Source organism: Pseudomonas mangrovi, assembly GCF_003052585.1.
Taxonomy (GTDB): domain Bacteria; phylum Pseudomonadota; class Gammaproteobacteria; order Pseudomonadales; family Pseudomonadaceae; genus Aquipseudomonas; species Aquipseudomonas mangrovi.
In genome coordinates, this window is sequence record NZ_QASN01000022.1 from 57672 (window position 1) to 111338 (window position 53667).

General features: G+C 62.5%; 62 protein-coding genes, 1 tRNA gene and 1 pseudogene (2 of these 64 running past the window's edge). 37 read left to right on the forward strand and 27 right to left on the reverse strand.

Going from position 1 to position 53667, the window contains the following annotated elements; all coding sequences use genetic code 11:
* Positions 1-524, forward strand: partial view of a GlxA family transcriptional regulator gene (locus tag DBO85_RS18390; RefSeq protein WP_233356646.1) — the 3' end only. The gene continues 535 nt to the left of window position 1, outside the view; the window shows 524 of its 1059 coding nt (coding positions 536-1059); its start codon lies beyond the left edge, outside the window; it ends in the stop codon at positions 522-524.
* A gap of 221 nt (positions 525-745) precedes the next feature.
* Here DBO85_RS18390 and DBO85_RS18395 read toward each other — a convergent pair whose 3' ends face one another.
* From DBO85_RS18395 to DBO85_RS18425, 9 genes are all read right to left on the reverse strand, one after another.
* Positions 746-1462: a tetratricopeptide repeat protein gene (locus DBO85_RS18395; protein ID WP_108109195.1), complete on the reverse strand. Its 717-nt coding sequence runs from the start codon at positions 1460-1462 to the stop codon at positions 746-748.
* Between the two features lie 122 nt (positions 1463-1584).
* Positions 1585-2241, reverse strand: coding sequence for a tetratricopeptide repeat protein (locus tag DBO85_RS18400; RefSeq protein WP_108109197.1), 657 nt, complete (start codon positions 2239-2241; stop codon positions 1585-1587).
* A gap of 390 nt (positions 2242-2631) precedes the next feature.
* Complete coding sequence (locus DBO85_RS18405) at positions 2632-3171, reverse strand: AAA family ATPase (protein ID WP_108109199.1); 540 nt, start codon at positions 3169-3171, stop codon at positions 2632-2634.
* 150 nt (positions 3172-3321) lie between these two features.
* Positions 3322-3702 (reverse strand): hypothetical protein, encoded by a 381-nt coding sequence (locus DBO85_RS19160; protein WP_146168222.1) that lies wholly within the window; start codon positions 3700-3702, stop codon positions 3322-3324.
* Positions 3703-3798: 96 nt separating this feature from the next.
* Entirely contained in the window at positions 3799-4107 is a 309-nt protein-coding gene (locus DBO85_RS18410; RefSeq protein ID WP_108109201.1) for a hypothetical protein, read from the reverse strand.
* 82 nt (positions 4108-4189) lie between these two features.
* Positions 4190-4612: a tetratricopeptide repeat protein gene (locus tag DBO85_RS19165; protein ID WP_146168223.1), complete on the reverse strand. Its 423-nt coding sequence runs from the start codon at positions 4610-4612 to the stop codon at positions 4190-4192.
* A gap of 586 nt (positions 4613-5198) precedes the next feature.
* Positions 5199-5489: a toxin-antitoxin system YwqK family antitoxin gene (locus DBO85_RS18415; RefSeq protein ID WP_108109203.1), complete on the reverse strand. Its 291-nt coding sequence runs from the start codon at positions 5487-5489 to the stop codon at positions 5199-5201.
* A gap of 94 nt (positions 5490-5583) precedes the next feature.
* Complete coding sequence (locus DBO85_RS18420; protein ID WP_233356647.1) at positions 5584-5886, reverse strand: hypothetical protein; 303 nt, start codon at positions 5884-5886, stop codon at positions 5584-5586.
* A gap of 129 nt (positions 5887-6015) precedes the next feature.
* On the reverse strand, positions 6016-6291 hold the full coding sequence (locus DBO85_RS18425) for a hypothetical protein (RefSeq protein ID WP_108109205.1): 276 nt from the start codon (positions 6289-6291) through the stop codon (positions 6016-6018).
* Positions 6292-6985: 694 nt separating this feature from the next.
* Between DBO85_RS18425 and DBO85_RS18430 the strand changes: the two genes are divergently transcribed.
* The 4 genes from DBO85_RS18430 to DBO85_RS18445 are packed head-to-tail and all read left to right on the forward strand — an operon-like array spanning position 6986 to position 9911.
* Positions 6986-7651, forward strand: a complete 666-nt coding sequence (locus DBO85_RS18430) for an amino acid ABC transporter permease (RefSeq protein WP_108109206.1) — start codon at positions 6986-6988, stop codon at positions 7649-7651.
* A complete protein-coding gene (locus DBO85_RS18435; protein ID WP_108109208.1) occupies positions 7632-8291 on the forward strand; it encodes an amino acid ABC transporter permease in 660 nt (219 codons plus the stop codon). Before DBO85_RS18430 ends, DBO85_RS18435 begins: the two co-directional genes overlap by 20 nt.
* A complete protein-coding gene (locus tag DBO85_RS18440; protein WP_108109210.1) occupies positions 8288-9040 on the forward strand; it encodes an amino acid ABC transporter ATP-binding protein in 753 nt (250 codons plus the stop codon). The genes DBO85_RS18435 and DBO85_RS18440 overlap by 4 nt, the downstream gene beginning before the upstream one ends.
* A gap of 37 nt (positions 9041-9077) precedes the next feature.
* Positions 9078-9911: a transporter substrate-binding domain-containing protein gene (locus DBO85_RS18445; RefSeq protein ID WP_108109212.1), complete on the forward strand. Its 834-nt coding sequence runs from the start codon at positions 9078-9080 to the stop codon at positions 9909-9911.
* A gap of 377 nt (positions 9912-10288) precedes the next feature.
* Here the strand turns inward: DBO85_RS18445 and DBO85_RS18450 are convergent, their stop codons facing one another.
* Complete coding sequence (locus tag DBO85_RS18450) at positions 10289-11326, reverse strand: AraC family transcriptional regulator (RefSeq protein ID WP_108109214.1); 1038 nt, start codon at positions 11324-11326, stop codon at positions 10289-10291.
* Positions 11323-12258: a carbon-nitrogen hydrolase family protein gene (locus tag DBO85_RS18455; protein ID WP_108109216.1), complete on the reverse strand. Its 936-nt coding sequence runs from the start codon at positions 12256-12258 to the stop codon at positions 11323-11325. The genes DBO85_RS18450 and DBO85_RS18455 overlap by 4 nt, the downstream gene beginning before the upstream one ends.
* 254 nt (positions 12259-12512) lie before the next feature.
* Between DBO85_RS18455 and DBO85_RS18460 the strand changes: the two genes are divergently transcribed.
* The 6 genes from DBO85_RS18460 to DBO85_RS18485 all read left to right on the forward strand — a co-directional run bounded on the left by DBO85_RS18460 (position 12513) and on the right by DBO85_RS18485 (position 19425).
* On the forward strand, positions 12513-14549 hold the full coding sequence (locus DBO85_RS18460) for an NADPH-dependent 2,4-dienoyl-CoA reductase (RefSeq protein ID WP_108109218.1): 2037 nt from the start codon (positions 12513-12515) through the stop codon (positions 14547-14549).
* Positions 14550-14648: 99 nt separating this feature from the next.
* Positions 14649-15077, forward strand: coding sequence for a nuclear transport factor 2 family protein (locus tag DBO85_RS18465; protein ID WP_108109220.1), 429 nt, complete (start codon positions 14649-14651; stop codon positions 15075-15077).
* A gap of 310 nt (positions 15078-15387) precedes the next feature.
* Positions 15388-16755, forward strand: a complete 1368-nt coding sequence (locus tag DBO85_RS18470) for a chromosome partitioning protein ParA (protein WP_108109222.1) — start codon at positions 15388-15390, stop codon at positions 16753-16755.
* 2 nt (positions 16756-16757) lie between these two features.
* Positions 16758-17744: a 1-aminocyclopropane-1-carboxylate deaminase/D-cysteine desulfhydrase gene (locus DBO85_RS18475; RefSeq protein WP_108109224.1), complete on the forward strand. Its 987-nt coding sequence runs from the start codon at positions 16758-16760 to the stop codon at positions 17742-17744.
* Positions 17737-18846 (forward strand): cyclic nucleotide-binding domain-containing protein, encoded by a 1110-nt coding sequence (locus tag DBO85_RS18480; protein ID WP_108109226.1) that lies wholly within the window; start codon positions 17737-17739, stop codon positions 18844-18846. Before DBO85_RS18475 ends, DBO85_RS18480 begins: the two co-directional genes overlap by 8 nt.
* A gap of 81 nt (positions 18847-18927) precedes the next feature.
* On the forward strand, positions 18928-19425 hold the full coding sequence (locus tag DBO85_RS18485; protein WP_108109227.1) for a hypothetical protein: 498 nt from the start codon (positions 18928-18930) through the stop codon (positions 19423-19425).
* A gap of 302 nt (positions 19426-19727) precedes the next feature.
* Here DBO85_RS18485 and DBO85_RS18490 read toward each other — a convergent pair whose 3' ends face one another.
* The 4 genes from DBO85_RS18490 to purM are packed head-to-tail and all read right to left on the reverse strand — an operon-like array spanning position 19728 to position 23174.
* Positions 19728-20636 (reverse strand): DUF1853 family protein, encoded by a 909-nt coding sequence (locus tag DBO85_RS18490; RefSeq protein ID WP_233356648.1) that lies wholly within the window; start codon positions 20634-20636, stop codon positions 19728-19730.
* A gap of 58 nt (positions 20637-20694) precedes the next feature.
* Positions 20695-21414, reverse strand: coding sequence for a DUF3108 domain-containing protein (locus tag DBO85_RS18495; RefSeq protein ID WP_108109229.1), 720 nt, complete (start codon positions 21412-21414; stop codon positions 20695-20697).
* Positions 21415-21468: 54 nt separating this feature from the next.
* A complete protein-coding gene (purN, locus tag DBO85_RS18500) occupies positions 21469-22116 on the reverse strand; it encodes a phosphoribosylglycinamide formyltransferase (protein WP_108109231.1) in 648 nt (215 codons plus the stop codon).
* Entirely contained in the window at positions 22116-23174 is a 1059-nt protein-coding gene (purM, locus tag DBO85_RS18505) for a phosphoribosylformylglycinamidine cyclo-ligase (protein ID WP_108109233.1), read from the reverse strand. Before purM ends, purN begins: the two co-directional genes overlap by 1 nt.
* Positions 23175-23396: 222 nt before the next feature.
* Between purM and DBO85_RS18510 the strand changes: the two genes are divergently transcribed.
* The 4 genes and pseudogenes from DBO85_RS18510 (at position 23397) to hda (ending at position 26797) form a co-directional block, all read left to right on the forward strand.
* Entirely contained in the window at positions 23397-24425 is a 1029-nt protein-coding gene (locus DBO85_RS18510) for a DUF2066 domain-containing protein (RefSeq protein ID WP_108109235.1), read from the forward strand.
* 2 nt (positions 24426-24427) lie between these two features.
* Positions 24428-25000 carry a CDP-alcohol phosphatidyltransferase family protein gene (locus DBO85_RS18515; RefSeq protein WP_108109237.1) on the forward strand — a complete coding sequence of 191 codons (573 nt, stop codon included), beginning with the start codon at positions 24428-24430 and terminating at the stop codon, positions 24998-25000.
* Between the two features lie 9 nt (positions 25001-25009).
* Positions 25010-26096: pseudogene (locus DBO85_RS18520) on the forward strand (AI-2E family transporter); the annotation flags it as partial.
* On the forward strand, positions 26093-26797 hold the full coding sequence (gene hda, locus DBO85_RS18525; RefSeq protein ID WP_108109241.1) for a DnaA regulatory inactivator Hda: 705 nt from the start codon (positions 26093-26095) through the stop codon (positions 26795-26797). The pseudogene DBO85_RS18520 and the gene hda, both read left to right, overlap by 4 nt.
* Here hda and DBO85_RS18530 read toward each other — a convergent pair.
* The 4 genes from DBO85_RS18530 to arsC are packed head-to-tail and all read right to left on the reverse strand — an operon-like array spanning position 26775 to position 28837.
* The gene (locus tag DBO85_RS18530; RefSeq protein WP_108109243.1) at positions 26775-27485 is read right to left on the reverse strand and encodes an alpha/beta fold hydrolase; all 711 of its coding nucleotides are present in this window, start codon (positions 27483-27485) and stop codon (positions 26775-26777) included. The two genes, hda and DBO85_RS18530, sit on opposite strands and share 23 nt — an antisense overlap.
* Positions 27485-27889: a DUF2069 domain-containing protein gene (locus DBO85_RS18535; RefSeq protein ID WP_108109245.1), complete on the reverse strand. Its 405-nt coding sequence runs from the start codon at positions 27887-27889 to the stop codon at positions 27485-27487. The genes DBO85_RS18530 and DBO85_RS18535 overlap by 1 nt, the downstream gene beginning before the upstream one ends.
* Entirely contained in the window at positions 27882-28487 is a 606-nt protein-coding gene (wrbA, locus tag DBO85_RS18540) for an NAD(P)H:quinone oxidoreductase (protein WP_108109247.1), read from the reverse strand. Before wrbA ends, DBO85_RS18535 begins: the two co-directional genes overlap by 8 nt.
* On the reverse strand, positions 28484-28837 hold the full coding sequence (gene arsC, locus DBO85_RS18545) for an arsenate reductase (glutaredoxin) (protein ID WP_108109249.1): 354 nt from the start codon (positions 28835-28837) through the stop codon (positions 28484-28486). Before arsC ends, wrbA begins: the two co-directional genes overlap by 4 nt.
* Positions 28838-28942: 105 nt before the next feature.
* Here arsC and DBO85_RS18550 point away from each other — a divergent pair, with 105 nt between their 5' ends.
* Positions 28943-30169 (forward strand): YihY family inner membrane protein, encoded by a 1227-nt coding sequence (locus tag DBO85_RS18550; protein ID WP_108109251.1) that lies wholly within the window; start codon positions 28943-28945, stop codon positions 30167-30169.
* A gap of 386 nt (positions 30170-30555) precedes the next feature.
* On the opposite strand, the gene DBO85_RS18560 is transcribed toward DBO85_RS18550, so the two are convergent.
* Positions 30556-30951 (reverse strand): hypothetical protein, encoded by a 396-nt coding sequence (locus tag DBO85_RS18560; RefSeq protein WP_108109253.1) that lies wholly within the window; start codon positions 30949-30951, stop codon positions 30556-30558.
* A gap of 106 nt (positions 30952-31057) precedes the next feature.
* Positions 31058-32467: a PilZ domain-containing protein gene (locus DBO85_RS18565; protein ID WP_108109255.1), complete on the reverse strand. Its 1410-nt coding sequence runs from the start codon at positions 32465-32467 to the stop codon at positions 31058-31060.
* Positions 32468-32497: 30 nt separating this feature from the next.
* Here DBO85_RS18565 and DBO85_RS18570 point away from each other — a divergent pair, with 30 nt between their 5' ends.
* Entirely contained in the window at positions 32498-32965 is a 468-nt protein-coding gene (locus DBO85_RS18570; RefSeq protein WP_108109257.1) for a TlpA family protein disulfide reductase, read from the forward strand.
* Between the two features lie 5 nt (positions 32966-32970).
* Positions 32971-33255: an acylphosphatase gene (locus DBO85_RS18575; RefSeq protein ID WP_267895622.1), complete on the forward strand. Its 285-nt coding sequence runs from the start codon at positions 32971-32973 to the stop codon at positions 33253-33255.
* A 133-nt stretch (positions 33256-33388) separates the two neighbouring features.
* On the opposite strand, the gene DBO85_RS18580 is transcribed toward DBO85_RS18575, so the two are convergent.
* The 3 genes from DBO85_RS18580 to DBO85_RS18590 all read right to left on the reverse strand — a co-directional run bounded on the left by DBO85_RS18580 (position 33389) and on the right by DBO85_RS18590 (position 37523).
* A complete protein-coding gene (locus DBO85_RS18580; RefSeq protein ID WP_233356650.1) occupies positions 33389-34291 on the reverse strand; it encodes a hypothetical protein in 903 nt (300 codons plus the stop codon).
* 52 nt (positions 34292-34343) lie between these two features.
* Positions 34344-36059 (reverse strand): proline--tRNA ligase, encoded by a 1716-nt coding sequence (locus DBO85_RS18585; protein ID WP_108109263.1) that lies wholly within the window; start codon positions 36057-36059, stop codon positions 34344-34346.
* A gap of 168 nt (positions 36060-36227) precedes the next feature.
* On the reverse strand, positions 36228-37523 hold the full coding sequence (locus DBO85_RS18590) for an OprD family porin (RefSeq protein WP_108109265.1): 1296 nt from the start codon (positions 37521-37523) through the stop codon (positions 36228-36230).
* A 293-nt stretch (positions 37524-37816) separates the two neighbouring features.
* Here DBO85_RS18590 and DBO85_RS18595 point away from each other — a divergent pair, with 293 nt between their 5' ends.
* Entirely contained in the window at positions 37817-38248 is a 432-nt protein-coding gene (locus DBO85_RS18595) for an HIT domain-containing protein (protein ID WP_108109267.1), read from the forward strand.
* The gene (locus tag DBO85_RS18600; protein WP_108109269.1) at positions 38245-38454 is read left to right on the forward strand and encodes a SlyX family protein; all 210 of its coding nucleotides are present in this window, start codon (positions 38245-38247) and stop codon (positions 38452-38454) included. Before DBO85_RS18595 ends, DBO85_RS18600 begins: the two co-directional genes overlap by 4 nt.
* 14 nt (positions 38455-38468) lie before the next feature.
* On the opposite strand, the gene DBO85_RS19605 is transcribed toward DBO85_RS18600, so the two are convergent.
* The 3 genes from DBO85_RS19605 to DBO85_RS18615 all read right to left on the reverse strand — a co-directional run bounded on the left by DBO85_RS19605 (position 38469) and on the right by DBO85_RS18615 (position 40946).
* A complete protein-coding gene (locus tag DBO85_RS19605; RefSeq protein WP_108109271.1) occupies positions 38469-39083 on the reverse strand; it encodes a cold-shock protein in 615 nt (204 codons plus the stop codon).
* A 182-nt stretch (positions 39084-39265) separates the two neighbouring features.
* Complete coding sequence (locus tag DBO85_RS18610; RefSeq protein ID WP_108109273.1) at positions 39266-40330, reverse strand: GGDEF domain-containing protein; 1065 nt, start codon at positions 40328-40330, stop codon at positions 39266-39268.
* 145 nt (positions 40331-40475) lie between these two features.
* Positions 40476-40946, reverse strand: coding sequence for a Dps family protein (locus tag DBO85_RS18615; RefSeq protein WP_108109276.1), 471 nt, complete (start codon positions 40944-40946; stop codon positions 40476-40478).
* A gap of 332 nt (positions 40947-41278) precedes the next feature.
* On the opposite strand from DBO85_RS18615, the gene aspS reads away from it, so the two are divergent.
* From aspS to nadA, 17 genes are all read left to right on the forward strand, one after another.
* Positions 41279-43054 (forward strand): aspartate--tRNA ligase, encoded by a 1776-nt coding sequence (gene aspS / locus DBO85_RS18620; RefSeq protein ID WP_108109278.1) that lies wholly within the window; start codon positions 41279-41281, stop codon positions 43052-43054.
* Positions 43055-43098: 44 nt separating this feature from the next.
* A complete protein-coding gene (locus DBO85_RS19275) occupies positions 43099-43272 on the forward strand; it encodes a hypothetical protein (protein WP_158268911.1) in 174 nt (57 codons plus the stop codon).
* A 3-nt stretch (positions 43273-43275) separates the two neighbouring features.
* Positions 43276-44025, forward strand: coding sequence for a YebC/PmpR family DNA-binding transcriptional regulator (locus DBO85_RS18625; RefSeq protein WP_108109280.1), 750 nt, complete (start codon positions 43276-43278; stop codon positions 44023-44025).
* Positions 44026-44177: 152 nt separating this feature from the next.
* Positions 44178-44702 (forward strand): crossover junction endodeoxyribonuclease RuvC, encoded by a 525-nt coding sequence (gene ruvC / locus DBO85_RS18630; RefSeq protein WP_108109282.1) that lies wholly within the window; start codon positions 44178-44180, stop codon positions 44700-44702.
* Between the two features lie 55 nt (positions 44703-44757).
* Entirely contained in the window at positions 44758-45363 is a 606-nt protein-coding gene (ruvA, locus tag DBO85_RS18635; RefSeq protein ID WP_108109284.1) for a Holliday junction branch migration protein RuvA, read from the forward strand.
* 17 nt (positions 45364-45380) lie between these two features.
* Positions 45381-46436 (forward strand): Holliday junction branch migration DNA helicase RuvB, encoded by a 1056-nt coding sequence (gene ruvB / locus DBO85_RS18640; protein ID WP_108109286.1) that lies wholly within the window; start codon positions 45381-45383, stop codon positions 46434-46436.
* 49 nt (positions 46437-46485) lie between these two features.
* Entirely contained in the window at positions 46486-46914 is a 429-nt protein-coding gene (gene ybgC / locus DBO85_RS18645; protein WP_108109288.1) for a tol-pal system-associated acyl-CoA thioesterase, read from the forward strand.
* 2 nt (positions 46915-46916) lie between these two features.
* A complete protein-coding gene (gene tolQ, locus DBO85_RS18650) occupies positions 46917-47612 on the forward strand; it encodes a protein TolQ (RefSeq protein WP_108109290.1) in 696 nt (231 codons plus the stop codon).
* A 10-nt stretch (positions 47613-47622) separates the two neighbouring features.
* Positions 47623-48081, forward strand: a complete 459-nt coding sequence (gene tolR, locus DBO85_RS18655) for a protein TolR (RefSeq protein WP_108109292.1) — start codon at positions 47623-47625, stop codon at positions 48079-48081.
* Complete coding sequence (gene tolA, locus DBO85_RS18660; RefSeq protein ID WP_108109294.1) at positions 48081-49007, forward strand: cell envelope integrity protein TolA; 927 nt, start codon at positions 48081-48083, stop codon at positions 49005-49007. Before tolR ends, tolA begins: the two co-directional genes overlap by 1 nt.
* 38 nt (positions 49008-49045) lie before the next feature.
* Positions 49046-50305, forward strand: coding sequence for a Tol-Pal system beta propeller repeat protein TolB (tolB, locus tag DBO85_RS18665; RefSeq protein WP_407681492.1), 1260 nt, complete (start codon positions 49046-49048; stop codon positions 50303-50305).
* 55 nt (positions 50306-50360) lie between these two features.
* Positions 50361-50861, forward strand: a complete 501-nt coding sequence (gene pal, locus DBO85_RS18670; RefSeq protein ID WP_108109298.1) for a peptidoglycan-associated lipoprotein Pal — start codon at positions 50361-50363, stop codon at positions 50859-50861.
* Between the two features lie 6 nt (positions 50862-50867).
* Entirely contained in the window at positions 50868-51650 is a 783-nt protein-coding gene (gene ybgF / locus DBO85_RS18675) for a tol-pal system protein YbgF (protein ID WP_108109300.1), read from the forward strand.
* 204 nt (positions 51651-51854) lie between these two features.
* A complete protein-coding gene (gene queE / locus DBO85_RS18680; protein WP_177429805.1) occupies positions 51855-52517 on the forward strand; it encodes a 7-carboxy-7-deazaguanine synthase QueE in 663 nt (220 codons plus the stop codon).
* A 14-nt stretch (positions 52518-52531) separates the two neighbouring features.
* Positions 52532-53206 (forward strand): 7-cyano-7-deazaguanine synthase QueC, encoded by a 675-nt coding sequence (queC, locus tag DBO85_RS18685; RefSeq protein WP_108109304.1) that lies wholly within the window; start codon positions 52532-52534, stop codon positions 53204-53206.
* Positions 53207-53266: 60 nt separating this feature from the next.
* Positions 53267-53342, forward strand: a tRNA-Lys gene (locus tag DBO85_RS18690).
* Positions 53343-53511: 169 nt separating this feature from the next.
* Positions 53512-53667, forward strand: partial view of a quinolinate synthase NadA gene (nadA, locus tag DBO85_RS18695; protein WP_108109306.1) — the beginning only. Its footprint extends 903 nt past the window's final position; 156 of the gene's 1059 nt are visible here — the first part of the coding sequence; its start codon is at positions 53512-53514; the stop codon falls past the right edge of the window.

Below are 53667 nucleotides of genomic sequence, written 5' to 3' on the forward strand. Positions count from 1 at the left end.
GGCAGTACGAGCGGAACTGCGTCTTCACCGAGCGCACGGGCACCGCCAGTGGCGTCAACGGCTACCTGCCGCTTGCGCAGGCGCTGATCGAGCGGCAGGTCAGTGCAACGGTATTTCACGACCTCAACCGACTGATGGTGCTTCCGCGCCCAACCCAGGCGCACGGAGCCTTCCAGGCCCTCAGCCTCATCGAGCAGGCCAGCCCACTGCTGCGCAGGCTGCACACCCTGGTGCAAGGCTTGCCAGCCGAGCGGATCACCGTCCGCGCACTGGCGGAGGCGCTGGGGATGACCGAGCGAACACTGGCGCGCAAGGTCAGAGCGGAAACGGGCAGCGCAGTGGCGAGCTATGCACGCCGCATCAAGTTGAATCAGGTCAGCGAGCGCCTGATCCTGACCTCTGTCCCTCTCAAGACCATCAGCAGCGAGCTGGGCTTCAGCAGCGATTCCAATCTTCGGCGGATGTTCAAGGAGCTGACCGAGTTGACGCCGGCTCAGTACCGGCAACGATTTGCCCGGTTCTGAAGCCGTCGCAATCGAGGCAGAGGGCGTGCTGTTGAGTGGGTAGCCTGGCCGAGAGCAGCCGGCGTGTGGGAAAAGGGGGCAGCTCAATCCGTCCCCTTTTTCTTTTCTGTGTCAGCCGTCATCAGTCTGGGCCACATCCTTGGCCCCCAGCATCCTCGACAGAAGGAGGAATGCTTTGCTTATTGGCCTTCAGCGATCGGCTGTCAGCGGGACGTCAGTTATCAATGCGCTGGGCGGCCAAATTGCTCCCTGGCTTCTTCGGCGTCCTTTGTAAGAGATTTGAGCGAGGCATCAAATGATTTTTCATCCAGGTAGGTTGCGAACGCTATTGTCGCGCTCCCCAACTCATCCTGAGACATCCTTTTTTCAAGACTGGCTATATTGTCCGCGGCGGGCTTGTAACCGTTGTGATAGACAATTTTGTACCAAAAATAAGCCTTGACGTTGCTTTGCGCCACGCCGTCGCCTTTTTCGTACATGTCGGCAAGATTGAGTTGGCTGGTCATGGACCCTAGCTCTGCAGCCTGTTTGTACAGTTTGAATGCTTCACTTGGATCTTTGGGAACGCCTAAGCCTTGGTCGTAGAGTCGGCCCAGTCTCAGCATGGATCTTGTATCGTTGCTGGCGACGGATTTTCGATACCAATAGGCGGCCGACTTGAAGTCTTTTTGTATGCCTTGGCCATGTTCGAGCATGTAGGCGATTGAGTATTGGCTTTTGGGAAAGCCTTGCTCCGCTGATTTCATGTATAGCTGGGCGGCCTTTGCGTAATTCTTGGGCAGGGTGCTGCCTTTGTAGTAACGCTCGGCAATTTCGTATTGCGAGGGGGCGTGCCCAAGTCGGGACTTCATTTCAACTGTGTCCGGCTGGCTCCCGGCCAGCAGGCTATTGCTTGAAAGTAAGAGCAGTGCCGTAAGTGCGATGGTTTTCAGTTTCATGCGATTGAGTTCCTTGCCATATTCGCGGATTTTCGCAAGCCGAGAATGAGGTTCGTCTTTAACGCTGCGAGGCGGGATGGCCTGTTGGATAAGTAAGTCTGTTGCCGCAGTTGCGCAAGGCTCTACTTCAGGCGCACGTACCTTTCCGCGGTTTTGGTGGCCTCGTCATTTGCTGCCGCGATAATGTCTGGGTAGGGTATTGCAGACAGCAATCTATTCATGGGTTCCTCGGCTTCGGGAGCTCCCAGAAGGTAGGCCACCCGGTAGCACGTATAGGCGGCATATAGATCCTTGTAATACCCATGGCCCTCTTCCAGAAGTTTTCCGAGGTAGAGATATGCGATTGGAAGGCCTTTTTCTGCGGCAGTCGAATAGAACTTTGAGGCGAGAGAGTAGTCCTGGGGAACGCCTTGCCCATTTTCGTGAAGAATGCCGAGAGCTAGATAGCCCTTGTGATAGTCGTCGGCGGCCGCTTTCTCGTACCATTTTTTTGCAGAGACATAATCTACGGGCACGCCTTCGCCTTTGTGGTACATGCTTCCTACGAAGACCTGTGCGTCATGATGGCCGCTCTCTGCCAGCTTAAGGGCCCACTTCATTGCTTGTTGGTAGTCTTGTTCAACGCCGTTGCCGCGATAATATTTCATGGCTAATTCGCCTTGTGCCGACTCATCACCTTGCAGCGCCTTTTGCTGGACAAGAGAAAGATCATCAGAGGCGAAGGCCAGGCACGACGCGAGAGCCATTGTCATATTCAGGTAAATTAATAGAAACTTCATCTGACTTCCTTTTTTTAAAAAATGACCCTGGGTCGGTTGGCCCCGTGTGCCTCAATCTGCTCTTGGGGTGTCGTTGTGGCGGCTTTTCGCGCTGTCAGTGATACCTCGCATCGTCACCAAGCTGAAAAGCCTGTGAAGCCATGACGGAACCGGAACAGGCTCTTGCAATGTAGGGCGGCCTGCGAGAGCTGACAAACCGATATTTCCTGCATTGTGTCCGTCAACGCAATGCTCATCGACCACCGCGTGCTCATCTTGCCAGTACCACGCCGGCACGCCATTTGATCAGCGAATTCTCGGCGCTCCAAGCCTTGAGTGCCCTTCGTGCGTCGTTGCGGGGCATCAGTTCACACTAGGGGCTGCGGAAGAAAAGGGGAGAACGGGACAGGCTCACCTATCTGTCCAGCCCGCCTCTTTTCTGCTGAAAATAAATCTGTCCCCTTTAACCGTAATTACTGTTGTGTTGAACCCTTCATCAGGTGTGGGGGCAACAAAATACTTTGTAACTATCTTAAACATCTCTTCCGTATCAGTTGCCGCTCTCTGGGGCTGCTCTATCCGCCTTTTTGCAATTTGCTCCAAGCAAATGTCATCTGGCTGATCGATATAAATCAACTCATGAGGCGCCTGGATCTCAGAGAAAATGCTTTTAAACCACTCTCGTTGCGAAATTGTATTTGCAGGGAAGTCCATTACCACGTTGGTTCCTGCTGCCAAGATCGACTGAGTCAGCTTCTTCATTTGAGGCTTGAGTCGACCAGAATATTTTACGTAATCTTCCAATGTCTGGATGCTGTCCGGATAAATAGAGGCAAGCCACTCGTCTTCAGAAAGCAGTACGGCGTTTTGCTTATGAGAAACTTCAAGAGACTTTGTGGTTTTGCCTGCTCCCATTTTTCCACAGAAAAATGTCAATACTCCTTTGTTCATTTTTTTGCCTCATGGCGCATAACGATTGTGTTCAATCGCAGTTTGTAAGTAGCGCGTTGCGATAAGCTCTGTGCAGCAATTCGCCAAATGCGCTATTTACAAACTATCGAGTGGAAGCGCGAACCGCCGGAATGGTGTTGGAGTACCTTATTAGTCATTTGTAATTTCTTTGGCAATTACAAAGCCATAAAAGCCAATCGCTGATGTTATTTCCCAAGCCTTAAATTCGTTATTTTTTAGATGCGCTGCATAACTAGCCATGTCCGACTTCCAATGCTTAACCCCGTACATTTGGCTCCACTTTGTTATTCTGGTTGAGTGTTTGGATAAAAGTACCTCTATAGAAATTTCTTCTATGCCAGTGATTATGGGAACAGTTGTATTGATGATGTGATGAAGTGCTACACCTTTAAATTTTATAAGGCTTTTGTCTGCATCCTCGCCGGGACGCGCATAAACCAAATTGAAGGTAATGGATTCCCCAAGTTCGAACACTTCGTAGCTTTCAAGGTGATAGTCGTGATATTTCATATGTTCCTAACGCGAAGCTAAGCGGCGCCCTGAAAAGGGCGCCCAGTGGGGGCCTTAGGCCGTAGCGAACTTTAGCACCATGCTAGCGCTGACCCACTATCGGAGCCGGGTGCCGTCTGGATTAACAGCATCTTCGTCAAGTCTGTTTGGATAGTACGGTTTCTTTGCGTCGAGTTCATAAAACAGTATTCCGTGGATGCCCATTACTTCTGACTTGCGAACGGGGCGCGTCCATATATTTTTGAAGGCGTCATCCAGCGCTTGCTCCGCGTGACGCTCAAGAACTTCATCAATAAACGCTACGTTAGTCCCCTCCGGAAAGACAAGAGAAAACTCATCGTCAGTCGCGGCGAAGATGTCATATACGCAATTAACCGCTCCATCGATTACCTGAATATTCTTCATCGACATCCCTAGCCCTGACGTTTGGTTAAGGGGCGGAGTTTAGCCCGTCCCAGTGAGCGCAGCGAACAGTTTTAGCCACTAGTTAGGTACGGTTCGATAACTGCAGCAGGAGTTCACTTATATCTTTTTTAAGCTCTAAGTCATTTGTGGTGACGGCAGCTTCATTTGCCTGCGCTGCAAAATATTTGGCTTGATCCAAGCTGCCTAGTTCTAGATAAGCCTCGGCCATTGCTAGGCATATGGATGAAGTGTATTCATATAGTTCTGCTGAAACAGCGTAGCCTAGTGCTTTTCTGTAGAACTTGAGCGCTATAGATTTATCACTTGTAAAATCGCCAAGTGTCTCCCATTGGAACGGGTGGTTTATTTCAGCCTTTTCGCTGTCCTCGCATAATTCCACTAATTCTTGATAGGCCGACCATACAGTCCTCTGATCATCGACCTCAGAAGCACTAACTATTTTCAGAACTATTTCATGCACCTCGTTGTAGAGTTTTGGTTTCATGCTGAAAATCTAGCGTTTGGCTAAGGGAGCGGCTATGCCGGTCCCGAGTGAGCGGAGCGAACGACTTGAGCCAATTGTTAGGCTCAATACTGGGTTGAGTTCTGATGCCATGAACGACACTGTTTTCTACCCTAACAAGTTTTATCGGTGCCAGAGCGCCTGAGGGTTCTGGCGATGAAATGAACAATGCCGAAGTAGGTCGGCCACACTAGCCACCAATAGGTTTGATGGATTTGACTAAACATGTGGCTCCATTGTTTTGGGTTGGACCAGTCTTTATCGGCTGTGTCGTCGATGAATTTGTATGTCATAACGCCTCCGGCATCATTTATACGCCACTTGATGGCCTCTGCTATGCCATCAATATTTGGGAATACAAGGGCTCCGTAGGCAATGATTGTTATGAATAGAATGGATGTGGTTATAGCGCTCTGACGCTTGGTTAGTATTGCAGTGCAAATAGAAAGAAGTAGGAGTGTGACTAGATGGCTCATGTCTGCTTTTGTGCCTAACGTTTGGTTAAGGGGCCGGCTTTAGCTCGTCCCAGTGAGCGCAGCGAACGTTTTGAACCAATTGTTAGGGGCATTTAGCCTTCGCTGACACCTTCATTATTCCAATATTTCCAATTACCTATTTGTTCGCCTGCTTGGTATTCGCCTTCGGCAGCTAGTTTGCCATTTTCGTGAAAGTCACGCCAAAGCCCTTGCTCCGAACCATGCTCATAATTTCCTTCTGAAGCAATTTTTCCATTAGGATGGTACGCAACAAATAGGCCGTATCTTATCCATCGTGATTCATCCGAGGATAAGTAGCGAGAGTAACGGAATTTGATTTTTCCGTTCTCATATGGAATTTCTGCAATTTGCAGGTCAGCCATGTGGTGCCTCTAACGCCCGGCTTTGGGGCGGACTTGTAGCTGCATAGCAGCGGAAAGGCCGTCCCAGCCCCGAAGGGGCGACAACAGCCGTTTGTTATGTGCTTTCATCTTGCTTGCCTTTCCGTGTAGCAAATGAGATTCCCAGTGTTCCACTTGCTATTGCGCCTAGAAGGGCTGCAATTGCCGATTCAGATAATATCTTCGAGACCGCAAGAATGAAAACTACACAGGTAAGAAGGAATACAGCAAAGATTTTCAAAAGAATCTCTGGAGGCAGGATAAATTTTATTTCACCTGTTGTTTTGCTGTTCGTAATGACAAGCACAACGAACATCACGGTGAGACAAATAAATGGGATTGCCATAAAGCCAAGATAAAACCACATATCATTTTCCATACTTATTGCCCACTCCTTCAATATCTAAATAATTCACCAGTATCGGCGAGCACATAACGTTTGGTTAAGGGGCGGGCTTTAGCCCGTCCCAGTGAGCGTAGCGAACGGTTTGAACCAATTGTTATGCGTTTAACCGAACAGACCAGAGATTGCACTAGTTATGCCTTCGACTATCGCAAGGACGCCATCGACTATTGCTTCGAGAGTACCTAATAGTATTTCTAATGGGCCGTCATCGCTGAGAACAACAGGTGTTGCTACGCCTGCAATAGAAAATGCTACAGCAGCCATAGCAACAGAATGGAAGCCCGCTACTAGAATGTAAATCACGGATGACAGAAGTAGAGTTACGCCGAGTGCATTAAAGACTCTGAGGCCAAGTGGTCTTTTGGTTTTCTGCTTCATTTACTCTCCATGTATAACTGAATGCCAAATTGCCGTAGGCGCATAACAGTGATTAGATAGCGCGCTGCATTAATACATAACGCTAGCGTGCGGTATAACTCCGGATTTCCAGAGTTCCTTCTATTCAAAATACCCTTTGAAAACAGCGCCTTGGCCGACCTCTTCGGCGCGGTTCCGTATTCGCTTGACTGCTGTCTTTCGTGAATCCATTACACCAGGGCGATGAAGCGGGTTGCGCTCCTCAGTAGCGCCTGGCGGAAAGCTGTGTCTTGGGTGGTAGCGGGAAGATGACGGCGATCCTTTCCGGTAGGTGGGTGCTGCACTTCCTTGCTGATCGGAGGTTAGATCAGTGCGGTAACTACGCTCAAGCGTTTAGCCGTATTTGTATGGGGTTGTTGGCAGGGCAAGGGCGCGGGGGGAGGGCTGGCTGCTGTCGAGTCGGGCGGAAAGTGGACCGGAAAGGGATGGATTTAATTGGTCGTCCAGATCACCTGTTTTCGGCTCCAGCACCCTTGCATATCCCTGATCGCCTCGATCCTGCCGGCCACTCTGCCGCCCCGCGCTGGCCGCTCCGCCTCCCGCCCTTTATGCTGCGTGGCTTCGTGTTCGCTTAGCCTGGCAGCTGCATCGCTCCCGCCGGGTCGCAAGGATCATTGGATGCTGTTGATTCACCATCGCTCTCGCGGGGTTGCCCGTGACCTTTGACTGGGCCTTTCTGCTCGGCACTTTGCCGGCGTTCTTCCGCGCGCTGGGGTTGACCGTCGAGCTTGGGCTGATCGCCATCGCCACCTCCTCGCTGGTGGCGTTGCTCTGCAGCAGTGTGCTGTTGTTGCGGCTGCCGGTGCTGGGTGTGCTGGTACGTGCCTATGTGGAGCTGGCGCGCAATACGCCGCTGCTGATCCAGCTGTTCTTCATCTATTTCGCGTTGCCGAGCCTGGGGCTGAAGCTGTCCGGCTACAGCTCGGCGATTGTCGCGCTGACCTTCATGGGCGGCGCCTACCTGACCGAGGTGTTGCGCGCCGGCATCGAGGCGGTGCCGCGCACGCAGGTCGAGGCGGGGATGGCGATAGGTCTGTCGCGCTGGCAGCTGTTTCGCCATGTGATCCTGCCGCAGGCGGGCGTCTTCAGCCTGCCGGCGCTGTTCGCCAACTTCATCTTCCTGGTCAAGGAAACCACCGTGGTCTCGGCGGTGGCCGTGCCGGAGCTTTTGTACACCACCAAGAACTACATCGGGCTGTATTCGAAAACCTACGAGATGCTGGCGGTGATGACCGCGCTCTGCGTGCTGCTGTTCGTGCCGCTGTCGCTGCTGTTTCGCGCGCTGGAAAGGAGGTTGCGGCATGCCCAGTTCGGGTCTTGAACTGCTCTGGCAGGTGGCGCCGCAACTGGGTCGTGGCGCGATCCAGACGCTGGCGATCGCCCTGGCGGCGATCCTCTGCAGCACCCTGGGCGGGCTGCTCTATGGCGTGCTCGGCTCGCTCGGCCGGCGCGCACTGGACGCGCTGCTGCGCTTCTATCTGGAGCTGTTCCGGGCGATTCCGCTGCTGGTCTGGCTGTACCTGTTCTTCTTCGGCCTGCCGCTGCTGACCGGGGTGAGTCTGTCGAGCTTTGCCTGCGCGGTACTGGTGCTGTCTTTGTGGGGCGCCAGCGAGGTCGGCGAGGTGGTGCGCGGCGGGCTGCAATCGCTGCCGCGGGCGCAGCGGGAGGCCGGCCTGGCGCTGGGTCTGAGCACCTGGCAGCTGTATCGCCTGGTGCTGATACCGCAGGCGCTCAAGCGCATGACGCCGCCGACCATCAACGTCTATACGCGCCTTATCAAGGGCAGCTCGCTGGCGGTGCTGATCGGCGTGATCGAGGTGATCAAGGTCGGCCAGCAGATCATCGAGCGCACCCATGAACATGTGCTGATCTACGGCACGCTGTTCGTGTTCTTTTTCCTCATCTGTTACCCGCTGTCGCTCGCCTCGCGCGCGCTGGAGCGGCGCTGGAGTTACGCATGAGCGCGTTGATCGAACTGTCCGGCTTCAGCAAGCGCTTCGGCGATACCCAGGTGCTGCGCGAGATCGACCTGCGCGTCGAGCGCGGCGAAGTGGTGGTGATCATCGGTCCCAGCGGCTGCGGCAAGAGCACGCTGCTGCGTTGCCTGAACGGGCTGGAGATCGGCGAGGGCGGGCTGCAGTTTGCCGGCGAGGCGCTGGATGCCGGCAGCGACTGGAGCCGGGTGCGCCAGCGCATCGGCATGGTGTTCCAGAGCTACCAGCTGTTCCCGCACATGACGGTGCTGGAGAACATCCTGCTCGGGCCGCTGCAGGTGCAGAAGCGCGCGCGGGCCGAGGTGCAGGCGCAGGCCGAGGCGCTGCTGACGCGGGTCGGGCTGGGCGAGCGGGCCGGCGCCTATCCGCGCGAGCTGTCGGGCGGGCAGCAGCAGCGCATCGCCATCGTCCGCGCGCTGTGCATGAATCCCGAGGTGATGCTGTTCGACGAGGTGACCGCGGCGCTCGACCCGGAGATGGTCAAAGAGGTGCTGGATGTCATCCTCGACCTGGCCGACGGCGGCATGACCCTGCTGATCGTCACCCACGAGATGGCCTTCGCCCGCGCCGTGGCCGATCGAATCCTGTTCATGGATGAAGGTCGGATTGCCGAGGAGGGCGAGCCGCAGGCGTTCTTCAGCGCGCCGCGCACGGCCCGCGCACAACAGTTTCTCGAACGTTTTTCCTATCTGCAGAACGTGCCGCGGCGCAAGTGAGCGCCGGCCGATTGCTGCTTCACACAAGGAATCGACAATGATCGTCCGATTGAAAACCTGGGTAGCGGTTGCGCTATTGGCGCTGGCGGGCTGCGGCGCGGATGACGGCGAGCGCCAGGACAGCCTGCAGCTCATCCGCGAGCGCGGCCATCTGATCGCCGGCGTGTTCACCGACAAGCCGCCGTTCGGCTATGTCGACGAACAGGGCGACTACGTCGGCTACGACACCGATCTGGCCAGGCACCTGGCCAAACGCCTGCTCGGCGATGAGAGCAAGGTGGAGTTCGTGGCGGTCGATCCGGCCAGCCGGGTGCCGATGCTGCAGAGCGGCAAGGTCGACCTGATTCTCGCCAACATGACGGTCACGCCCGAGCGTGCGGGCGTGGTCGACTTCACCTACCCGAACCTGCAGGTGGCGGTGCAGGCGCTGGTGCGCGACGACAGCGGCATCCAGCGCTTCGCCGACCTGGCCGGGCGCACGGTGATCGTCACCAGCGGCACCACGGCCGATCTCTGGCTGACCCAGAACCATCCGCAAATGAACCTGCTCAAGTACGAGCGCACCTCGCTGTCGCTGCAGGCGCTGGCGGACGGGCGGGGCGATGCCTACGTGCAGGACAACATCGTCCTGTACGGCTGGACCAAGCAGCATCCCGGCTATCGCGTGCTGGACGATCAGCTGGGTGGCGTGGCGCCCGTTGCCCCGGCGGTGCGCAAGGGCAATCGGGTGCTGCGCGACTGGTTGAACGGCGAGTTGCAGGCGATGACCCGCGAGGGCGTGATGCTCACGCTCTACGATCGCTACCTGCGCAGCCAGTTGCCGGACGACATGGACCCGCAGCGGCTGCTGATGGATGCCGGCGCCGAGTAGGGCCGCAGCCGACGTCCATTCGCACTTGATCGCAGGCTGCGGTGACCCATTTTTGGGCGCTGCGCCTGGTGCAAGCACCAGCTCACACCTTGCAGGTGGCCGCCGGTCTTTTCCGCGCGCGGCCATCGGGCGCGGTCATCGTTTGTTCATCTCCCCTTGCCAGGCTGTCGGCAGCCGTGGTCATGCCGTGGGTCAGTCGCGACGAGGAACTTATTTTCGCCGAGACGACTCTTTTGGCACGGTCCTTGTTTTCAAGGCAGTCATAGGCCCTTTGTCTGGAGGAATACCGGATGGACGAATATCAGGAAGAAATACTCGAATACCGTGCCTGGGAGCAGGACGCCGGCGAGCCGGCGGAAGACGCCACCGAGCTGTGATCAGCCGGTGTGGCGCTGGCTGCGGCGGAACTCTCCCGGCGTTCGCCCGCTCCAGCGCTTGAAGGCACGCTGGAACGCCTCGGCCGAGGCGAAACCCAGCAGAAAGGCGATCTCGCCGAACGCAAGTTCAGTATCGCGAATGTAGGTCAGCGCCAGATCCCGGCGCGTGTCGTTGAGAATCTCGCGGTAACCGCTGCCTTCCTCGGCCAGCTTGCGGCGCAGTGTCCAGGCGGGCAGCTGCAGCTTGGCGGCGATCTCGGCAAGATCCGGCTCGCGACCCTTGAGCAGGGGGCCGAGCAGCCGGGTCACCCGCTCGCTCAGGCTGCGGGTGCGGGTCAGTTGCTCCAGTGCGTGCTCGGCCAACTCCAGCAACTGCCGCCAGGTACTCGGGCAGTGCAGCGGGTTGCGCAAAGCCAGGCTGTCGCGGTCCAGGCGCAGCTGATTGATGCCCTTGTCGAATTCCGCCGGGCAGCCGAAGAACTCGGCGTAGCGCGCGGCGTAGTCGGGTGCGGCAAATTCGATCTGGACCTTTTCCGCCTTCAGCTCGCAGCCGGCCAGTTGGCCCAGCTGACCCAGCCAGCTGGCCATCACCGAGTCGACCACGAAGCGGTTGTAGGCGTTGTACGGGCTGATCGAATAGAAGCGCAGCCAGGCGCCCTGGCTGTCTTCGGCGAAGCTCGACTGGCCACGGTAGTTCTGCGCGTAGAGCGGCTCGAAACGGATCAGCGCGCGGGCCGCCTCGCGCACCGTGGGTGCCTGCGCCGCAGTCACCCCGGCCAGACCCAGCTGGTTCATCCGGCTGACGCGGCTCATCAGCAGGCCGATGGCGGGTTCCTGGGCCAGCTGGATGGCGGCGTGGCCCAGGCGCATGTAGCGCGGAATCGACAGGCGCCCGTGCGCCTCGGCCAGGCGCGCGGCATCCAGGCCGTATTGTTCGAGCAGCGGTTCGGGAGGGATTGCCAGTGCGCGCAGGGTATCGGCAAGGCTCTGCACGAAGCCGACCGACAGATCACCCAGGCGCACCCGCGCGGCTTTCACCGTGGCGCGATCCAGATGTTGATCAGGTGGCTGCCGGGCTCGGCGCTGGCCTGTTCTGCCTGGGTCGGCGTCAGCTCGATATCGCGCGACGCGCCGCCAATCGGCCAGCTGAGCTTGCCGCGCAGGAACAGCGGCGGCGAGCTGCTTTCATCCGGTAGACGCACCTGGCTTTGCGGATAGCCTGGCTGCCAGCTGCGCTCGATGGCGATGATCCCGGCGGCATGCGGGATCTGCTGCCGGGCGTCGTGCGCCTGCCACGGCCAGTCTTCCTCATAGGGCTCGCCGAGCAGGCTACCGTCGGCGGCAAAGGCCAGGCTCAGGTTGCGCAGGGCGCCGTCGCCACTGTGCAGCTCGCCGTCACGCAGTTGCGGCTCGGGCAGCAGGATCGAGCCGGCCACCAGGGCGACCTCGTATTCGCGCGCCAGGCCGCTGAACAGCGTCTGGTAGTCCTGCGCCATGCCTTCGGCCTTCATCCGCAGCAGGGCTTCGTCGAGGCGGTCGGCATCCAGGTTCTCCAGCAGCACGCGCACGGCGAGCAACGGATTGCCCAGCAGCAGCCAGTCGCGCACCTCCTGCCGCGTGCGCGCGCGATAGAACTCCGGCTTCTCGTCGCGGGCCAGCAGCCAGGTGCCGATGTGCTCGGGGAATACCACCAGGGTGTCGCTGCCGAGCAGACCTTCATCACGGGCGCGATCTAGCGCAGCGGCCAGCTTCAGGCGCAGGTGGGCCGGGCTCTGGTAGTCGAGCGGGAACAGTTGCGGGCGGATCAGCAGCAGATTGCCGGCGCTCCGTTCGGGCTGCGGTTCGCCATGGGTATGGCTGCGCAGGTCGGACAGGTAGTGGGCGGAAGGGCGCAGGTCGGCCCAGTAGAGAAAGCCGCCGATGCCGGCAAGGACCAGCAGCAGGATCAGCAGCGAGGCGAGTTTGCGCATGCGGTGTGCGGGCTCCGGGCTGACGGTCGGGAAATGGAGGGGCCGTCAGGAGGGGCAAAGGGTAGGGCGCCTAAAGCAGCTTGCCAAGGGTGGCCTGTTCATTTTGATCAGCAAGTTGTCGTTTTGGATCATTGAGGGCGCCGCTTCGCCTGACTATCGTCTGCTCACAAACTGATCGCTGCCCGTCGAGGTGGCGACCGGCGCTGCCTGTTCGGCAGTCGCCAACCCCGTGAAGCTTCAGCCTGGAGATAGTCATGACCGCCACCCCCTTCCCGCATCTGCTGGCCCCGCTCGACCTGGGCTTCACCACCCTGAAGAACCGTACCCTGATGGGCTCGATGCACACCGGCCTGGAAGAGAAGCCGGACGGCTTCGAGCGCATGGCGGCCTATTTCGCCGAGCGCGCCCGTGGCGGCGTCGGCCTGATGGTCACCGGCGGCATCGGCCCGAACGAGGAAGGTGGCGTGTACCAGGGCGCCGCCAAGCTGACCACCGACGCGGAAGCCGACAAGCACCGTATCGTCACCCGCGCGGTGCACGAGGCGGGCGGCAAGATCTGCATGCAGATCCTCCACGCCGGCCGTTATGCCTATAACCCCAAGCAGGTCGCCCCCAGCGCGATCCAGGCGCCGATCAACCCGTTCAAGCCCAACGAGCTTGACGAGGCGGGCATCGAGAAGCAGATCGCCGACTTCGTCACCTGCTCGTTGCTGGCGCAGCAGGCCGAGTACGACGGCGTCGAGATCATGGGTTCCGAAGGCTACTTCATCAATCAGTTCCTCGCCGCCCACACCAACCAGCGCACCGACCGCTGGGGTGGCAGCTACGAGAACCGCATGCGCCTGCCGGTCGAGATCGTCCGTCGCGTGCGCGAGGCGGTGGGGCCGAACTTCATCATCATCTATCGCCTGTCGATGCTCGATCTGGTCGAGGGCGGCAGCACCTGGGAAGAAATCGTCACCCTGGCCAAGGCCATCGAGGCGGCCGGTGCGACCCTGATCAACACCGGCATCGGTTGGCACGAGGCGCGCATCCCGACCATCGCCACCAAGGTGCCGCGCGCAGCCTTCACCAAGGTCACCGCCAAGCTCAAGGGCGAGGTGCAGATCCCGCTGATCACCACCAACCGCATCAACACCCCGGAAATCGCCGAGCAGGTGCTGGCCGAGGGTGATGCCGACATGGTCTCGATGGCGCGACCGTTCCTCGCCGACCCGGACTTCGTCAACAAGGCCGCGGCCGGCCGCAGCCAGGACATCAACACCTGCATCGGCTGCAACCAGGCCTGCCTGGACCACACCTTCGGCGGCAAGCTGACCACCTGCCTGGTCAACCCGCGTGCCTGCCACGAGACCGAGCTCAACTACATCCCTACCGCCAAGGTGAAGAAGATCGCCGTGGTCGGCGCCGGCCCGGCCGGGCTGTCCGCGGCCACCGTCGCTGCCGAGCGTGGCCACAGCGTGACCCTGTTCGATTCGGCGGCCGAGATCGGCGGCCAGTTCAACGTCGCCAAGCGCGTGCCGGGCAAGGAAGAGTTCTACGAGACCCTGCGCTACTTCGCCAATCGCCTGCAGCAGGTGGGCGTCGATCTGCGCCTGAACACCCGTGTCGATGTCGATGCGCTGGTTGCCGGCGGCTTCGACGAGATCATCCTGGCCACCGGTATCCAGCCGCGTACCCCGGCGATCCCCGGTATCGAGCATCCCAAGGTGATCGGCTACCTGGACGCGATCCTGGCGCGCAAGCAGGTCGGCAAGAAGGTCGCGGTGATCGGTGCCGGTGGCATCGGCTTCGACGTCTCCGAGTTCATCACCCATGACGGCGCCTCCACCAGCCTGGACCGCGAGGCGTTCTGGAAGGAGTGGGGCATTGATCTGGGGCTCGAAGCGCGCGGCGGCATTGCCGGCGTCAAGCCGCAACCGCACGCTCCGGCGCGCGAGGTCTATCTGCTGCAGCGCAAGAAGACCAAGGTGGGCGACGGCCTGGGCAAGACCACCGGCTGGATTCATCGCACCGGCCTCAAGAACAAGAACGTGCAGATGCTCAACAGCGTCGAGTACCTCAAGGTCGACGATGCCGGGCTGCACATCAGCATCGCCGGTGGCGAGCCGCAGGTTCTGCCGGTCGATACCATCATCGTCTGCGCAGGCCAGGACCCGCTGCGCGAGCTGCACGACGGCCTGGTTGCCGCCGGCCAGCAGGTGCACCTGATCGGTGGCGCGGATGTCGCCTCCGAGCTGGATGCCAAGCGCGCGATCAACCAGGGTTCGCGTCTGGCCGCAGGGCTCTGATGCTGAGGGGCGGTTCGCCGCCCCTGTTCGACCGGACCGCATCACCCGGCTGACGGCGCTGCCGACTGCGGCCGGGTCTTCTCTCGTGAAGGAGGTTTCATGGACGCCACACCCGCACTGCATCCCGCCGCCCAGGCCAGCCTGCAACGCTGGCACCAGATGGTCGAGGCCGTCGATCTCTCCACGCTGCATGAACTGCTCGAACCCGGCGCGGTGTTCCGCTCGCCGATGGCCTTCAAGCCATACCAGGGCGCGCCCATGGTCAACCTGATCCTCAATACCGTGATCAAGGTGTTCGAGGATTTCGTCTATCACCGCCAGCTGGCCAGCGCCGACGGCCTCAGCGTGGTGCTGGAATTCAGCGCGCGGGTGGGCGAGCGGGAGCTCAAGGGCATCGACATGATCCGCTTCGACGAGCAGGGACTGATCCGCGAATTCGAGGTGATGATCCGGCCGATGAGCGGGCTGCAGGCCCTCGGCGAGGAGATGGGGCGCCGCCTGGCGCCCCTGCTGGCAGCCGCACGCTGAGTGGTTGGCGCGGCTTGGGCGTCGTCCGGCGCCTGCCGCGCTTTTTGTGACCGCATTCGATGCTGCGGTCGCGTTCCTTGCAGGATCGAAAGCACCGATCCACCAAGCCCGTCACACTTTCACCGTGGTGCAGGTCTCCTTTGCCGCAGGAGCCGGACGAGTGCCAACGGAGTCACATTGCCACCGTCTCCTTTTCCCCTAGACTTGCCCGAGCGTGCGAGAAAGCGCCTGATTTTTCAGCGTTTCTGCCGAGTAGAAAACCCAGCCTGCAATGTGAAGCGGGCGCTCATCCGGGACTAGAGAGAAAAGCATGAGCATTCAGAGCAAACCGCAGATGGTTGAAGCCGTCATGTTCTTCAGTGAACAGGGTGGCGTCTGCAAGGAAATGCTCTTCCCGGAATTCGAGGCGCTGCTCGATGGCGTGGTCAACCTGCCCGAGTACGCCGACAAGCAGATGCGCGTCGTCTACGTGCTGATCAATCCGCGCCTGATGGTGCGCGCGGCGGTGTTCTTCCTGATCGACTTCGACGAGAAGGGCTCCACCGACAGCGGCTGGAACATCCCGCTGCGCCATCTTGCCGACCGCGCCGGACGCGGCCCGGACCTGGGTGCCGGCCCCATCCGCCTGGCTTGCCGCAGTCAGTGCCCGGTGTCCTGGCACCAGATGCACCTGTGGGACCCGAGCCTGGTGCCGGGCAAGAACGACCTGGTGCTGCTGCGCGACGCGGTCAGGCGCAATCACCTGGGGTTGCTGGTCGAGGACGAGCCGCAATCGGTTACCGCCGATCGCCTGCAGATGGTTTCCGAAGACAAGTGGTACGCCGCGGCCCCCTCCAAGGAGGCCGCCGACAAAGTGGCCGAGAAGCTCGATCAGGAACACCGGGCGAAGACCGCACAGCTGATCAAGCAGCAGCGCCTGCGCATCGCCAGCCTGACCCAGCAGCACGAGGAGGAACTGGCCAAGTTTCGTCTGGCCGGCGAAGAGAACGCCAAGTCGCTGCAGATCGAGATCCACAACCTGCATCAGGCGCTGCGCCAGCAGGAGGAGCTCAACGCCAGCCTGAAGGAGGAGCTCAACGCCCAGGCCGATACCTTCCAGCAGACGCGTGAGGAGATGACCCAGCGCCTGCAGGAGCTGGAGCGCCATGGCCAGAGCGAGTCCGGTGCGCTGCGCCGCCAGTTCGAGAGCGAGATGCAGGCCAAGATCGCCGCGGCGGTGGCCGAGTACAAGGAGCAGGTCGCCATCCGCGACGTCGAGCTGGCCTACCGCGCCGAGCAGGACGCGCAGCAGCTCAAGGAGCTGGAAAAACTCAAGCGCGAGCGTGACACCTACGCCAGCCAGGGCGGCGAGCAGATCCTCGAACGGCTTTCCAAGCTCGGCGTGGTCTTCGTCGTCTACCATCCGGGCGCCGGTCACCTGACCATCCCGCTGCAGGACATCGCCCGCTACCAGGACAATCCGCTCGGCTACGCGGCGGCCAAGTGCTTCGTCTCCGAAGACCAGTACCGGCACTGGCTGGCGCACTACCAGAAGCCGGCCTGCGAAGCGAAGCTGGCCAACGGCGACGCTTGTGGCATGCCCATCGACCGGGTGGACTCGCCCAGCCGCTTCGTCGTCGGCGACTCCAACTGCTGCAACCGTCACAAGACCGCCACCCGCCTGCGCACCGTCAGCTGACCTTGAGCGGAAACGTTGCCCGGCTGCCGCGCGCGCCGCTGCAGCGCTTGCAGCTCGACTGGCTGCAAGGGACGGCGGTCGAGCTGGCCATCCTGCGGCTGGATCTGATCGACCCGCTGCTCGGCGGCAACAAGTGGTTCAAGCTGTCCGGCCATCTGCAGCAGGCGCGTCTGGCCGGCGCTGACTGCCTGGCCAGCCTGGGTGGGGCACACTCCAATCATCTGCATGCGCTGGCCGCGACGGCCCGGCACTGCGGTTTTTCTTCCCTCGGCCTGCTGCGCGGACACCCGCAGGACACTCCCACGGTGCGCGACCTGCAGGCGTTCGGCATGCAACTGCACTGGCTTGGTTACGGCGGCTATCGCGAGCGCCATCGCGAGGACTTCTGGGATGCCTGGCGGGCGCGCCATCCGCGTCTGTACTGCATCGACGAGGGCGGTGCCGGGCTGCTCGGCGCGCGTGGTTGCGAGGTGCTGGTGGAGCAGGCACGTGGCCAGCTTCAGGACGTCGGCTGGGGCGGCTACGACGGTTGGTGGCTGGCGGCCGGGACGGGAACCACGCTGGCCGGGCTTGTGCTTGGTGAGAATGGCCAGCACCCGGTTCACGGCGCCACGGCCGTACCGTCGGGGCATGGCGTCGAGCGCCGGGTGGCGGAGATTCTGCGTGAGGCGGGCTGTGCCGATGCGGGCTATCGTCTGCTGGATGGCAGCCGCGGCGCGTTTGGCAAAGTTGATGCGGAGTTGGCAGGCTTCATTCGGCAATGCGAGCACAATGGCGTGCCACTGCTCGACCCGCTGTACACCGCTAAAGCATTGATGGCGTTGCGCTATCAGGTGCTCGGCGGTTACTTTGCTCCGGGTACCCGGCTGATCTTCGTGCATAGCGGCGGTCTGCAGGGGCGCAGGGCCATGGAGCCTCGTCTGGAGGCGTTGGCGGGGCCCGTCGACTCGTTCGATATTCAACCTGCGGAGCAGGCGTTACATGAATGAACCCTTGAATCCGGAACAGCTGCGCAGCCTCACGCCACTTAACGTGTTGTCCGAGCAGCAGTGGCGCGAACTGCGCAGCCAACTGGTGCCACAGCATCTGCTGGCCGGACAGGTGCTGTTTCGCCAGGGCGATCAGGCGCATCTGACCTACTACCTGCTGACCGGCGAGTTGCAGCTGATTTCCCTGGATGGCAGCGAGGAAGTGCTGCGTGCCGGCAGCGAAGCCAGCTGCCATCCGCTGTCACCGAGCGTGCCGCGCCTGCATGAAGCGCGTGCGCTGACCTCGATCAGCGTGCTGGCGCTGGAAAGCTCCACGCTCAATCGCCTGCTCACCTGGCGTCTGGCCTATCAGGATCTGCTGCTGGAACTCGGCGCCGCTGGCGAGGACGTCGAGTGGATCGAGTCGCTGCTGGAAAATCCACTGTTCCACAAGGTGCCGCCGTCCAACGTCAAGGCGATGCTCGACCGCCTGCAGCCGCTGTCGGTCGTGGCCGGCGATCGGGTGCTGCAGCAGGGCGAGCAGGGCGATTGCTGCTTTTTTCTGAAGAGCGGCCGGGCCGAGGTGATCCGTGATGAAGGCGGTGCTCGCCAGGTACTGGCGGAGCTGGAGGTGGGGGCCTGCTTTGGCGAGGAGGCGCTGCTGGCCGACCGCCCGCGCAATGCCAGCGTGACCATGCTCGACGACGGCATGGTGCTGCGCCTGGATCGCCAGGACTTCTTTGCGCTGCTCAAGGCGCCGGTGGTCAATGAGGTTTCGCTGGGTGAGGCGACCCGTCTGCTCAGCCAGGGCGCGCAATGGCTGGACGTGCGCCTGCAGGAAGAGTACGAGCGTGCGCACGCGCTGCAATCGCTGCACATGCCGCTGCAGCTGCTGCGTCTGAAGGCGCGTCTGCTCGATCCGCAGCGCACCTATCTGTGTTATTGCGACAGCGGCAAGCGCAGCGCCAACGCGGTCTTCCTGTTGTCGCAGATGGGGTTCTCCGCCTATCTGCTGCGTGATGGCCTCGACGCACTGCCGGCCATCCAGCGCGATGGACTGCTGTGTGAAAGCGGATCGGGATACCTGGCGCGCTCGGGCGGCCGCACCGAGCGCAGCCGCTAGCTGATCGGCAGCAGGCCGGCGCAATGCGCTTTGCTTATTGCGCCCTACGGGCTGTCTTATTATCGGTAGCGAGTGGTGTATATGATTGAGGAGTTCGTTCGGGGTGATTTTAAATATGTCGTGCGCTGGGAGGTTTGCGCGGAGGGGGTGTTTTTTCGTGTAAGGACATTTGGTATCGATGGTCAGGATTATTTCGGGGGGTTCACATTATTTCAAAAATCATATGATGAGTCGGGTCTTTTAAAGAGGATAGATGAGGATTACGTTTCCCTTCTGGAAAAGCCGATTGAGATTGTTCGGCTTTATTGGCGGCTTGTTAAGTTGCGTAACGAGCGGGACGGCGTTTTGAATAATTTTATGCGGGACGAAAACATCTCATTCGAACTTTCCCAGAAAATATTTTCTTTGATTTTTGACGTCCATCGGGTTGATAGAAAGCTGTTTTCTTTTGTGAGCTCTTTGTCGGAAAGTGATGTTGAAAAAATGAAAAGTTTCAAATATTTTCATTCAGAAGTGGATGAAAATTCTTTTTGGTCGGATTTTTCTAGCTATGAATTGGAGGGGAGGTTATTTCAATAAGAGTGGGTGGTTTATTCTGGAAAGTTACTCGTGACCATTGTTCTTGCCTAACGAGCCTTTGCGTTTCCCACGCAGCGTGAAGGAATCGTGGTCTATTCCGAATTTGCCCCGCAGCAAGCCCTGGCCAACGCCTGGATCCAGTCTTGAGCAGGGCGCCATGCTGCGCCCAAGATGGTGCGTCAGTAGGGCGGATCAGCCGCGTAGCGGCGTAATCCGCCTTGGTTCTCGGCGCGGGTGGCATGCGTGACCTGCGTTGCGCTGCGGCTTGGGGTACTGCAAGGCAATGCCAGAAAAGGCAGCTTTTAGCTGCGTGTCTGGGTAATCCAGTCGTTGGGGAGCAGGAACATTCTCTGCACTTCGTGCCAGCTTCCATCGGCCTGCTCCTGCAGGCGTGCCAGCAGGCGAGGCCGGCTCAGCTCCGCAGGTTCGAGCAGGGCGGCGGGTCGCCCGCTTCGGCGCAGTGGCGCCAGCCAGGACAGACGCGGTACTTCAATCCATTCTTCGCCGGCTTCCGGCGACCAGTCCTGGTCCAGCTGCCAGCGGCTTCGTGGCCTGTTGCCGGTCTGACCCGGCAGGGCGGGTAGATCAACGCCGGACGGATCGAACAGCCAGCCGCCCATCCAGAACGAGGCGTGCACCGGGCCCCTGGGCAGCAGCTCGCGCGCGGCGGGGTGCCCGGACAGCGGCAACTGGTGCCGGCACAGGTGGGCGAGCTTGAGATCCAGGCGATCGCGCGGGTTGGGGCCCCACCAGCGTACTGCGCCGTCTGTCTCGGCAACCCCCAGATAGAACTTCACCGCCAGCTCCACGTGGTGCACGCCTTCCTGATCGCGCAGCAGCAGGTCGAGTTCGCCCAGGGTCTGCGTGCCGACACGTACCGGCAGGTTGTGCGCCAGCAACTCGACACCCGGCGCCGCCTGCAGGGCGAACTGCCAGAGGCATTCATAGTAGTGGCCCAGGCGGCGTACCGGTTGCTGTTGGAGAAAGGCGATCAGGGCGTCCGGCTTAGCGTCCAACTGCAGCAGCCAGTCGCCGAGTACCTGTGGTCTGGCCGCCCAGTCGCTGGCCTGCAGCGGGTGGCGAAGCGGGCAGGCGGCGGTCTCGATCAGCGGCGGCGAGACCAGCGTCCAGGCAAGTTCGCGGACGGCGTCATGACGCAGTCGCAGAGGCAGTTCGGCGAGGCTGGAGAAGGGCTGCATGTTGCCGAGCATAGCGTCTCGGCTGCAGAAATGATCGGCGCCTGGCGGGCGCCGATCAGGGGTGCTCAGGTCAGTCGCGGCTGCGACCGGTCACCTTGCGGCCGTTGACGCTGCCACTCTTGAGCATGATCTGGTACTCCTTGCCGTCCTTCTCGACCTGATGCAGGCGTACCAGCAGGTAGTCCCAGTCCTTGGCGAACCAGAGCACGGTCTTGCGGCTGCTCTGGGTCGGGTCGCGGACACGCTCGACCTTGATCGCGTCGATCAGCCCGGCACGGGTCTGCACGGCCTCTTCGCCGAGTACGCGAAAGTCGTAGACGTCGATCTCGTCACCGTCGACCACCTGGTAGCTCATGCTGGTCTTGCCTGCGGCGATGTCGTGTTGCAGCGCCTGCTGATAGGTCGACTTGTCGAGCACGCCGAGGTTGATCGGCAGTCGCAGTGGGTCGCCGCGATCACTGCCGAGGACTTGCTTCTGGGTCCAGTCGAAGTCCTGCTCGACTTCCTTGCTCTTGCCCAGGCCATTGCGGCTGTAGCGGTAGGTCACCGGTATCAGGGTGTCGCCATCGACGCGAAAGATGCTCTCTTCGGTGAGACCGGCGAGCAGCATCGAGGCTTCGAAGTTGAGCTTCCAGCGTCCGTCGGGCAGCGCTTCCAGGCTGCGTTCGGCACTGCCGCTGACCGGCAGTTGCTTCCAGTCGGCGGTGTAGCTGGCGCTGAAGGGGGTGGGTTGCAGAGCCTGGGCGCTGGTGGCACAGAGTGCGAGAACAAGCAGCAGAGCTCGACGCATGGAATCTCCTTGGGTGCTGTCGTGCAGGAGCCGGGAAGGCTGTGCGGAATAAGGTCAGGCCGGGCGGATCTGCTCACCGCAGTTCGCCAGACGCCGTTCGTCCAGCATTGCGCCATCGGTCGTCAGGCGCAAGCGGCCTTCGGCGAACCAGCGTACGGCGAGTGGGTAGATCTGGTGTTCCAGATGATGGACGCGTTCGGCCAGGCTTTGCGCCGTATCGTCCGCGGCCACGCGCAACACGGCCTGTACGACCACCGGCCCGCCATCGAGTTCCTCGCTGACGAAATGCACGCTGCAGCCGTGTTCCGGGTCGCCCTCGTCGAGCGCGCGCTGGTGCGTATGCAGACCCTTGTGCCGTGGCAGCAGCGAGGGGTGGATGTTCAGCAGCCGGCCCTGGTAGTGGCGCACGAAGCCGGCAGTGAGGATACGCATGAAGCCGGCCAGCACCACCAGGTCGGGCTGGTGGCTGTCTATCACCTGCATCAGTGCGTCGTCGAAGGCTTCGCGGCCGGCGTACTGCTTGTGGTCGAGAACGGCGGTGGGAATGCCGGCGTTCTTGGCACGGGTCAACCCATAGGCATCGGCACGGTTGGATATCACCGCGCAGATGCTCGCCGGACTCTCGCCGTTCTGGCAGCTGTCGATCAGCGCCTGCAGGTTGCTGCCGGAGCCCGAAATCAGGACGACGACCCGGCAGCCCATCAATGTGCTTTCAGATTGTTCAGCACGACTTGTTCGGCGCCTGCCGCGGCGCTGCCGATCTGGCCGATCACCCAGGGCGACTCGCCTTCGGCACGCAGGCTGGCAAGGGCAGTGTCCACCTGGTCCTGGGCCACGCAGATGACCATGCCGACGCCGCAGTTGAGCACCCGGTGCATCTCGTGCTCATCGACGTTGCCTTTCTCCTGCAGCCAGTCGAACACCGCCGGGCGGGTCCAGCTGGCCACGTCGATGATCGCCTGGGCGCCTTCAGGCAGTACTCGCGGGATGTTGTCGAGCAGGCCGCCGCCAGTGATGTGGGCCATGGCCTTGACCGCGCCGGTGTCCTTGATCAGCTTGAGCAGCGGTTTCACATAGATGCGGGTCGGCGCCATCAGCAGGTCGGCCAGCTTCTGGCCGTTCAGCTCGGTGGCTTCGATGTCGCTGCCGGACACTTCGAGGATCTTGCGGATCAGCGAGTAGCCGTTGGAGTGCGGGCCGGAGGAGGGCAGCGCGATCAGTGCGTCGCCCTGGGCGACTTTGGAGCCGTCGATGATCTCGGCCTTCTCCACCACGCCGACGCAGAAGCCGGCCAGGTCGTAGTCTTCGCCTTCGTACATGCCCGGCATCTCGGCGGTCTCGCCACCGACCAGCGAGCAGCCGGCCAGTTCGCAGCCGGCGCCGATGCCGGTGACCACGGTGGCAGCGACGTCGACATTGAGCTTGCCGGTGGCGTAGTAGTCGAGGAAGAACAGCGGCTCGGCACCACAGACCACCAGGTCGTTGACGCACATGGCGACCAGGTCCTGGCCGATGCTGTCGTGGCGATTCAGGTTCAGCGCCAGGCGCAGCTTGGTGCCGACGCCGTCGGTGCCGGAGACCAGTACCGGCTGGCGATAACCGGCGGGGATCTCGCAGAGGGCGCCGAAGCCGCCCAGCCCACCCATCACTTCCGGCCGCGCGGTGCGCTTGGCGACGCCCTTGATGCGCTCGACCAGGGCTTCGCCGGCATCGATGTCGACACCTGCGTCCTTGTAGCTGATGGAGGGTTGCTTGCTCATGGATTCGGGCCTTTGAACGGAGGGAATTCAGTACCGGCCACCAGGTGAGCTGGGCGGCCTTCGGAAAGCGCGCGATTTTATCAGGCTTGCCGCGCAGCGGCCATCGGTGCGGCTTGCATCAATACCTGCGGAATTTGCGTGGAATATCCGCCAGCGTCAGTTGCTGCTGTCTCGGCGGCTGTTTAAGGTAGGCGCCTGTTTTCCGCCTGCGAGCGATCCGCAATGTTTCTCCGAGCTTCCCTGCCGGCACTTTTCCTGTCTTTCGCCAGCTTCTGTGCCCTGGCCGAACCCCTGGCGCATCTGCATCAGGTCCGCGAGCCGGCGGTCGAGGGCGTGGCACGTGACGCCATGCTGACCCGCGCGCTGGACAGCCTGATCGTTCGTCTCAGCGGCAAGGCGGATGCGCCGCAGGCGCCTGCGCTGGCCGAACTGCGTGCCGCTCCGGAAAAGATCATCAGCCAGTTCGGCTTCGAGGCCGACGGCTCGGCACTGGTCGTCGAGTTCGATCCGGCCAGCAGTGAGCGCGCCTTGCGCCAGGCAGGGCTGGCGCTGTGGGGTAACAACCGTCCGCTGATTCTTGCCTGGTGGCTGGAGGAGGAGCTCGGTGGCAGCACGCTGGTGGGCGATGGCCAGAGCACCGCCGAAACCCTGCGCCGCGCGGCGCAGCATCGTGGCCTGCCGTTGCGCCTGCCGCTGGCGGACCTGAACGAGCAGCTGGCGGCCACCTCCGAGGCGCTGTCCAGCGCGGAGTTCGATGGCCTCGCCGAGGTGTCCGAACGCTATGCGGCGGATGTGTTGCTGGCGGTAGTCAGTGCCGAGCAGGACGGCAAGTGGCAGGCGCAGTGGCGCATTCGCTTCCTCGACCAGACCGCGCAGGGCAAGGTCAGTGCGGCCGACCGCGAGCAACTGGCGGATGCGGTGATGCTCGCGGTGCTGCAGCGCCTGGCCGAGCATTTCGTTGCCCCGCCGGGAGCGGCGAGCGATCTGGAAGTCTGGATCGAAGGCGCCAACCTGGCCCGCTATGCCGATCTCGAGCGCCTGCTGGACGCGCTGGGTGCGCGCCTGGTGAGCGTCGAGGGTGATCGATTGGTGTACGCGGTCAAGGCCAGCCCGGATCAGTTGCGCGCCCAGCTTGGCCTGCTGCAGTTGCAGGAGGTCGATGCGCCGGCACCCAGCGCCGAGCAACCCGCGGCTGACGGCACCACAGCGCCGGCGCAGATCCCTGCCAACCGCCTCTGGTTTCGCTGGTAGGCATGCGCAGCGTGCAGGGATTGCCGTGGCATCAGATACCCAACCTGCTGACGGTTGCGCGCATGCTGTTGAGCCTGCCGATCACCTTCATGCTGCTGGGCGAGCGCTATTCGCCAGCGCTGTTGCTGTTCGCCGTTGCCGGTATTTCCGATGCGCTGGACGGCTTTCTTGCCCGGCGCTTCGCCTGGACCAGCCGGTTGGGCTCGATGCTCGATCCGCTGGCCGACAAGCTTTTGCTGGTCACGGCCTACCTGTGTCTGACCCTGGTTCAGGTGCTGCCCTGGTGGCTGACGCTGCTGATCCTGCTGCGTGACCTGTTGATCCTGATTGGGGCGGCCTGCTACCGGCTGCTGGTTGGGCGACTCGAGTTCCGGCCGAGCTGGCTGGGTAAGTGTTCCACCGTGGCGCAGATCATCCTGATCATTGCGGTCCTGCTCGAACTGAGCCTGCTACCGGCCTTCGCGCTGGTCCGCGAGCCTATGGTGCTGCTGGTGGCGGCACTGGCATTGGCCAGTGGCGCGCACTACGTCTGGCGCTGGAGCCTGAATTTCCGTCTGGCAAGGCAAGGAGCCTGATATGCCGTTGATACGACAAGGTGGCTGGATACTGGCCGTGGCACTGCTCGGCTGGTTGCTGTATCTGCTGCATCCGGTGCTGGCACCGTTCCTCGCCGGCATCCTGCTGGCCTACATGGGCGACCCGCTGGTTGATCGACTCGAAGCGCGGCGTATCCCGCGGACCTGGGCGGTGGTGCTGGTCTTTGCCCTGTTCGGCCTGCTGGTGCTCGCTGCGCTGTTGGTGCTGATCCCGATGCTCGGGCGCCAGTTGGTCCGGCTCTACGAACTGGCACCGCAGATGCTCGACTGGTTGCAGCTGATGGCGTTGCCCTGGCTGCAGCAGCAACTGGGGCTGGCCGAGGATTTCTGGCGTTTCGAGCAGCTCAAGGCGACCTTCGCCGGCCAGCTCGACGGCGCCGGGGGCATCTTCGCCCGGGTGCTCGGTCAGGCCACGGCGTCGAGCCTGGCGCTGCTCGCCTGGCTCGGCAATCTGCTGCTGATTCCGGTGGTGGCGTTCTACCTGATGCGTGACTGGGACTTGCTGATGGCGAGATTGCGCGCGCTGTTGCCGCGCTCACGCGAAGCCTCGGTGGTGCGTCTGGCCGGCGAGTGCCACGAGGTGCTCGGCGCCTTCCTGCGCGGCCAGCTGCTGGTGATGCTGGCACTGGCGGTGATCTATTCCACTGGATTGATGCTGCTGGGCCTGGAGCTCGGCCTGCTGATCGGGGTCCTCGCCGGGCTCGCCAGCGTGGTGCCCTACATGGGCTTCATCGTCGGCCTGAGTGCCGCGCTGGCGGCCGCGCTGTTCCAGTTCGGCCTGGCGCCGCTGCCGCTGCTGGGGATCGGCGTAGTGTTCATGGTCGGTCAAATGCTTGAGGGGATGCTGCTGACACCGCTGCTGGTGGGCGATCGCATCGGCCTGCATCCGGTGGCGGTGATCTTCGCCATCCTCGCCGGCGGGCAGCTGTTCGGCTTCACCGGCGTACTGCTGGCCTTGCCGGTGGCGGCGGTGATCGTCGTGCTGCTGCGCCATCTGCACGAGCTGTATAAACTTTCCGACCTTTATCGGGAGCCGGCGGCGGTCGTCTCCGATGACCCTCCGGGCCCTGCATGAAGCCGATCCAACTGCCGCTGGGCGTGCGCCTGCGCGATGACGCGACCTTCGCCAATTACTATCCCGCCGCCAATCCGGTGGCGCTTGGCTATGTCGAGCGTCTGTGCGAAGCCGATGCCGGCTGGGCGGAGAGCCTGATCTACCTCTGGGGCGCGACGGGCGTGGGTCGCAGTCACCTGCTGCAGGCGGCCTGTCTGCGCTTCGAGCAGCGCGGCGAGCAGGCGGTCTATCTGCCGCTGGCAGAGCTGGTCGAGCACGGGCCGCTGCTGCTGGAGGGACTCGAGCAGTGCGCGCTGGTCTGCCTGGACGATGTGCAGGCGGTGGTCGGTCGCGCCGATTGGGAAGAAGCGCTGTTCCACCTGTTCAATCGCCTGCGCGATGCCGGCAGCTGTCTGCTGCTGGCGGCCGACGCGGCGCCCCGCGAGCTGCCGGTGCAGCTGGCCGACCTGAGTTCGCGCCTGAGCCTGGCGCTGGTGTTCCAGCTGCAGTTGCTGTCGGACGAGGACAAGCTGCGCGCCTTGCAGTTGCGCGCCTCGCGCCGCGGGCTGCAGCTGCCGGATGACGTGGCGCGCTTCATTCTCACCCGCGGCAGCCGCAGCATGAGCGATCTGTTCGCCTTGCTGGAGCGTCTGGATCAGGCCTCGCTGCAGGCGCAGCGCAAGCTGACCATTCCCTTCCTCAAGGAAGTTCTCGACTGGTAAGGCGCACGGCGAACGCCGCGATCGCCTGAGCACAGGCACGTGGCTCGCGCTGCAGGAGAAAGTGCGGGCCATCCAGCTCGATGCGTTGCAGGTCGCTGCAATAGTGCGCCGTGCCACGACTGGCCGCGCCGCTGACCAGGCGATCCTGGCGGGCGGCCAGCTGCAGGGTCGGTAGCGCCAGCTTCAGCGGCGGTGGTCGCATGCGGCGCAGCACCTCCAGGCGCGCGTTGAGCAGCGCCGTCGGCAGCTGCGCCACCTGCCTGCCGACCAGGGTGACCAGCTCGGGTGCGGCGCCTGGGCCAAGGCAGAACGCCTTGATCAGCCAGGGTTCCAGCAGCAGTCCGCGCAGGCTGCCGAGCAGTGCTGCCGGCGGCAGCAGCGTGCGCGGTCGTTGCAGAAAACTGCTTGCCAGGATCAGCCCGAGCGGTGCGTGGTCGAGTTCGTTGCAGAGGCGATGGGCGAGGGCGCCGGAGAAGGACTCTCCGAGCACCATGAAGGGGCCGTCGAGCGCCTCCAGTTGTGGGCGCAACGCCCGCGCCAGGCTGGCGTGATCCTGGGCGCCTGTCCCCGGCAGGGGCAGGATCAGCGGATGCAGGCTGGCGGGGAGTTCGGCAAGCAGCGGCGCGAACAGCTCGCCATCCCCGTTCAGGCCGGGCAGCAGTACCAGGCGCAGAGCCGCTGCCGTCATCAGCTCTCGCCGGCGAGGCGGCGGTTGTACTGGAAGCGGTAGCGGGTGTACATCATCGCCGCGCAGAAGAACAGCAGGGTGAGGCTGCACTCCAGCAGCGCGAACAGGCGCAGGTCGGGGTGGAACAGGGTGAGCACGCCCTGGATGAAGTACAGGTTGATCACGAACAGAGCCCAGGCGTGACCGCGGGCGTTCCCCAGCAGGATGCCGGGCAGCATGACCAGCAGTGGTAGCAGCTGTATGCCGATCAGTATCCACATCGGCTTGCCGTCATAGGCGATAGCGGTGGCGATGGTCAGCAGGGCCATCAGCCCCAGGAAGCTGAGCAGGCTGAGCACGCGGGTGACGCGCAACCGCGGCTGCAGCCACTCCAGCGTCGGTAGCGGCTTGGACTTTCTAGCCATTGGCGGCCTCCAGTTGGCGGGCGACAAGTGCCAGACGCTGGCCCAGGGCCCGGCAGAGCTGGATTTCCTGCTCGTCGAGGCTGCGCTTGCCATCGCTGCCGGCGTGGTGGCTGGCGCCATAGGGCGTGCCGCCGCCGCGGGTTTCCAGTAGCGCGGGTTCGCTATAGGGGATGCCGGTGATCAGCATGCCGTGGTGCAGCAGCGGCAGCATCATCGACAGCAGCGTGCTTTCCTGGCCGCCATGCAGGCTCGCGGTGGAGGTGAAGACGCCAGCGGGCTTGCCGACCAGCTCGCCCGTCAGCCACAGGCTGTTGGTGCCATCGAGGAAATACTTCAGCGCGGCGGCCATGTTGCCGAAGCGGGTCGGACTGCCGAGCGCCAGGCCGGCGCAGCCGCGCAGATCCTCAAGGCTTGCGTAGAGCGGACCGTCCTCGGGGATTTCCGGAGCGGTGGCTGCGCACTCGGTGGAAACCGCAGGCACCGTGCGCAGGCGCGCCTCCATGCCGGCGCTTTCCACGCCACGGGCGATCTGCCGGGCCATCTGCGCGGTGGCGCCATGACGGCTGTAGTAGAGCACCAGAATGTAGGGCGCGTTCATGCCAGCAACTCCAGGATTCGCTCCGGCGGACGCCCCACCACGGCACGCTCGCCGACGATCAGGATCGGTCGTTCGATCAGCTTCGGATGATCAAGCATGGCGCGGATCAAAGCGTCTTCATCCAGGGTCGGATCTGCAAGGCCGAGGCTCTTGTACTCGTCCTCGGAGCTGCGCAGCAGCTGTCGGGCGGGGATGTCCAGCTTGCGCAGCAGGGCGCGCAGGTCCGCGTCGGTCGGCGGCGTTTCCAGATAGCGAACAATGCTTGGCTCCACGCCCCGGGCCTGCAGCAGTTCGAGTGCGGCGCGGGATTTGGAGCAGCGAGGATTGTGGTAGAGGGTGGCGTCGGTCATGCGCGAGGTCGCCTCGTGGTCGCGAAAGGCGGGTATTCTACCCGGGTCCTGCGCTGCGAGGCGCGTTCGGGCAACGGATTGGTCAGTCATCGGCAAGGAGAGGACATGGATCCGCGGGTTACCGAGATAACGGCGTTCTGGCGCTTCCTGTTGCAACGCTTTCTTGCCGATCGCTGTATCAACAGCGCCGCGGCTCTGACCTACACCACGCTGTTCGCGGTGGTGCCGATGATGACCGTGGTGTTCGTCATGCTCTCGGCGGTTCCGGCCTTTCAGGGGATGGGCGAGCAGATCCAGTCATTCGTCTTCAACAACTTCGTGCCGTCCACTGGCGAAACCGTGCAGGTCTACCTGCGTGACTTCATCACCCAGGCGCGGCAGCTGACCTGGGTAGGCGTGGTGGTACTGGCGGTCACCGCCTACGCCATGCTGGTCACCATCGAGAAGACCTTCAATACCATCTGGCGAGTGCGCCAGCCGCGGCGTGGCGTAGCCAGCTTCCTGCTCTATTGGGCGATTCTCAGCCTGGGTCCGCTGCTACTTGGCGCAGGCTTTGCCGCCAGCACCTACATCACTTCGCTGGCGCTGCTGTCCGGGCCGGACGCGGTGATGGGGGCCAAGACGCTGATCGGCTTCATGCCGCTGTTGAGCAGCGTCGCGGCTTTCACCCTGCTCTACGCGACTGTGCCGAACGCTCGGGTGCCGCTGCGCCATGCCTTTCTCGGCGGTGCCTTCACCGCCGTACTGTTCGAGGCGGCCAAGGGAATTTTCGGCCTCTACGTCAGCCTGTTTCCCGGCTACCACCTGATCTATGGCGCCTTCGCTACCGTTCCGCTGTTTCTGCTGTGGATCTACCTGAGCTGGCTGATCGTCCTGTTCGGCGCAGAAATGGCCTGCAATCTTGGCTACAACTACCGCTGGCGCGAACTGGCGTTGCCGCGTCCGCTGGTGATGCTGGGCATCCTGCGGCTGTTCTACGAGCGTCAGCTCAGAGGTGGCGACCTGGGCCATGCTGACGTGCAGCGGGCCGGCTGGCTGATGCCCGAGGAGGAGTGGAACGAGATCCTCGACCATCTCGAGCAGGAGCGTCTGATCTGCCGTACGGCGAATGGCAACTGGGCGCTGTGCCGCGATCTGCGCGAGCTGAGCGTCCAGCATTTGCTTGATCGCAGTCCCTGGCCGTTGCCGCGCCTGGAACAGTTGCCGGCCCGCCTGGACGAGCCCTGGTACGGCAGCTTTCGCGTAGCCCTGGAGAAACTGCACGAGGAGCGCCGTCAGTTGCTCGGTGGTGACCTGGCTACCTGGCTGCATCCGAAGTCGACTGACAAATAACGTCAGATTGCGGCGCACTTCACTCTTTCATCCTGCCCCAGGGTTGAAAAGACGCCTGTTTCAAGGCCCAAAGGGATTGGCACGGTTTTAGCTGGAGTGCCATCGGGTTGATATCAGGCATTCCCGGGGACGCGATCATGGAAACAGGCTCGGCAAAAGTAGTTCACCTGCACAGGCGCAAGCCGAGAGAAGCACTCGAACATCTCAATCGCGTCACTGGGCTGGGATTTTCCCGCTGGCCGGAATCGTTGGTCGGCTACTGCCGCCAGGTGGCCGAGGATGAGGTGATGCGCGCACGAGAATGCTCGCGCGAGGCACTGGAGGCCTGAGCGGTCGCTAGGTCTGGGAAATGAACAAGCGCCCCGCAGAGTCGGGGCGCTTTGCTGTCAGGCCATCGCCTGGCTGTCGTCCTGGGCATTGGCCGGTTCTACGGCCTGGACGAACAGCTCTTCAACGATCAGCGCCTTGGCCGGTACGGCGGAGCGCAGGCAGATCAGGACTTCTTCGAGCTTCTGTTTCACCGGCATGCGTGCAATGCCGGAGAGCAGGATCTTGCCATGGCTGTTGACCTTGCCATGGTCGACGCTGACTTCACGCAGTGCGCCCGCATCACGGTAGGTGACGATCATCGACACTGGCAGATTGGCCAGCCCCGGCAGTTGCAGCCAACTGGCGACGTTGAACTCCGCCACGCGACCTTCGTAGGCGGTCAGCTGCAGGCGCGCACCGGCGATGATGTGGGAAGGCACCGGGCCAATCGGCTTGTCATGGGTATTGGACATAACGAATTCCCAGGCTGGAACGAAAGGATGGGGAATTATAGGCAGCGCCGCGGCTACCAAACTGTGCGCTCTGCCGAGGTTCGGTGTGACCGGTCGCGCATTTTGCTCAGGCCAGACGCAGGGGATAGCGGACTACCGAGGCACTTGTCAGATTCGCCGGCGGTAACGGCAGGATCGTCTGGTTATGCACATTGTGCAGCTGCAGCCAGAGGTTTTCGCCTTCGACGAACTGGCCGTGCGGCAGCCAGAGACCGTGGTGCCAGCCGCCTCCCTGTACCGGCGTGCTCTGCATTACGCCAGGATGGGTCTGTGCACTGGGTGCGCGGCGCAGCCAGACGGGGCGTGGCAAGCCCTTGAGATAGCGCAGCCCCAGGTGCAGGCCCTGACTGTTCTGGTGGCGCCAGCGGATCAGCGCCAGCAGCGGGGTGCCGCTGGCGGGGAGCAGCAGAACCAGTTGGCCGACGGGCAGCTGCGCGCCTTGATCCAGGTTGCATAGCAGGCGCGCGCCGCCGGGGCTGCCATCGACGATGCGGGTGCTGCAATGCGGTGGCCGCTGCTCGAGCAATTGCGCGTGGATCGCGTTCAGGCCGACCACCATCTGGCACTCGCCTTCCTGTTCGGTGCGTTCGTGACGGCGTTGCTGGCGTCCCAGCCAGTGCTGCCTGACCCGCTCCAGCAGACGCTGTTCCTCGACGCTCTGCAGGGGCGTCGGCTCATTCAGCGCGACCAGCAGCGGACCCAGCTCGAAGCGACGCAGATAGTGCGCCTCGCTACGCGGCAGGTGTTCGAACGGTTGACAGGGCAGGGCGGTAGACAGGTCCACCATCAGGCCCGGGGCATCGTCATCCTCGTCCCAGGCCAGCAGGCGCGGCATCGTCGCGTGGTTTGCCAGGGCGCTGTAGAGCTGCGGCGCTTCGTTGTCGTTGAGGTGGAAGGGGTTGCTCAGGGCCAGCAACAGCAACTGCTGGTACAGGCCGCGCAGGGTGCAGGCCGGTTGCGGCAGAAATGCCGCCGAGACGGTTTCGTCCAGGCAATGCTCGTGTTCGCCCAGCCAGTAGAGGAGATGGCTGTCGCGCCACTGCCCGGGTGGCGGCTCCTGATACAGCTGGTATTGGCGCAGCATGCTCTGGGAAAGAAAGTACTGCGCCATGTACAGGCACCAGGCGAGGTGCTGACGCGACGGCTGGCGGCCATGCAGCATCTGCAGTAGCAGGCGCTTGAAGCCGATTGCCAGTTCGCCACACAGCTTGACGAACAGGGCCGAGGGCAGTTGGCCGGGAGACAGGCGTGCGACCTGGACACGGTATTCGTCGCTGAAGTTTTGCAGGCTGCGCTGCCGTTCGAGTAAGGTCATGCCGCTGCGGTTGAGCCTGAACAGCAGGCTCAGAAGCGCCTGGAGCGCACCTTCGGGCGGCAACTGCCGGGTTTGCGCAAGTTGCTCGACCAGACGCTGCGAGCAGCTTTCGCTGTCCTCGAGAATGTCCGGCACTTCCAGGCGTAGCGCATCCAGGGTCATGGCAACTCTGTTCGAAAAGGAATCCAATGCATGGCGAGAGTGATTCGATGGGTCATGGCAGGTCTTGGCGCTCTGCTCCTGGCGGCCTGTGGTGCGGACGCCGGCCTCGATCAACATGGTCGAAAGGTAACGGCTGCGAGCCTTGAAGGCCAGTGGTTAATCATCAATTACTGGGCACAGTGGTGCGGACCCTGTCGCCACGAGATTCCGGAACTCAACGCGCTCGATCGTTCCCTGCAAGGCAGCGGTGCGCAGGTGCTCGGGGTGAACTTCGACGGCCTGCAGGGCGAGGCCTTGAGCAAGGCGAGTGCGGAGATGGGTATCGAGTTTCGCGTGCTGGCGAGCGATCCGGCGCCGCGCTACTCGTTGCCGCCGAGCCAGGTGCTGCCGGTGACCTACATCGTTGCCCCGGACGGTCGCGTGCATGCGCAGCTGGCCGGCGAGCAGACCGCCGATGGACTGCGCGAGAAGCTCGCCGCAGCGCGTCAGGCGCAGTGACCGTGGTGGCGGTTCACGGATATGCAGGCGGGCGTGTGCAGGGCGTCGGTTTTCGCCGTCACGCCAGGCTCCAGGCTGTGCAGCTGGGTCTTTGCGGCTGGGTGCGCAATTGTCCGGACGGGCGCGTCGAGTACTTTCTCGAAGGTGACGGCCAGGCGTTGCAGTCGATGCTCGCCTGGCTGCGCAGCGGTCCCGCCGCCGCGCGGGTCGACAGTCTGAGCGAACAGGACTGCCTGGCCCAGGGGTTGACCGACTTCCAGGTGCGTGAGGACGCGCCGTCCGGACAGTAGGCGGGACGGCTGATCCGTTTGCGCAAATCCGGGCAAGGCTTGCATGGCAGGCGGCGATGCTGGCGCGAGAAACGGCAGCGCACGAGGTGACGCTGCGAGTTGCTGTTGGCCGGGCAGGCCGCTGGCTCGGCTTCTAGTCGCTATGCGGCTCGGTGACCGACCGGCCGGCTTCTTCACGCAGACGCTGGATCAGTTCCTGCTGCAGTTGCGGATCGTTGCGGGTCAACTCGATCAGGCCCAGCTCCAGTTCGCTGGCTTCCTCTTCCAGGCCCAGTTCCGCCAGGCGCCGGACCCGCTCGACCCACTGTGCGACATCGCCGCCTTCCAGATCCTCGTAAATCAGCCGGTGCGCTTCGCCCAGCTTGCCGCGCAGGTCCCTGCCCACCAGCAGCAGGGCTTCGGCACGAGAGTCGTCGTGTGGGTCTTCGACCCTCAGCCGCAGGCTGGCGATCTGGCCAAGATCCTGGTCGGCAAGGGGGGAGTCGAGCAGGTTCAGATGCAGAACGCCGTTGCGGTCGGTAAACATCTCGTGCTGCTGGGTGCCTGCCTGAATCTGTACCGGGCGTTCGGCCCAGGGCAGGTTGGAGTATTCCGTACGGGCTTCCAGCAGGCGTTCGTCGAGCAGCGCCAGATTCTGCTGGGAGCGGCTGTTGGATTCGGTATTCAGTGCCGGATTGAGCCCGGCAAAGCCATAGTCGAACCAGCCGCGGGTCGCGCTATCCGGCAGATTGCCCAGCGCCACCACGTTGAGCAGATTGGCGCCGACGCCGGCGACCACCGCCAGTGCGCCCAGCGGGATTTCGTAGATCTCCCGCCAGGGCTGGTAGGGCGTGTAACGGTCGTAGCGTCGACTGACTTCGTAGACGGTGGCCTCGAAGCTCTTCTGCTCGAGGATGCGTACCCGCCGTTTTGGCAGTTCGAGCACGGCCGGCTGGCCGATGTCGATCAGCAGGCGGTGGTCGATCAGGCGCCGCTCGACCCGCTCCTCATGCTCGCTGCGTTGCGGCAGCTGATTGGCACAGCCGCTCAGCAGCATTGTGCCGAGCGATACGAGAAGAAGGGTGCGTGAGGGCGACATGGCGATCCGATCAGCGCTGGATGCGCGACTGCAGGAACGACAGCGCGTCGGCCAGCGGCAGGCTCTGCGCCTCGCTGTCGCGGCGGTGCTTGTACTCGAGCATGCCCTCGGCAAGGCCGCGGTCACTGACCACCAGGCGGTGCGGGATGCCGATCAGCTCCATGTCGGCGAACTTGATGCCTGGGCTGGTCTTCTTGTCGCGGTCGTCGAGCAGCACTTCGTAACCGGCGGCGGTCAGCTCGGTGTAGAGCTGGTCGGTGGCGGCGCGCACCTCTTCATTCTCGTAGCGCAGCGCTACCAGGGCGATCTGGAAGGGTGCCAGCGCGTCGTTCCAGAGAATGCCGCGCTCATCGAAGTTCTGCTCGATGGCGGCGGCGACCACGCGGGAAACGCCGATGCCGTAGCAGCCCATGGTCAGCACGGTGGGTTTGCCGTTCTCGCCCATCACGGTGCAGTTGAGCGCCTGGCTGTACTTGCTGCCGAGCTGGAAGATGTGGCCGACCTCGATGCCGCGCTTGATCTCCAGGTTGCCCTGGCCGTCAGGGCTGGGATCGCCTTCGACCACGTTGCGCAGGTCGGCGACCGCCGGCAGCGGCAGATCACGCTCCCAGTTCAGGCCGAAGTGGTGCTTGCCGTCGATATTGGCGCCGGCGGCAAAGTCGCCCATCAGTGCCACGCTGCGGTCGATGATGCAGGGGATCGGCAGATTCAGCGGGCCCAGCGAGCCGGGGCCTGCGCCGATGGCAGCGCGAATCTCGGCATCGCTGGCAAATACCAGCGGGCTGGCGACCCGTTCATGGTTGGCGGCCTTGATCTCGTTCAGCTCGTGGTCGCCGCGTACGATCAGGGCGATCAGCTGGCCTTCCTCGGCGGCATGCACCACCAGTGTCTTGACCGTACGCTCGATGGCCACGCCGAACTGGCTGACCAGCTCCTCGATGGTCCGTGCGTCCGGCGTATCGACCAGACGCATGGCCTCGGTTGCAGCGGCGCGCGCAGTCTCGCGCGGGATGGCTTCGGCCTTCTCGATGTTGGCGGCGTAGTCGGAGCTGTCGCTGAAGGCGATGTCGTCCTCGCCGGAGTCGGCCAGAACGTGAAACTCGTGGGAGCCGGTGCCGCCGATGGAGCCGGTATCGGCCTGTACCGGACGGAAGTTGAGGCCCAGGCGAGTAAAGATGTTGCAGTAGGCCTGGTGCATGCGGTCGTAGGTTTCCTGCAGCGACGCCTGGTCGATGTGGAAGGAGTAGGCATCCTTCATCAGGAACTCGCGGCCACGCATCAGCCCGAAGCGCGGGCGGATCTCGTCGCGGAACTTGGTCTGGATCTGGTACAGGTTGATCGGCAGTTGCTTGTAGCTGGACAGCTCGTTGCGTGCCAGATCGGTGATCACTTCCTCGTGGGTCGGGCCGACGCAGAATTCGCGGTCGTGACGGTCACGCACGCGCAGCAGTTCGGGTCCGTATTGCTCCCAGCGACCGGACTCCTGCCACAGCTCAGCAGGCTGCATGGCCGGCATCAGGACTTCCAGGGCGCCGGCCTTGTCCATCTCCTCGCGCACCACCTTCTCGACCTTGCGCAGCACGCGCAGTCCCAGCGGCAGCCAGGTGTACAGGCCGGAGGCGAGCTTGCGGATCATGCCGGCGCGCAGCATCAGCTGATGGCTGATGACGACGGCGTCGGAAGGGGTTTCCTTGAGAGTGGAGAGCAGGAACTGGCTGGTGCGCATGGTTGACCGCTTCGTCTGGCGAAATTGGGATGGGGCGGCATTGTACGGGCCCTGTCGGGTGTCGTACAGGCGCGCACCGTTGCGGGCTCGCAGGCGGTCGGCCGGCCACCGTGGAAAGTTCGGGGCACAAAAAGACGACCCGGCGGGAGCCGGGTCGTCTAGGGTGGGTCAGAGGAAGTTGAGCGGATATTCGACGAACACGCGCAGGTCATTCATGTCCTGCGCGTAGTTGGCGTTATGTACGCCGTTGGCGCGATAGGCCGCGTAGCGCAGGCGCAGTGTGAGGTCCTTGGCCTGACCGCTCTGGACGACGTAGGCCGACTCGAGGTTCCACTCGGTTTCCTTGCCGTCGCTGGTGTCTTCCCAGTTGATGTCGGTGCCGCGGACATAGCGGGTCATGAAGCTCAACCCGGGAACACCGTAGTCCTTCATGTCCAGGTCGTAGCGAACCTGCCAGGAGCGCTCGTCTTCGCTGTCGAAGTCGGAGATCTGTACCGAGTTGCCAAGATAGACCGCGCCCGCACCATCGATGCCGTAGACGTAGCCGGTCTTGCCCGACGAGCGCTGGTAGGCCACGCCGAGGGCATGCGCCCCCATGTTGTAGGTGGCGCCGAGACTCCAGATGGTGTTGTCGATCTCGCCGGCCAGGCTGCGTCCGGTGTCCTTGGTGCGGTAGGCGTTGAGGTCCAGCTCCAGGTCAGCGAGGCTGTAGTTGAGGTTGATGTAGCGCTTGGAGAAGGTGTCCTCCACGCGCGATGCGAACACGCTGGCCTGAAGGTCATCGCTGAACGCGTAGCTGACGCCGCCGAGGTTGATCGACTTCAGGTTCGCCTGATTGCCATTGATGTCCTCGAAACTGGCGCTGTCTCGGCCGCTGCCAGCCTTGCTGCTCAGTGCGGTGAAGCGGCCGGCGACCACTTCGAGGTTCTCGATCTCCTGCATCGTCAGTAGCGTGCCGGTGGCGACCTCGGGCAGCAATCGCGTGTCGTCGCTGGAGAGGACCGGCATGTCGACGATCTGGTTGCCATGCTTGAGCACCGTGTTGGACAGGCGCAGCTTGAGCGCACCGCCAACCTCGGACTGGGTCGGTTCGGGACGGCCATCGCTGTCGGTGGAGAACAGGCCGAGGCCTGCGCGACCTTTACCACTATCAAGTTTCACGCTGGTCAGCGAATGGGCATCCACACCGACGCCGACGGTACCCTGGGTGAAGCCCGATTCGAACAGCAGGCGCAAGCCGAGGCCGGTTTCCTCGCTGTAGCCATTGCGGCGTGTGGAGTAGCCGTCTGTGGTCGAGTCGGCGCCGTTCTTGTGCTCGCGGTTCATGTAGAGCGCACGGTTGAACAGTTGCAGGGTGCTGTCATCGACGAATCCCTTGGATTCGGATTGCTGGCTTGCCATGGCGAGGGGGGACGCGGTGGCGGCAACAGCCAGCGCGAGGGCGCTCCACTGAATCGTGTGCATGTGTTGCTCCTGGTTTTCTTGGGGGAATAGATCGAGCGGTGCTCTAGGGTCAGGATTCATAGAGCTATAGCAGGCGATCTGCGAGTTCGACAGGTCGGCGGCGATTTTAGGGATTTGACGCCGAATGTCACCGACTTTCCCTGACCTTCGTCAATTTACCAGGCGTCTCGGGCAAGCCCCGTCGCAGACGGGCGCAGAGGTTATTTGTGAATGTACGGATGCGCTCGCGGGCGGATTTTGGCAGGCTTTGCGCCTTGAGCGCCCTTGGCGGGCGCAAGCCGGGAGAAAAGGCCATGTTCACACTCGATCCGCAACTGGCGGCAGATACGCTGACCCTGGGAGACTTTCCGCTATGTCGCCTGCTGCTGATGAATGACGCGCAGTATCCCTGGTTCATCCTGGTGCCACGGCGCGAGGAGGTCAGTGAGGTGTTCCAGCTCGATCCTGCGGATCAGCATCTGCTTTGGCAGGAGAGCGTGGCGCTGGCGGAAAAGCTCAAGGACCTGTTTGCCGCCGACAAGCTGAATCTGGCGACGCTGGGCAACGTGGTCGCACAGCTGCACATGCATGTGATCGTGCGTCGCCGCGGTGATGCGGCCTGGCCGGCGCCGGTTTGGGGCAGGCATCCGGCGGTAGCCTATCGGGAGGATCAGATCGCGGTGATCCGCGACAAGCTGCGCATGGTCCTCGGTGATGAGTTCAGCTTTGCGGAGCAGCAGGCATGAGTCTGGAGCAACGTATCGACGATCTGGAAAGCCGGTTGGCGTTCCAGGATGACACCCTGCAGACCCTCAACGAAGTCGTGTTTGCCCAGCAGCAAGCCATCGAGCGCTTGGAAATGCAGCTGCAGGCGTTGGCCAAGAGGCAGGCAGAGGTTCTTGGGCAGTTGGGCGGGGCGGACCAGGAAGAGGCGCCGCCACCGCACTATTGAACTGCGCTCGGGTTTCAGCGGCGAGCGGGTGCTGCGGCGATCACATCTTCCGCCTGCAGGCCCTTGTCGCGCTGCATCACGGTGTACTCGACGCGTTGGCCTTCGATCAGTACCCGATGGCCTTCGCCGCGTATGGCGCGAAAGTGCACGAAGATGTCATCGCCGCTGTCGCGGGAAATGAAGCCGAAGCCTTTGGACGTGTTGAACCACTTGACGGTGCCGGTCTCGCGGTTGCCGGCGAACTGCGCCGGGGCATGGCTGACGGCCGGCCGGGCGCGACGAGCGGGCAGCTGCAGATTGGCGACAAGATGAAGAAAGGTCGCCAGCAGAGTCAGAATCAGGCTGCAGAGCAGGGTGGGCTGGCCTGCCAGTGTCGCCAGTTGCCCGGTAACGGCCAGTGCCTGCAGCAGGGTAGCGAGAATCACCACGGCTGACACGCCGGCCTGCAGTTGCTGGCGAATGCCGCGCTGGTAGTTGGTGAAGGTGGCCAGAAGCAGGTTGATCAGACCGATCAGGCTGAGGGCGACACCATTGGCGTCGAGCAGTGCTGCCTTCTGGCTGCCCAGCAGCGGGACGAGAGCGATCAATAGCGCCGCAGCGCCAGCAAGTAGATGAACGATTTTCAGCATGGGTGGTTAACTCGCGAATCAAAAGGAATGTGAAGGTGATGAGCCGGCAACAGAGACGATGCCGGCAGGGTGCGCAGACGCGGAGCAAGTGGACTGCCCCGAAAAGGCCGGCGCGATGAAATCGGGCAAGCTCCCGCTGTCACCGCGCGGTATTTAACAGCAAAAGAAGAGTTCTTCTCAAATCAGGCGGTTAGGTTGTCCTGCAGGGGCGGATAAACCTGGTTCCGTCCCGCATTCTTGGCTTTGTAGAGGGCATCGTCGGCGCGCGTTACCAGGCTTTCGAAATCGTCGCCCGGGCAGGCCAGGGCCAGGCCGAAGGACGCGCTGATGCTGTCCAGAAGCTGGTCGGTACGGCGCACCTTGACCCGCAGTGCCTGGATCTTCTGCCGCAGTTTCTCGGCAAAGCCGTGCAGGCTCGGGAGGTCGTGACAGTCACGCAGCAGGACGCAGAACTCCTCGCCGCCATAGCGCGCGGCGATCGCCCGTGGAGGCACCAACTCGCGCAGCAACTGGCCGACATGCTGCAGGACGCGATCGCCCAGCGGGTGGCCGAACTGATCGTTGAACTGCTTGAAGTGATCGATATCGAGAATGACCAGGGCAATGCCGCTGGTTTCCTGTTTCAGTGCACTTTCGAGCAGGCGAGTGAAGGCGTGGCGGTTGAAGACCTGGGTCAGGCTATCCAGGTTGGCGGCACGATGGGCGCGCTCAAGCTGGCTGCGCAGTTGCTGGATCTCGTTCTGCGCGGCCTTGAGGCGATGCAGGAACTGCTCCTGTTGCGCCTGCATCTGCTGGGTGCTCTGCTGCAGGTCGTTGAGTACGCCGGGGAGGTCGTCGATGACCGGCTCATGCAGAGCGGAGAGCCCCTGGGCGAGGCTCGCCTGATATTCCAGGCTGCCTGCCACGCTGCGCGAGACACCGTCTTCAACCACATCGACCAGTTCCATGACCTGCTGCTGGCCGGCCTTGGCTTCTTCCAGCTCGCCACGAATGACGAACTCGCGGAACAGCTTGAGCGCCGCCTCGCCGGGAAAGCTGTCGAAGTCCTTGACGATCTTGTCCAGGCGCTGGTTCAGCTCCGGCTCGCCACCACGGCTGTAGGTGTACCAGAGGGCATAGTGCACCGGCGTGGGTGGAATATCGTGGCGCACCATGAGGGGAACGGCCTGCTTGAGCAGGTCGGCAGCTTCGCGCACTTCCTCGGGATAGGTTTCGAGGACGTTGAGAGTTTTCTTCGGCGGGTTCATTCGGTTGGTGGCGCTTGAAAAGGGCGAAGCATAGTTGAGCGCCAGCGCAGCGTATACGCGCCGGTGTGCGCCAGGTCGCGTAGTGATGGCAAAACAGTCGTATCGACCGGCCGACATGGCGTCGGCCGGGACTTGCGAGTAGAACTCAGGCGGCGAGCAGGCTGCGCAGCATCCAGGCAGTCTTCTCGTGGACCTGCATGCGTTGGGTGAGCAGGTCGGCGGTGGGTTCGTCACTGACCTTGTCCAGCAGCGGGAAGATCCCGCGCGCGGTGCGCACCACGGCTTCCTGACCCTGGACCAGCAAACGGATCATTTCGTCCGCGCTGGGCACGCCTTCCTCTTCCTTGATCGACGACAGTCGGGCGTAGGCGGCGTAGGTGCCGGGCGCGGGGAAACCCAGGGCGCGGATGCGCTCGGCAATGGCGTCAACCGCCAGGGCCAGCTCGGTGTACTGGGTCTCGAACATCAGGTGCAGGGTGTTGAACATCGGCCCGGTGACGTTCCAGTGGAAATTGTGGGTCTTCAGATACAGGGTGTAGGTGTCCGCGAGCAGGCGCGACAGGCCCTCGGCGATGGCCGCACGATCCTGCTCGCCGATTCCGATGTTGATTTCCATCTGTCTCTCCTCATGCTGGCGTCGACGGGGATGTCGGCACCGGATTGGCCGCTGCGCAGGCGCAGCGACGCTCTGTCGGTATGCGTTGGCAAACCGCGTAAATGGCGTGCTAAACGCATTCGTGGCGTTCCGAGCTTAGCCAGACTGCACCCCTCGAGACAATACGCGGGCGTTGTCGGCGGCTGCATCGAGGGGAACAACCATATATAATCCCGCGCTTTGCCGCCGCCCCGGCGATGTGCCGGGCGCGGTCCGACGCGGCCGGACAGCGCTCTCAGCGGAGAGCGGTCAGGCGACTTCGAATCATCCGTATACGAGAAGACACGACCATCATGATGCGCAGCCACTATTGCGGCCAGTTGAACGCGAGCCTGGACGGCCAGGAAATCACTCTTTGCGGTTGGGTCCATCGTCGTCGTGACCATGGCGGGGTGATCTTCCTTGATATCCGTGATCGTGAGGGCCTGGCTCAGGTGGTGTTCGATCCGGATCGTGCCGAAGCCTTCGCTCGCGCCGATCGCGTGCGCAGCGAGTACGTGGTGAAGATCACCGGCCGTGTGCGCCTGCGCCCGGAAGGCGCGCGCAACCCGAACATGGCCAGTGGCGATATCGAGGTGCTGGGCTACGAAATCGAAGTGCTGAACCAGGCCGAGACGCCGCCGTTCCCGCTCGACGAATACTCGGACGTCGGCGAGGAAACCCGCCTGCGCTATCGCTTCATCGACCTGCGCCGCCCGGAGATGGCCGCCAAGCTCAAGCTGCGCTCGCGCATCACCTCGAGCATTCGTCGCTACCTGGATGACAACGGCTTCCTCGACGTCGAGACGCCGATCCTGACCCGTGCCACTCCGGAAGGCGCGCGTGACTACCTGGTACCCAGCCGTACCCACGCCGGCAGCTTCTTCGCCCTGCCGCAGTCGCCGCAGCTGTTCAAGCAGTTGCTGATGGTGGCCGGCTTCGACCGCTACTACCAGATCGCCAAGTGCTTCCGCGACGAGGATCTGCGCGCCGACCGCCAGCCGGAATTCACCCAGATCGACATCGAGACCAGCTTCCTCGATGAAAAAGACATCATGGGTATCACCGAAACCATGATCCGCAACCTGTTCAAGGAAGTGCTCGACGTCGAGTTCGGCGAGCTGCCGCACATGACCCTGGCCGAAGCCATGCGTCGCTTCGGCTCGGACAAGCCGGACCTGCGCATTCCGCTGGAGCTGGTCGATGTCGCCGACCAGCTCAAGGACGTCGACTTCAAGGTCTTCGCCGGTCCTGCCAATGACCCCAAGGGCCGCGTCGCTGCACTGCGCGTGCCGGGCGGGGCGAGCATGCCGCGCAAGCAGATCGACGACTACACCAAGTTCGTCGGCAACTACGGCGCCAAGGGCCTGGCCTACATCAAGGTCAACGAGCGCGCCAAGGGCGTGGAAGGCCTGCAGTCGCCGATCGTCAAGAACATCGCCGAGCCGAACCTCAACACCATCCTCGATCGCGTCGGTGCGGTGGACGGTGACATCGTGTTCTTCGGTGCGGACAAGGCCAAGGTGGTCTGCGATGCCCTGGGCGCCTTGCGCATCAAGTTGGGCCATGACCTCAACCTGCTGACCTGCGAGTGGGCGCCGCTGTGGGTGGTCGACTTCCCGATGTTCGAGGAGAACGACGACGGCAGCCTGACCGCCATGCACCACCCGTTCACCGCGCCCAGCTGCAGCCCGCAAGAGTTGGAAGCCAATCCGGCGGCGGCACTGTCGCGTGCCTACGACATGGTGCTCAATGGCACCGAGCTGGGTGGCGGCTCGATCCGTATCCATGACAAGTCCATGCAGCAGACGGTGTTCCGCGTGCTCGGCATCAGCGAGGAAGAGCAGCAGGAGAAGTTCGGCTTCCTGCTCGACGCGCTCAAGTACGGCGCGCCGCCGCATGGTGGTCTGGCCTTCGGCCTGGATCGCCTGGTGATGCTGATGACCGGCGCCAGCTCGATTCGCGAAGTGATCGCCTTCCCGAAAACCCAGAGCGCGGCCTGTGTCATGACCCAGGCGCCGGGTATCGTCGACAACAAGGCGCTGCGTGAGCTGCATATTCGTCTGCGCGAGCAACCCAAAGCCGAGTGATAACCTGCTGCGCTTGGTCATGCTGCGTTGGAAAGAGGTTCGAAATGCTCATTTGCTTCAGCAAGCTGCGCTTTCTCACCTCCTTCTCCGCGATCCACAAGGATGTGGTGAATGCAGCAACCCGCCGGGAGCGGGTGCTGCCTTGCCTGACCGGCGCTCGCGACGGTTCTCATCTCGGCTGGCGCCGGTCGCAAACTGATTTGAAAGAAATGGAGTGAGTTATGGCTGGTCATTCCAAATGGGCCAACATCAAGCATCGCAAGGGTCGTCAGGACGCCAAGCGCGGCAAGATCTTCACCAAGCTGATTCGTGAGCTGACCGTCGCCGCCAAGCACGGCGGCCCGGTCCCGGCGGACAACCCGCGCCTGCGTCTGGCCGTGGACAAGGCGCTGACCAACAACATGTCGCGTGAGGTCATCGATCGTGCGATTGCCCGCGGCGCCGGCAACAACGAAGCCGACAACGTCGTCGAGCTCAGCTATGAAGGCTACGCCCCCAGCGGCGTGGCGATCATCGTCGAAGCCATGACCGACAACCGCAATCGCACCGCGGCCGAAGTGCGTCATGCCTTCACCAAGTGTGGTGGCAATCTGGGTACCGACGGCTCGGTCGCCTACATGTTCGAGCGCAAGGGGCAGATCAGCTTCGCCCCGGGCGTCAGCGAGGACGCCTTGATGGAGGCGGCGCTGGAAGCCGGCGCCGACGACGTGGAAATGCACGAGGACGGCTCGGCACTGGTGTCGACCAGCTTTGCCGAGTTCCATGCGGTCAACGAGGCGCTGGCGGCGGCCGGCTTCAAGGGCGAGGAGGCGGACATTGCGATGATCCCGTCGATCGCTGCGCCGGTCGCGGATCTGGAAACGGCGAAGAAGGTACTCAAGCTGATCGACATGCTTGAGGACCTGGACGACGTGCAGAACGTCTACCACAACGCTGAAATCCCCGACGAGCTGATGGAGCAGATCGACTGAGATCGGCTGTGGGATACGGGGCCGGAGACTGCCAGAGGGTGGTCTCCGGCTTTTTTGTGCTTCCTGGTAACCAGGCGCGGGTGCCTGTAGCCATGGCGCAGGGCGGTCTCTATACTCGCGGGCTGGATAAATAGACAGTAAAGGCGGCAGGCATGACGCTGGTCCTGGGGATCGACCCCGGTTCGCGCATCACCGGCTACGGCGTGGTGCGTGACATCGGCAGGGGGTGCGAATACGTGGCCTCCGGCTGCATTCGTACCGGCAGCGGTGCCCTCGATGAGCGGCTGAAGGCGGTGTTCCGCGGCGTGTCGGAGGTGATTGCCCAGTACGGCCCGGTGACCATGGGCATCGAGCAGGTGTTCATGGCGCGCAATGCCGACTCGGCGCTCAAGCTCGGCCAGGCACGGGGCGCGGCTATCGTTGCCGCGGCAGAAGCCGGACTGGAGTTCGGCGAATACACCGCTACCCAGGTCAAGCAGGCGCTGGTCGGTACCGGCGCGGCAAGCAAGGAACAGGTGCAGATGATGGTCATGCAGTTGCTGCGGCTGACCAGCAAGCCGCAGATCGATGCGTCCGATGCCCTGGCCATCGCCCTGTGCCATGCCCACCACCGGCAGGGCCTGATTCCGCATGGCCTGCTTGGCGCGCGACGGCGTAGCGGCAGGTTGCGGCTGTAGGCGCGTTCGAGGCGCGGCAGCACGCACTGGACCCGGTGAATGAAGAGGAAGGCTTGTGATCGGACGTTTGCGCGGCACCCTGGCGGAGAAGCAGCCGCCCCATGTGATTCTGGATGTGAACGGGATCGGTTATGAGCTGGAAGTGCCAATGAGCACGCTATATCGTCTACCGCCGGTAGGCGAGGCGCTGCTGCTGCACACTCATCTGGTGGTGCGCGAGGACGCGCAATTGCTCTACGGCTTCTTCGAGAAGCGCGAGCGCGAGCTGTTCCGCGAGCTGATCCGGCTCAACGGCGTGGGCCCCAAGCTGGCCTTGGCCTTGATGTCGGGCCTGGAGGTCGACGAGCTGGTGCGTTGCGTACAGGCCCAGGACACCTCGGCGCTGGTCAAGGTGCCGGGAGTCGGCAAGAAGACCGCCGAACGTCTGCTGGTAGAACTGAAGGATCGCTTCAAGGCCTGGGAGACAGTGCCGGGGATGCTGCCGCTTGCGGTTGAACCGGGCGGCGCCCAGGCAGTCTCAAGCGCCGAGAATGATGCGGTGAGCGCGCTGGTGTCGCTGGGCTACAAACCCCAGGAAGCGAGCAGGGCGGTCGCCGCGGTCAAGGGCGAAGGCCTTTCCAGTGAAGAATTGATCCGCAGTGCCCTGAAGGGAATGATCTGATCCATGGACCATCGCCAATGATCGAAGCAGACCGTCTGGTCGCCGCCGCGCCGCGCGAGCGCGAGGAACAGCAGGACCGCGCCATCCGCCCGCTGAAGCTGGCCGAGTACATCGGTCAGCCGGTGGTGCGCGAGCAGATGGAGCTGTTCATCCAGGCTGCGCGAAACCGTGGCGAAGCACTCGACCACACGCTGATCTTCGGTCCGCCGGGCCTTGGCAAGACCACCCTGGCCAACATCATCGCCCAGGAAATGGGTGTCTCGATCAAGAGCACCTCGGGCCCGGTACTGGAGCGCCCGGGCGATCTGGCCGCGCTGCTGACCAACCTGGAAGCGGGTGATGTGCTTTTCGTCGACGAGATCCACCGTCTCTCGCCGGTGGTCGAGGAGATCCTCTACCCGGCGATGGAAGACTTCCAGCTCGACATCATGATCGGCGAAGGCCCGGCAGCGCGCTCGATCAAGCTGGATCTGCCGCCCTTTACCCTGGTCGGTGCAACCACCCGTGCCGGAATGCTGACCAATCCGCTGCGTGACCGCTTCGGTATCGTCCAGCGCCTGGAGTTCTATTCCACCGAGGACCTGGCGACCATCGTCAGCCGCGCCGCCAGCATTCTCGGCCTGCCGATCGAGGACGACGGCGCCTTCGAGATCGCCCGTCGCGCACGCGGCACGCCGCGTATCGCCAACCGTCTGCTGCGCCGGGTGCGCGACTTCGCCCAGGTGCGTGGCACTGGTGAGATCAGCCGCTCGATTGCCGATCGCGCGCTGAACATGCTGGATGTCGACGAGCGCGGCTTCGATCATTCCGACCGCCGCCTGCTACTGACCCTGATCGAGAAGTTCGACGGCGGTCCGGTGGGTATCGACAGCCTGGCCGCGGCCATCAGCGAGGAGCGCCACACCATCGAGGATGTGCTCGAGCCCTACCTGATCCAGCAGGGCTACATCATGCGCACGCCGCGTGGGCGGGTGGTGACGCGTCATGCCTATCTGCACTTCGGCCTGAATACCCCCAAACGCATGCAGGACATCCCGGTGGACGATCTCTTCGAGCCGGACGCCCAGGCATGAAAAATACCTGTTCACCCCGATTGGCAACCCACTGAGCTGGCACTAGAGTATGCGCGCGCAAAACACCCAGCCGTTCGTTCATCGCAGTCGTGTCTATTACGAGGACACCGATGCCGGCGGCATCGTTTACTACGTCAACTACCTCAAGTTCATGGAACGGGCTCGCACCGAGTGCCTGCGCGAACTGGGTTTTGCCCAGTCGCAGCTGGCCGGGGAGAACCTGTTGTTCGTCGTGCACTCTGCCGAGGCGCGCTACCACGCCCCGGCAAGGCTCGACGACGAGCTTCTGATAAGCGCCGAGGTAATCGAGTTGAACCGTGCCAGCCTGCGCTTTCGTCAACAGATCAGGCGTGCTGCGGATAATGTGCTGCTCTGCGAAGGGCAGTTTTTGATCGCCTGCGTGCGAGCCGACAGTTTGAAACCAAGGGCCATCCCCGAAGCGCTGCGTACAGCCTTCGCCGCCCCTGCAGGAGAGTAAGCGTGGAAGCCAATGCCGTTGACCACATGTCGATGTGGAGTCTGATCAGCAACGCCAGCTTCGTGGTGCAGCTGGTCATGCTGATTCTGGTGGCCGCATCGGTCACTTCCTGGATCATGATCTTTCAGCGCGGTAACCTGCTGCGCGCCGCCAAGCGTGGCCTGGACAATTTCGAGGAGCGCTTCTGGTCGGGGATCGATCTGTCCAAGCTCTACCGTCAGGCCGGCAGCAACCCCGACCCGGACTCGGGTGTGGAGCAGATCTTCCGCGCCGGCTTCAAGGAGTTCTCGCGTCTGCGCCAGCAGCCGGGCGTGGATCCCGATGCGGTAATGGATGCGGTCAACCGGGCCATGCGCGTCGCCATCTCGCGCGAAGAAGAGAAACTCGAGCAGAGCCTGCCGTTCCTCGCGACCGTCGGCTCGACCAGTCCCTACATCGGCCTGTTCGGTACCGTCTGGGGGATCATGAACTCCTTCCGCGGCCTGGCCCAGGTGCAGCAGGCGACGCTGGCCACCGTGGCTCCCGGCATTGCCGAGGCGCTGATCGCTACCGCCATCGGCCTGTTCGCGGCGATCCCGGCGGTGATTGCCTACAACCGCTTCTCTGCCCGCGGCGAGATGCTGATCGGGCGCTACTACACCTTCGCCGATGAGTTCCAGGCGATCCTGCACCGCAAAGTGCACACCTCGGACGATTGAGACTTCGGCCATGGCCAGAATCCGCAACAAACGCAAACCGGTTGCCGAGATGAACGTCGTGCCCTACATCGACGTCATGCTGGTGCTGCTGGTGATCTTCATGGTGACCGCGCCCATGCTCAACCAGGGTGTCAAGGTCGACCTGCCCAAGGTGTCCAGCGAGGTCCTGCCGCAGGACAACGACTCGCGGGTGCTGACCGTCTCGATCAAGGCGGACAAGACCTACTACTGGAACATGGGCGAGGAGGTCGACGTCGATCAGGGCAAGGAGAGCGAGTCGGCAGTCAGCCTCGAGCAGCTCGTCGGTGCCGTCAACGGCATCATGGCTGAGAACAGTCGCCAGGGTAAGAAGGTGCAGGTCTTCGTGCGCGGCGACAAGGCAGTCGACTACGGCTCGGTGATGGCGGTCATGGGCGGCCTGCAGCAGGCCGGTGTGGGCAATGTCGGGCTGATTACCGAGGCGCCCTGATGCACAGCCCCGAGCGCTCTTCCGCGCAAAGCTATTTCTGGCCGGTGGTGCTGGCGGTCGGCCTGCACGTGCTGCTGTTCGCCATGCTCTTCGTCAGCTTCGCCTTCACGCCCGAGCTGCCACCGGCGCGGCCGATCGTCCAGGCCACGCTCTACGAACTGAAGTCGAAAAGCCCGGCCACGGTGCAGACCAACCAGAAGATCGCCGGCGAGGCGCAGAAGACCGCTGCGCGTCAGTACGAAGTCGAGCAGCTCGAGCAGAAGAAGATCGAGCAGCAGAAGCAGGAGCAGGCCAAGGCGGCGGAACAAAAGCGCGCCGAGGAAGCTCGAAAGGCCGACGCCGCGAAGGCAGAAGCCAAGAAGGCCGAGCAACTGAAGCAGGCGGAGATCGCCAAGAAGAAGGCCGAGGAAGACAAGAAGAAAGCCGAGGCGGAAAAGAAGAAAGCCGAGGACGCCAAGAAGAAGCTCGCCGAAGAGCAGAAGCGCAAGGCCGCCGAAGAAGCCAAGAAGAAACAGGCCCAGGTCGAGGCCGCGCGCAAGGCAGTCGACGACAAGAAGGCCCAGGCGCTGGCCGAGCTGTTGTCCGATACCACCGAGCGCCAGGCGGCGCTGGGCGATGAGATTGGCGACAGTGTGACCGGAAGTCTGGATGATCTGATTCGTCTGCGAGCGGCCGAAGGCTGGAACCGTCCTCCCTCGGCACGACCCAACATGATCGTGACCTTGCGCGTCACGATGGTGCCGGATGGCACCATCACCGGTGTCAATGTGGCGCGCTCAAGTGGCGATGTGTCGTTCGATAATTCAGCGGTGGCTGCAGTCCGCAACATTGGCCGGCTCACTGAGATGCAGGCGCTAAAGCCCCAGGAATTCAATCGTTATCGCTCTTTCACCATGACCTTTACGCCAGAGGATCTTGCGTTGTGATCAGACTCTTTCGAACATTTTTGCTCGGCCTCTGCGTTCTGGCCGGTCCAGTTTTCGCTGAAGAAGCAAATATCCGCGTTACCAGCGGTGCAGACCGCGCCATTCCGATCGCTGTCGTCCCCTTCGGCTGGCAGGGCGGCAGCGTGCTTCCCGAGGACATCGCCGAGATCGTCGGCAACGACCTGCGCAACTCGGGCATGTACGAGCCGATCCCACGGCAGAACATGATCAGCCTGCCGACCCAGGCAAGTGAAATCATCTACCGCGACTGGAAGGCCATTGGCGCCCAGTACGTGATGGTCGGTAGCATCACCCCGGCAGGCGGCCGGCTGCAGGTGCAGTACGCACTGTTCAACGTCGCCACCGAGCAGCAGGTCATCGCCGGCAATGTCGCAGGGAGCATGGATCAGCTGCGCGACATGGCTCACCACATCGCCGATCAGTCGTTCGAGAAGCTCACCGGCGTCAAGGGTGCGTTTTCTACCCGCATGCTCTACGTCACTGCTGAACGCCTGGGCACTAACAACACCCGCTACACCCTGCAGCGCTCGGACTATGACGGTGCCCGTGCGGTGACCCTGCTGCAGTCGCGCGAGCCGATCCTGTCGCCGCGCTATGCGCCGGATGGCCGCCGTATCGCCTACGTGTCATTCGAGCAGCGCAAGCCGCGCATATTCATTCAGCACATCGATACCGGGCGCCGCGAGCAGGTCACCAACTTCGAAGGTCTGAATGGCGCGCCCGCCTGGTCGCCGGATGGCAATCGTCTGGCTTTCGTCCTGTCGCGCGATGGCAATCCGGAGATCTATGTGATGGATGTCGCCAGCCGACAGATCCAGCGAGTGACCAATCATTACGCCATCGACACCGAGCCGTTCTGGGGCAAGGACGGGCAGACGCTGTATTTCACCTCCGACCGTGCCGGCAAGCCGCAGATCTATCGCCAGCGCATTGGTGGGGGTGACGCCGAGCGGGTCACGTTCAAAGGCAACTACAACGCCAATCCGAAACTCTCGGCTGATGAAAAGACCCTGGTAATGGTGCATCGCCAGGATGGTTTCACCGTGTTCAAGATCGCCGCGCAGGATCTGGTGACCAACAATCTGCGGATACTCTCCGACACCAGTCTCGATGAGTCGCCCACTGTTGCGCCAAATGGCACCATGGTAATCTACGCCACCCGTCAACAGGGTCGGGGTGTCCTGATCCTGGCGTCTACCAACGGGCGCATTCGAATTCCCATACCTACTGCTCAGGGCGAGATCAGGGAGCCATCCTGGTCTCCCTATCTGAACTAGTGGGTCGTGGAAAACTCTGCTTTAACACAACACTTGGTTTCATCAGGAGTCAATCATGGAAATTCTGAAATTTGGCAAGTTCACCGCTCTGGCTCTGGCCATGGCAGTTGCTGTTGGTTGCTCGAGCAAGGGCGGCGACGAATCCGGTGACGGTTCCATCGACCCGAACGCTGGCTACGACGCCAACGCCGGTGCCGGTATGGACAGCGGCCTGAGCGAAGAAGCCGCTCTGCGCGCCATCACCACCTTCTACTTCGAGTACGACAGCTCCGACCTCAAGCCGGAAGCCATGCGCGCCCTCGACGTTCACGCCCGTGACCTGAAAGGCAACGGCGCTCGCGTCGTTCTGGAAGGCCATGCTGACGAGCGCGGCACCCGTGAGTACAACATGGCTCTGGGCGAGCGTCGCGCACAGGCTGTTCAGCGTTACCTGGTTCTGCAGGGCGTTGCTCAAGGCCAACTGGAACTGGTTTCCTACGGCGAAGAGCGTGCAGTGGCCATGGGCAGCGATGAGCAGTCCTGGGCTCAGAACCGTCGCGTCGAACTGCGTAAGTAATTCGTCATGCGAACGTGCCGCCGTGCTTTGACTGTACTGGCTCTCAGCCTGCCGCTTCTGGCGCAGGCCGAGATTGAAGTGGTGGAAGGTGGCGCCGGTTACGGCCGGCAACCGACCCCGAGTTACGGTGCGAGCGGCACCTACGCCGTGGGCGGGGCTTCGGCTCCGACCTCGGCGCAGGGCGAGCTGTTCATGCAGCTGCAGCAGATGCAGCAGGAAATCGCCCTTTTGCGAGGCATGCTCGAAGAGCAGCAGAATCAGATTCAGCGTCTGCAGCAGGAGAGCCTGGAACGCTACCAGGAGCTCGACAGACGCGTGGCGAGCGGTTCCGGCAATGCCGCCGCTGCCGGTGATGGCGCGATCAACGCCAACGCAACACCCACTCCACCCGCGCAGGGTGGCGGTGAGCCAGCCGATCCGGCGAAGGAAAAGCTTTATTACGAAGCCGCCTTCGATCTGGTCAAGGCCAAGGATTTTGCGCGCGCCAATCAGGCGTTCAGCGCATTTCTGCGCAAGTACCCCAACAGCCAGTACGCAGGCAACGCACAGTACTGGCTGGGCGAGGTCAACCTGATCGAGGGAGATCTTCAGGCCGCTGGTCAGGCTTTCGCCAAGGTTGCCCAGAACTATCCGCAGCACGCCAAAGTGCCTGATGCGCTGTTCAAGCTGGCTGATGTGGAGCAGCGCCTGGGCAATACCGACAAGGCCAAGCGCATCTGGAGCGAGGTCGTTGCCAAGTATCCCGGTACCTCGGCTGCACAGCTCGCGCAGCGCAATCTGCAACGCTGAACGGCTTCGACGCTTCATTCAAACCCGCGCCTGGCGCGGGTTTTGTTTTTCCAGGTGCATGTCCGGTGTCGGTGGCGCCGGGTTTTCGCTACTATTGCCGGCCTTTTTCGGCACCGAGAGCGGATGGCCTGTTTCGCCGTCACGCAAGGAGCAGCAGTTGATCAGTCACACCAGTCTCCGGTGCGCACGCCGGGGAGGCCGCGCATGAGTTCCGATCAGGGCTCGTCGAGCCTGCGCATCACCGAGATATTCCATTCCCTGCAGGGTGAAACACGCACCGCGGGTCTGCCGACGACGTTCGTGCGTCTCACCGGCTGCCCGCTGCGCTGCCAGTACTGCGATACCGCCTATGCCTTCAGTGGTGGCGAGTTGCGCAGCCTGGACCAGATCTGCGCCGAGGTCGCCGGTTACCGTCCGCGGCATGTCTGTGTGACCGGTGGCGAGCCTCTGGCTCAGCCCAACTGCATTGCCCTGCTGACGCGTCTGTGCGATGCCGGCTACGAGGTCTCGCTGGAGACCAGCGGCGCGCTGGATATCGCGCAGGTGGATGCGCGCGTCAGTCGTGTGGTTGATCTGAAAACGCCAGGCTCGGCCGAGGTCTTGCGCAATCGCTACGAGAACATCCAGCTGCTGACCCGTAATGACCAGGTCAAGTTCGTCATCTGTTCGCGCGAGGACTACGACTGGGCGGTCTCCAAACTGATCCAGTACCGTCTCGATGAGCGCGCCGGCGAGGTGCTGTTCTCGCCCAGTCACGGCCAGGTCAGCCCGCGAGCGCTGGCCGACTGGATCATTGCCGACAATCTGCCGGTACGCTTCCAGCTGCAGCTGCACAAGCTGCTGTGGAACGACGAGCCCGGGCATTGAGAGGAGGATCATCGATGAGTGAGAAGAGGGCGGTCATCCTTCTTTCTGGCGGTCTGGACTCTGCCACGGTCGCTGCCATGGCGTTGGCGGACGGCTACAGCTGTTACAGCATGAGCTTCGACTACGGTCAGCGGCATCGAGCCGAGCTGCTTGCTGCCGAGCGTGTTGCGGCGGATCTGGGCATGCGCGAGCACAAGGTGATCGGGCTGGACCTGAACGGTATCGGCGGTTCGGCGCTCACAGACAGCAACATCGCTGTGCCGGAATCGCCCAGCGAGGGCATCCCGGTGACCTACGTTCCGGCGCGCAACACGCTGTTTCTGGCGCTCGCTCTGGGCTGGGCAGAAGTGCTGGGCGCGCGCGACATCTTCATTGGTGTGAATGCGGTGGACTATTCGGGCTACCCGGATTGCCGTCCGGAGTTCATCGAAGCGTTCGAGCGCATGGCCAATCTGGCCACGCGTGAAGGTGTCGAAGGCAAGGGCTTTCGTATCCGCGCGCCGCTGCAGAGCATGAGCAAGGCGCAGATCGTTGCTGCGGGGGTGGCGCTTGGGGTCGACTACGGGCTGACGGTGTCCTGCTACCAGGCGGACGATCAGGGCCGCGCCTGTGGTCGCTGCGACAGCTGCCGCTTCCGCGCGGAGGGCTTCGCTGCGGCCGGGGTGGCGGACCCGACCAGCTATTACTGAAAAAACTTTCCCAAAACTGTTTGAATTTACGAATTAAATCAGTATGATGCGCCCCGCGTCGGGTCGTTAGCTCAGTTGGTAGAGCAGTTGGCTTTTAACCAATTGGTCGTAGGTTCGAATCCTACACGACCCACCATACAAGCCTCCTCTGGAGGATAGAGATCCTGAAATACCGCTGAGGTTTTCAGGATTTTTTTTGCCTTCGGTTTTTCGGCGATCCTCGCCTGCGTTGCTGTCAGTTGTCTCCAGCCTGTGCGATGCCGGATATACTCGCCGCCCTGAAAGCATATTCAGAGCCTGATGACATGACCCAGATTTCCGAACGCCTTCTCGTTCAGGCCCACCTCGATGCCAAGCAGGTGCGCGCACTCTCTCCCGAGGAGGAGGCGCGTTACCGCAGCGAGATCGCCGACGAGCTCAAGAAGCAGAACGCCGTGCTGGTCGCGCACTACTACTGTGAT

Bases quoted from the DNA above. Each gene is read 5' to 3' on its own strand.
- DBO85_RS18395 (WP_108109195.1), bottom strand. From the start codon at position 1,462: ATGAAACTGAAAACCATCGCACTTACGGCACTGCTCTTACTTTCAAGC.
- DBO85_RS18400 (WP_108109197.1), bottom strand. From the start codon at position 2,241: ATGAAGTTTCTATTAATTTACCTGAATATGACAATGGCTCTCGCGTCG.
- DBO85_RS18405 (WP_108109199.1), bottom strand. From the start codon at position 3,171: ATGAACAAAGGAGTATTGACATTTTTCTGTGGAAAAATGGGAGCAGGC.
- DBO85_RS19160 (WP_146168222.1), bottom strand. From the start codon at position 3,702: ATGAAATATCACGACTATCACCTTGAAAGCTACGAAGTGTTCGAACTT.
- DBO85_RS18410 (WP_108109201.1), bottom strand. From the start codon at position 4,107: ATGAAGAATATTCAGGTAATCGATGGAGCGGTTAATTGCGTATATGAC.
- DBO85_RS19165 (WP_146168223.1), bottom strand. From the start codon at position 4,612: ATGAAACCAAAACTCTACAACGAGGTGCATGAAATAGTTCTGAAAATA.
- DBO85_RS18415 (WP_108109203.1), bottom strand. From the start codon at position 5,489: ATGGCTGACCTGCAAATTGCAGAAATTCCATATGAGAACGGAAAAATC.
- DBO85_RS18420 (WP_233356647.1), bottom strand. From the start codon at position 5,886: ATGGAAAATGATATGTGGTTTTATCTTGGCTTTATGGCAATCCCATTT.
- DBO85_RS18425 (WP_108109205.1), bottom strand. From the start codon at position 6,291: ATGAAGCAGAAAACCAAAAGACCACTTGGCCTCAGAGTCTTTAATGCA.
- DBO85_RS18435 (WP_108109208.1), top strand. From the start codon at position 7,632: ATGCCCAGTTCGGGTCTTGAACTGCTCTGGCAGGTGGCGCCGCAACTG.
- DBO85_RS18440 (WP_108109210.1), top strand. From the start codon at position 8,288: ATGAGCGCGTTGATCGAACTGTCCGGCTTCAGCAAGCGCTTCGGCGAT.
- DBO85_RS18445 (WP_108109212.1), top strand. From the start codon at position 9,078: ATGATCGTCCGATTGAAAACCTGGGTAGCGGTTGCGCTATTGGCGCTG.
- DBO85_RS18455 (WP_108109216.1), bottom strand. From the start codon at position 12,258: ATGCGCAAACTCGCCTCGCTGCTGATCCTGCTGCTGGTCCTTGCCGGC.
- DBO85_RS18460 (WP_108109218.1), top strand. From the start codon at position 12,513: ATGACCGCCACCCCCTTCCCGCATCTGCTGGCCCCGCTCGACCTGGGC.
- DBO85_RS18465 (WP_108109220.1), top strand. From the start codon at position 14,649: ATGGACGCCACACCCGCACTGCATCCCGCCGCCCAGGCCAGCCTGCAA.
- DBO85_RS18470 (WP_108109222.1), top strand. From the start codon at position 15,388: ATGAGCATTCAGAGCAAACCGCAGATGGTTGAAGCCGTCATGTTCTTC.
- DBO85_RS18480 (WP_108109226.1), top strand. From the start codon at position 17,737: ATGAATGAACCCTTGAATCCGGAACAGCTGCGCAGCCTCACGCCACTT.
- DBO85_RS18485 (WP_108109227.1), top strand. From the start codon at position 18,928: ATGATTGAGGAGTTCGTTCGGGGTGATTTTAAATATGTCGTGCGCTGG.
- DBO85_RS18490 (WP_233356648.1), bottom strand. From the start codon at position 20,636: ATGCTCGGCAACATGCAGCCCTTCTCCAGCCTCGCCGAACTGCCTCTG.
- DBO85_RS18495 (WP_108109229.1), bottom strand. From the start codon at position 21,414: ATGCGTCGAGCTCTGCTGCTTGTTCTCGCACTCTGTGCCACCAGCGCC.
- purN (WP_108109231.1), bottom strand. From the start codon at position 22,116: ATGGGCTGCCGGGTCGTCGTCCTGATTTCGGGCTCCGGCAGCAACCTG.
- purM (WP_108109233.1), bottom strand. From the start codon at position 23,174: ATGAGCAAGCAACCCTCCATCAGCTACAAGGACGCAGGTGTCGACATC.
- DBO85_RS18510 (WP_108109235.1), top strand. From the start codon at position 23,397: ATGTTTCTCCGAGCTTCCCTGCCGGCACTTTTCCTGTCTTTCGCCAGC.
- DBO85_RS18515 (WP_108109237.1), top strand. From the start codon at position 24,428: ATGCGCAGCGTGCAGGGATTGCCGTGGCATCAGATACCCAACCTGCTG.
- hda (WP_108109241.1), top strand. From the start codon at position 26,093: ATGAAGCCGATCCAACTGCCGCTGGGCGTGCGCCTGCGCGATGACGCG.
- DBO85_RS18530 (WP_108109243.1), bottom strand. From the start codon at position 27,485: ATGACGGCAGCGGCTCTGCGCCTGGTACTGCTGCCCGGCCTGAACGGG.
- DBO85_RS18535 (WP_108109245.1), bottom strand. From the start codon at position 27,889: ATGGCTAGAAAGTCCAAGCCGCTACCGACGCTGGAGTGGCTGCAGCCG.
- wrbA (WP_108109247.1), bottom strand. From the start codon at position 28,487: ATGAACGCGCCCTACATTCTGGTGCTCTACTACAGCCGTCATGGCGCC.
- arsC (WP_108109249.1), bottom strand. From the start codon at position 28,837: ATGACCGACGCCACCCTCTACCACAATCCTCGCTGCTCCAAATCCCGC.
- DBO85_RS18550 (WP_108109251.1), top strand. From the start codon at position 28,943: ATGGATCCGCGGGTTACCGAGATAACGGCGTTCTGGCGCTTCCTGTTG.
- DBO85_RS18560 (WP_108109253.1), bottom strand. From the start codon at position 30,951: ATGTCCAATACCCATGACAAGCCGATTGGCCCGGTGCCTTCCCACATC.
- DBO85_RS18565 (WP_108109255.1), bottom strand. From the start codon at position 32,467: ATGACCCTGGATGCGCTACGCCTGGAAGTGCCGGACATTCTCGAGGAC.
- DBO85_RS18570 (WP_108109257.1), top strand. From the start codon at position 32,498: ATGGCGAGAGTGATTCGATGGGTCATGGCAGGTCTTGGCGCTCTGCTC.
- DBO85_RS18580 (WP_233356650.1), bottom strand. From the start codon at position 34,291: ATGCTGCTGAGCGGCTGTGCCAATCAGCTGCCGCAACGCAGCGAGCAT.
- DBO85_RS18585 (WP_108109263.1), bottom strand. From the start codon at position 36,059: ATGCGCACCAGCCAGTTCCTGCTCTCCACTCTCAAGGAAACCCCTTCC.
- DBO85_RS18590 (WP_108109265.1), bottom strand. From the start codon at position 37,523: ATGCACACGATTCAGTGGAGCGCCCTCGCGCTGGCTGTTGCCGCCACC.
- DBO85_RS18595 (WP_108109267.1), top strand. From the start codon at position 37,817: ATGTTCACACTCGATCCGCAACTGGCGGCAGATACGCTGACCCTGGGA.
- DBO85_RS18600 (WP_108109269.1), top strand. From the start codon at position 38,245: ATGAGTCTGGAGCAACGTATCGACGATCTGGAAAGCCGGTTGGCGTTC.
- DBO85_RS19605 (WP_108109271.1), bottom strand. From the start codon at position 39,083: ATGCTGAAAATCGTTCATCTACTTGCTGGCGCTGCGGCGCTATTGATC.
- DBO85_RS18610 (WP_108109273.1), bottom strand. From the start codon at position 40,330: ATGAACCCGCCGAAGAAAACTCTCAACGTCCTCGAAACCTATCCCGAG.
- DBO85_RS18615 (WP_108109276.1), bottom strand. From the start codon at position 40,946: ATGGAAATCAACATCGGAATCGGCGAGCAGGATCGTGCGGCCATCGCC.
- aspS (WP_108109278.1), top strand. From the start codon at position 41,279: ATGATGCGCAGCCACTATTGCGGCCAGTTGAACGCGAGCCTGGACGGC.
- DBO85_RS19275 (WP_158268911.1), top strand. From the start codon at position 43,099: ATGCTCATTTGCTTCAGCAAGCTGCGCTTTCTCACCTCCTTCTCCGCG.
- DBO85_RS18625 (WP_108109280.1), top strand. From the start codon at position 43,276: ATGGCTGGTCATTCCAAATGGGCCAACATCAAGCATCGCAAGGGTCGT.
- ruvC (WP_108109282.1), top strand. From the start codon at position 44,178: ATGACGCTGGTCCTGGGGATCGACCCCGGTTCGCGCATCACCGGCTAC.
- ruvB (WP_108109286.1), top strand. From the start codon at position 45,381: ATGATCGAAGCAGACCGTCTGGTCGCCGCCGCGCCGCGCGAGCGCGAG.
- ybgC (WP_108109288.1), top strand. From the start codon at position 46,486: ATGCGCGCGCAAAACACCCAGCCGTTCGTTCATCGCAGTCGTGTCTAT.
- tolR (WP_108109292.1), top strand. From the start codon at position 47,623: ATGGCCAGAATCCGCAACAAACGCAAACCGGTTGCCGAGATGAACGTC.
- tolA (WP_108109294.1), top strand. From the start codon at position 48,081: ATGCACAGCCCCGAGCGCTCTTCCGCGCAAAGCTATTTCTGGCCGGTG.
- pal (WP_108109298.1), top strand. From the start codon at position 50,361: ATGGAAATTCTGAAATTTGGCAAGTTCACCGCTCTGGCTCTGGCCATG.
- ybgF (WP_108109300.1), top strand. From the start codon at position 50,868: ATGCGAACGTGCCGCCGTGCTTTGACTGTACTGGCTCTCAGCCTGCCG.
- queE (WP_177429805.1), top strand. From the start codon at position 51,855: ATGAGTTCCGATCAGGGCTCGTCGAGCCTGCGCATCACCGAGATATTC.
- queC (WP_108109304.1), top strand. From the start codon at position 52,532: ATGAGTGAGAAGAGGGCGGTCATCCTTCTTTCTGGCGGTCTGGACTCT.